Annotated in this window: 32 protein-coding genes and 3 pseudogenes; 7 read left to right on the top strand and 28 right to left on the bottom strand. The window is 53.6% G+C overall.

What is annotated here, in order from left to right; translation table 11 throughout:
- The 9 genes and pseudogenes from QW71_RS27250 to QW71_RS27290 all read right to left on the bottom strand — a co-directional run.
- A pseudogene (locus tag QW71_RS27250) lies at positions 1-872 on the bottom strand (hypothetical protein); the annotation flags it as partial.
- Positions 869-2065 (bottom strand): hypothetical protein, encoded by a 1197-nt coding sequence (locus QW71_RS27255; RefSeq protein WP_235441566.1) that lies wholly within the window; start codon positions 2063-2065, stop codon positions 869-871. The pseudogene QW71_RS27250 and the gene QW71_RS27255, both read right to left, overlap by 4 nt.
- Positions 2066-2172: 107 nt before the next feature.
- A complete protein-coding gene (locus QW71_RS27260; RefSeq protein WP_039306758.1) occupies positions 2173-2973 on the bottom strand; it encodes a polysaccharide deacetylase family protein in 801 nt (266 codons plus the stop codon).
- Between the two features lie 573 nt (positions 2974-3546).
- Positions 3547-4242, bottom strand: coding sequence for a DUF1961 family protein (locus tag QW71_RS27265; RefSeq protein ID WP_200905981.1), 696 nt, complete (start codon positions 4240-4242; stop codon positions 3547-3549).
- Positions 4239-7055, bottom strand: coding sequence for a hypothetical protein (locus tag QW71_RS27270; RefSeq protein WP_039306761.1), 2817 nt, complete (start codon positions 7053-7055; stop codon positions 4239-4241). The genes QW71_RS27265 and QW71_RS27270 overlap by 4 nt, the downstream gene beginning before the upstream one ends.
- Before the next feature lie 98 nt (positions 7056-7153).
- The gene (locus QW71_RS27275) at positions 7154-9520 is read right to left on the bottom strand and encodes a helix-turn-helix domain-containing protein (protein WP_039306765.1); all 2367 of its coding nucleotides are present in this window, start codon (positions 9518-9520) and stop codon (positions 7154-7156) included.
- Between the two features lie 89 nt (positions 9521-9609).
- Positions 9610-11217 (bottom strand): extracellular solute-binding protein, encoded by a 1608-nt coding sequence (locus QW71_RS27280; RefSeq protein ID WP_039306768.1) that lies wholly within the window; start codon positions 11215-11217, stop codon positions 9610-9612.
- A 34-nt stretch (positions 11218-11251) separates the two neighbouring features.
- A complete protein-coding gene (locus QW71_RS27285; protein WP_039306771.1) occupies positions 11252-12136 on the bottom strand; it encodes a carbohydrate ABC transporter permease in 885 nt (294 codons plus the stop codon).
- A 16-nt stretch (positions 12137-12152) separates the two neighbouring features.
- Entirely contained in the window at positions 12153-13121 is a 969-nt protein-coding gene (locus tag QW71_RS27290) for a sugar ABC transporter permease (protein ID WP_039306775.1), read from the bottom strand.
- 244 nt (positions 13122-13365) lie between these two features.
- Between QW71_RS27290 and QW71_RS27295 the strand changes: the two genes are divergently transcribed.
- Positions 13366-15354, top strand: a complete 1989-nt coding sequence (locus tag QW71_RS27295) for a beta-galactosidase (protein WP_039306778.1) — start codon at positions 13366-13368, stop codon at positions 15352-15354.
- A 492-nt stretch (positions 15355-15846) separates the two neighbouring features.
- On the opposite strand, the gene QW71_RS41050 is transcribed toward QW71_RS27295, so the two are convergent.
- Both QW71_RS41050 and QW71_RS27305 read right to left on the bottom strand, forming a co-directional pair.
- The gene (locus QW71_RS41050) at positions 15847-16962 is read right to left on the bottom strand and encodes a methyl-accepting chemotaxis protein (RefSeq protein WP_083442749.1); all 1116 of its coding nucleotides are present in this window, start codon (positions 16960-16962) and stop codon (positions 15847-15849) included.
- 17 nt (positions 16963-16979) lie between these two features.
- Complete coding sequence (locus tag QW71_RS27305; RefSeq protein WP_039306780.1) at positions 16980-18011, bottom strand: FIST signal transduction protein; 1032 nt, start codon at positions 18009-18011, stop codon at positions 16980-16982.
- 297 nt (positions 18012-18308) lie between these two features.
- On the opposite strand from QW71_RS27305, the gene QW71_RS27310 reads away from it, so the two are divergent.
- Positions 18309-18494, top strand: coding sequence for a hypothetical protein (locus QW71_RS27310; protein WP_039306782.1), 186 nt, complete (start codon positions 18309-18311; stop codon positions 18492-18494).
- Positions 18495-20488: 1994 nt separating this feature from the next.
- Here the strand turns inward: QW71_RS27310 and tyrS are convergent.
- The 4 genes and pseudogenes from tyrS to licT all read right to left on the bottom strand — a co-directional run bounded on the left by tyrS (position 20489) and on the right by licT (position 27074).
- The gene (tyrS, locus tag QW71_RS27315; RefSeq protein ID WP_039306839.1) at positions 20489-21748 is read right to left on the bottom strand and encodes a tyrosine--tRNA ligase; all 1260 of its coding nucleotides are present in this window, start codon (positions 21746-21748) and stop codon (positions 20489-20491) included.
- A gap of 426 nt (positions 21749-22174) precedes the next feature.
- Positions 22175-23629: a 6-phospho-beta-glucosidase gene (gene ascB, locus QW71_RS27320; RefSeq protein WP_039306785.1), complete on the bottom strand. Its 1455-nt coding sequence runs from the start codon at positions 23627-23629 to the stop codon at positions 22175-22177.
- A 607-nt stretch (positions 23630-24236) separates the two neighbouring features.
- On the bottom strand, positions 24237-26144 hold the full coding sequence (locus QW71_RS27325; RefSeq protein WP_039306787.1) for a beta-glucoside-specific PTS transporter subunit IIABC: 1908 nt from the start codon (positions 26142-26144) through the stop codon (positions 24237-24239).
- 118 nt (positions 26145-26262) lie between these two features.
- Positions 26263-27074: pseudogene (gene licT, locus QW71_RS37375) on the bottom strand (BglG family transcription antiterminator LicT).
- Between the two features lie 356 nt (positions 27075-27430).
- Here licT and QW71_RS27335 point away from each other — a divergent pair.
- Entirely contained in the window at positions 27431-28285 is an 855-nt protein-coding gene (locus tag QW71_RS27335; RefSeq protein ID WP_039306790.1) for a CPBP family intramembrane glutamic endopeptidase, read from the top strand.
- 62 nt (positions 28286-28347) lie between these two features.
- Here the strand turns inward: QW71_RS27335 and QW71_RS27340 are convergent, their stop codons facing one another.
- The 5 genes from QW71_RS27340 to QW71_RS27360 form a co-directional block, all read right to left on the bottom strand.
- Positions 28348-29772 carry a M14 family zinc carboxypeptidase gene (locus QW71_RS27340; RefSeq protein WP_235441563.1) on the bottom strand — a complete coding sequence of 475 codons (1425 nt, stop codon included), beginning with the start codon at positions 29770-29772 and terminating at the stop codon, positions 28348-28350.
- Between the two features lie 75 nt (positions 29773-29847).
- On the bottom strand, positions 29848-30516 hold the full coding sequence (locus QW71_RS27345; protein ID WP_039306792.1) for a YukJ family protein: 669 nt from the start codon (positions 30514-30516) through the stop codon (positions 29848-29850).
- Between the two features lie 15 nt (positions 30517-30531).
- A complete protein-coding gene (locus QW71_RS27350; RefSeq protein WP_039306794.1) occupies positions 30532-31263 on the bottom strand; it encodes a hypothetical protein in 732 nt (243 codons plus the stop codon).
- A 27-nt stretch (positions 31264-31290) separates the two neighbouring features.
- Positions 31291-32289, bottom strand: coding sequence for a S8 family peptidase (locus tag QW71_RS27355; RefSeq protein ID WP_047014009.1), 999 nt, complete (start codon positions 32287-32289; stop codon positions 31291-31293).
- A gap of 20 nt (positions 32290-32309) precedes the next feature.
- Positions 32310-33218: an endonuclease I family protein gene (locus QW71_RS27360; protein ID WP_235441564.1), complete on the bottom strand. Its 909-nt coding sequence runs from the start codon at positions 33216-33218 to the stop codon at positions 32310-32312.
- 400 nt (positions 33219-33618) lie between these two features.
- Between QW71_RS27360 and QW71_RS27365 the strand changes: the two genes are divergently transcribed.
- Together QW71_RS27365 and QW71_RS27370 are read left to right on the top strand one after the other, a co-directional pair.
- Complete coding sequence (locus QW71_RS27365; RefSeq protein ID WP_039306804.1) at positions 33619-35487, top strand: S8 family peptidase; 1869 nt, start codon at positions 33619-33621, stop codon at positions 35485-35487.
- Positions 35488-35689: 202 nt separating this feature from the next.
- Entirely contained in the window at positions 35690-36271 is a 582-nt protein-coding gene (locus QW71_RS27370; protein WP_039306808.1) for a TIGR00730 family Rossman fold protein, read from the top strand.
- Positions 36272-36335: 64 nt separating this feature from the next.
- Here QW71_RS27370 and QW71_RS27375 read toward each other — a convergent pair whose 3' ends face one another.
- From QW71_RS27375 to QW71_RS27410, 8 genes and pseudogenes are all read right to left on the bottom strand, one after another.
- On the bottom strand, positions 36336-37973 hold the full coding sequence (locus QW71_RS27375; RefSeq protein WP_039306815.1) for an extracellular solute-binding protein: 1638 nt from the start codon (positions 37971-37973) through the stop codon (positions 36336-36338).
- Between the two features lie 29 nt (positions 37974-38002).
- Positions 38003-40366, bottom strand: coding sequence for a helix-turn-helix domain-containing protein (locus QW71_RS27380; RefSeq protein ID WP_039306818.1), 2364 nt, complete (start codon positions 40364-40366; stop codon positions 38003-38005).
- A gap of 191 nt (positions 40367-40557) precedes the next feature.
- Positions 40558-41682 (bottom strand): glycoside hydrolase family 88 protein, encoded by a 1125-nt coding sequence (locus QW71_RS27385; protein WP_083442747.1) that lies wholly within the window; start codon positions 41680-41682, stop codon positions 40558-40560.
- Positions 41683-41720: 38 nt separating this feature from the next.
- The gene (locus tag QW71_RS27390; protein ID WP_039306819.1) at positions 41721-42602 is read right to left on the bottom strand and encodes a carbohydrate ABC transporter permease; all 882 of its coding nucleotides are present in this window, start codon (positions 42600-42602) and stop codon (positions 41721-41723) included.
- Positions 42603-42611: 9 nt separating this feature from the next.
- Complete coding sequence (locus tag QW71_RS27395; protein WP_047014013.1) at positions 42612-43559, bottom strand: sugar ABC transporter permease; 948 nt, start codon at positions 43557-43559, stop codon at positions 42612-42614.
- A 77-nt stretch (positions 43560-43636) separates the two neighbouring features.
- On the bottom strand, positions 43637-45289 hold the full coding sequence (locus tag QW71_RS27400) for an extracellular solute-binding protein (protein ID WP_039306822.1): 1653 nt from the start codon (positions 45287-45289) through the stop codon (positions 43637-43639).
- 710 nt (positions 45290-45999) lie between these two features.
- Positions 46000-47085, bottom strand: a pseudogene (locus QW71_RS37380) (aldo/keto reductase).
- Positions 47086-47090: 5 nt separating this feature from the next.
- Positions 47091-48119 (bottom strand): oxidoreductase, encoded by a 1029-nt coding sequence (locus QW71_RS27410; protein WP_039306828.1) that lies wholly within the window; start codon positions 48117-48119, stop codon positions 47091-47093.
- 343 nt (positions 48120-48462) lie between these two features.
- Here QW71_RS27410 and QW71_RS37385 point away from each other — a divergent pair, with 343 nt between their 5' ends.
- Together QW71_RS37385 and QW71_RS27420 are read left to right on the top strand one after the other, a co-directional pair.
- On the top strand, positions 48463-49302 hold the full coding sequence (locus QW71_RS37385) for an AraC family transcriptional regulator (protein ID WP_235441565.1): 840 nt from the start codon (positions 48463-48465) through the stop codon (positions 49300-49302).
- Positions 49303-49424: 122 nt separating this feature from the next.
- On the top strand, positions 49425-49932 hold a 508-nt coding region (locus QW71_RS27420; protein WP_039306831.1), incomplete at its 3' end, for an amidase family protein.

Raw genomic sequence — 49932 nt, forward strand, 5'->3', positions numbered from 1 at the left:
GGAACCTCGCCGAAGATACGCGCGAGATTCCCGGCGCAGGCCACGGTATCCGGCCATCCGGCCTGCGGATACCAGGCACAGCGGGACGCGAGCGCCGCTTCGGCCGCGCCGCTGCGAAATGCGCTTTGCAGCGGCTCCGCCTCGAGTGCTGCTGTTCCTCCTTGAGGAACGCCGGCGCGCTCGCTCTCCGGCTGCAGCATCCATCTGCTCTGCTGCGGCGCGCTGTAAATCCAGCCCTCACAGCCGCTGCGCCCGGCTGTCGGGGCCAGGAAATGCAGCGGCGCGCCTTTCACGCTGCCCGTGCCGAAGATGCCGCCGCAGCCCGTGCCGACTGCGGTGAATTCCAGCAGCACATGGTTCCAGCCCTGGCTTAGCCCGGTACGGAAGTAGGCCCTGCGGTCCGGAAATACATCATCGTTCAGATTGGACTGGAACACGGCGGAGCCATTGACATAGACCGTTACCGGACCGAAGCAGCTGATTGCCAGCGGGATATCGCTCTCTGCTTCGCTCCACAGCTTGCCCCAGACATAGACAAACTCCCCGTCCTGCAGCTCCGGCAGCCGTTCCTTCAGATTCATCTCATACCGGCAGTCGGATAGCCGCGGAAAGCTGTCCTCCAGATGCACCCGGTACACCGGAGGCTGCGGCGGATTGGCACCGATATAGCGATTGGCTACGATCGCAAGCACGGATTCGGTATGCTCTCCAGCCGTACGCACGATAGAATTCTGCGGATCAAAATATGACGGAACACCAGCCTCCACAGTCTTGCTGTTCTTCACAGTCCCACCAGCCTCCACAGCATTACCGCTCTTCGCTGCCTCTCCATTCACCGTCACCCTTCCATCGCCTGCCTCACCGCCTATCACAACGCCACCTCACCGCCGGGATAGAGGGTGGAGCTGTACAGCCGCTTGGGCTGCGGCAGCTGCCGCCCGGGATGCACCGCCTGCAGCGGGAGCGGTTCGCCGGCATAGACGGCCGCAAGCTCATTCGTATAAATAATGACCTGTTCGGTCCCGCTGCCCAGCAGGTCCCCATGCACGGCGTAACCCTGCTCGGCAAACTGGGCAACGATATTCATATAGCCGTCATAGAGCGCGGGAAGCACAGCTTCGCCCCGGCGGTAAGCCAGAATATAATCCGGCGCATCCTTCCAGAAATGACTTACGGCTTCAACGATCGTCAGCCAGCCGTCCGTGGTGCGCTCTTCCTTCCACAGCTCCTGACCGGACTGGTCCAGCAGAAACATCGCGTCTTTACCGCGCAGGCCCTTGCCGTCATCTTCACGGACCATACGGTCGAGACCGGCAATCTGCAGACCGGGCAGGTCGGGACGGAACCGTCCGAGCGCCAGATGCTGCGATTCAATGGAGCCTTCATACCGCCACAGCTCATGCCCATCACGGTCATACATCACCGTCACACTGCCGCCGATCACCAGCTCCGGCACTCCGTCTCCATTCACATCGCCGACCCACAGGCAATCCGCATGATCCTCCAGATCATGGCAGCTCCACAGCTGCTTTCCGTCCGCATCCAGCAGATCATATCCGGCCATGACCTCATCACGCCCGTCTCCGTCAAGATCGAACACCCACGGATAATGCCCCACATTGCCCTGATGGGTCCAGAGCAATTCGAAGCTGGAGTTCAGTGCCCACAGCTGATGATAGCGGTCTTTGAGGATAATGTCGGAAGGATGTCCGCTGCCCTTCAGGTTGGCAATAATGATGCAGTCATGGGCTTCCTTGGCCGGCAGCGGATGGACCGACTTGACCTTGCCCGTCGCCCCCTCCAGAATCTGCAGCCGGTCATCCATCACACACAGCACCTCAAGCGCACCGTCTCCGTCAATATCGAAGATTTGGGCCGGATAATCCGACCCTGAGCTGCCTGCACCCTCATCCGGCTTCCCGGTCTGCCACAACAGACGGCCCTCCAGATCATAGGCAGTCAGGCACTGCACCTGATGCGGAATATAACGGACATCCTGGCGGTTATCCGGCTGAACCAGCAGCAGCTCTGCCCTGCCGTCCCCGTCCAGATCACCGAGCAGCATTTTACATCTTGGACCGGCGGCTGAAATATCGATTCCGGCCAGCCGGTGCAGCGATTGATTCGTTTTTTTCACAGTAATTCCTCCTTATCTCTATCCCAGTCCTGTAATCAGCCTAACTCCACAGTCTGTCCTCCAGGCACCCCGACCACAGTTCCGGCAACCTCCAGCCAGACGGCAGCAGCTCCCGGATTGTATACAAAATCCCGTGCGGCAGAAAAAACCAGACCCCGGCAGGCCTTCATATAATGAACCAGCTCCAGGTTGGTCACATACCAGATGTCGTCCCGGCCGCCGGCCATGGCACAGAAGCGCTCCATCAGCTCCCAGTTGTTATCATTGTCGAATTCGTAGCTATGGCCCCATACATACATCAGATAGAGATACTGGCGCTTATGCAGTCCTATAAAAGTCTCCCCGTGGGCAAGCAAATCCCGGTTATGGTGACAGGTGGCCTGCCACTCCAGCCAGTCCTCCGGGAGGGCGAAACCGCCGCTGCTCTGGACAGTACGGGCATATTCGATGCCCAGATGCGGCAGCAGCCCCTTGATCTCCGCCGTATAGGACCCGTTCGGATAAGACATTCCGCGGACCGGCTGGCGGATTAGCCCTTCCAGTACTTTGCGGTCCTCCATAATCTCCTCAACGATATACTCCTGCGGGCAGCGTGCCAGGGTCGGATGGCTCCGCGTATGCGTGCTGACTTCATGACCGCGGTACAAGGCGGCGACTTCCTCTGCCCGAATACGGTCCCCTTCTCCAAGCAGTCCCGAATTCAGGTGAAAGCTACCCTTGATTCCGTGCATGTTGAACAGGCCGACCAACCGTTCATCTGCCCGTCTGCCGTCGTCATAGCTCATCGTCAGCGCCTTATGCCGGCCTTGCGGATAGCAGTAATACACTCCGGACATTACGGTTAAGCCTCCTTTGCATATGAGAATGAATGATCTATATAAGACACACTTAGGATCTGAACTATATGGCTTGAACTTGTAAAAGACTTCCTCTGCAGAACCTTGCGCTAGCAGGTCTGTTGAGTGTAATAATGAGGAGCAGATAGCAGTTATAGAATGATGGCCAGTTGATGGACGCCCCTACCTTGCGGAGCAAGGATTTCGTCCATGCAGCAAGTCAGATTCTTAAGCTCACTTTATATAGTTGTATTTCCTGCACTTAAAATACGGCAAAACACGGGTTTTGCCGGGTTAACTGTATTCTGTACAATTAAAAATCCCGAAACGTCTTCTTTTCCAAATATGTGTACTTTTAACTGCATGAAATACAATTAAAGCTCTCGCAGTGCAATAATCGATCGCTTTAGTTGCACAAAATACAGTTAACGGTTCGGCCCTAAGGGAGCGTCACAGAAAGCCAGCATTTCAAGCAAGGAACCCGGTGCTAATACGAAAGTTTACCGGTTCAATCCTCCTGCAGTGCGAAATTTCCCCTATCGCCTCTTTTTTTCTTTTCGTTCCGCCGGGCAATCAAGGAGCATAGACAACCAGATCACTATACTCTGCAATCAGCGGTGCCATTTGCCGGAAGCCGATTCTGCCGCCTGCCAGCAGCGGGCCGAAGGACGAACCGTCATCCACCCAGTGCAGCAGCGGCAATCCGTCCACGGCAAAGGTCACCGCAGGACCCTGCTTCACGACCAGCATGCGGTAAGCTCCGGTCATATCGGCAACATCCGGCAACGGATCAGCGCCTTGCGCGACAAGGTGGAAGCCGTAGCTTTTGCGCAGATTGCAGGTGTGAAAGGACCGCTCCTCTTCCCACATCCGGCGGAAATATGAGATATGGAAAGCATTCATCTCCCCATGATGGTACTGGTCATACTCCCCCGTGCGGACCGGCAGGGACGGATCAAACAGATCCTTGCCCCCGGCGCCTGCAGCAGCGAAGAACAGAATAGCCAGTCCGGGTTCCCGCAGCGGGCGGAACTTCCACGATACCGCAAGCTCCGCCGGACAAACCTCCGGGCACCAGAAGACCACATTCGCCTGCTGCCCTTCTTTTGCATCCCGTTTACTCTCCAGCCTTAAACGTCCCTGCGGAAAGGTGGCTATGCCGTCGCCTTCCATCCGGAAACCTTCCACATGTCCGGGTCCTTCCAGAGTATTGCTGTAGATCTCCCGCCAGCCTTCCGGAATCAGCGTCAAGTCCTGCTGCGCAGTCACTCAGCCGCCACCGCCTTTCCGGCATCTGCCTCTGCTCCTGCTCCCCGCTCCGGAAGAGCTTCAGCAATCAGCTCCAGGGCAATGATCGTGTTCAGCGACCACTGCGAAGCTTCATTCGTATTCATCCAGCCGATCTCATGGAGCGGTTCCAGATAAGTAACCTGCGTCTGCTCTGCCTGAAGGTCAACGGCTCCGAACGGATTCTCCAGCAGGATGTTCCAGCAGCGTTCAGCAGTAGCCCGGTCATCCTTGTACCATGCGCCATAGGCGGCAATAGCCACACTCAGCACCGGATGCTCAAACCGCAGCCTGCCTGTAATCGCTCCTCCGGTAATGACATCCTTCTCTTCCTGAGGCAGGTTGTAGAACACGCCGAATTCCGCGAGCATATCCTCCCACTCCGGGTCCTCCAGCATCATCGCCAGCTCGAACCATACCTGCGGCCCGCCCATGCTGATCGCCAGATGCCGTCCCCAGTTGTCATCACCCATAGCGCTCAGAATTCCCGTCTTGGGGTCGTAGCCATAGGTTGGACCGGAGATCAGCCGCAGATTGGCCGCTTTGATACAGTTGATTCCCGTTATGATTTTGTCGCGGTACGCTGTATCTTCATACCGTTCCCAGCGGGTCATCCAGTTGGAGCTGAACGCCGCCCAATCCGGGCCTACCCGCACATGGGTCGGAAATTCATCCTTCGGAAAATAAGCCCGCATCGGGTCCAGCGTCACCGTGGAATAATCCGCATCCTTCACACTGTCCATGATGTCGCCGATCCGCTCATCGCCGGTCAGATAATAGAAGTAGCGGTGCAGTCCGGCCATAGCTATCCGCGCTTCCTTGCAGCCGCAGCCCCAGTGCACGACATTATGCCGTGAGCCAAGGCCCGCGTATTCCCCGAAATGATAAACATCCACCTCGCTGGTGTGCCGGGTCATTGCTTCCGCCATGCGGAATAGATCTGCGCGCCCGGTCCGCAGGAAGCTGAGCCACAGCCACATATTCGGCACCAGCTCGGCATTCTGCCAGGCGCAGCCGCCCAGATCGTAATTCCAGACATGGCGGACCGGATCATAGCTGTGCATGAAGTCGCCATAATCCCAGAAGCCGTACCATTTCCGCTGCCCGATCTCCGACTGGTAAAAGGAGAGGATGCCGTCCAGCCGGTCCTCCAGGCAGGCCTTGGCCGGTGTGCTCCGGTCCGGCAGGCTCCACAGGCCGAACGCCCGGCTGCGGTGATAATACTCCGGAGCGCAGACCAGCAGCGCCGATTCATCAGCCTCCTGCTGCATCTGCAGCAGCTGTGCAGTTCCCGGCGTTTCCGCGGTGCACCACAAGGTCAGCTCGTTGGTGCCCGCAATACCGTACGGCGTAGCACGCAATTCATCCGCGCCTTCGTAGGAGGACTCCACATGCGTCTTCGTATCGTAGTGGCGCAGGTCCATGGCCGGAACCTCCGGCGACCAGAACCAGACCGTTAACGCTGCTTCACTGCCGGAGGTGCCGGTAATCTCCAGCCCGGACGGGTGCTTCCGCCAGAAGTTCTTCACTCCGGCAGCCAGACCGCCGCATTCCGAGCCGACATAGCTTAACCCTCCTGCCCGCCGGCCTTCTGCCCCCTTAATCCACGTGCAGCCGGCCCCTGTCCGCTTATGGATCACATAATGCTCGGACGAATCCTGAACGAGCTTGAAGCTGTCCCATACTGCAGAATCCTGAAGCAGTCCCGTGAAATACGCATCCTCCCCCGGGTCAAACTGCTGGAGCTTTCCTTCCAGCTGCCCGGCGAACATACCGGCGTATTTGCCTTTGGTCCTGCGGGTATGAAGCGTCTTGGGCGACTCGCTGAAGATTCCTTCACTGCCCCCCAGCCGGACATGGCGGTTGTACAGCGGACCGCTTAGCGGCACCTTGAACACGATGCCCAGCCCTTTAATGAAATCCTGCTGCGGATTGCCGTCATAATGAAAGGTATGCACCAGCCGGATGGAATCCAGCCCGGCATAGAAGTATAGCCGCAAAGTATAAGGAAGCCATTCTCTGGCTCCCCTTATACTTCTATGCCTGCCTTCCAGACGAACCACAGCACGCAGCGGTCCGGCTTCTTCCAGACTTGCCCTGCGGGTCACGCCCGTAAAGCGTTCCTGCCGCAGTGTCAGCTCACCGCTAAGCGTATCGCGCTGCTCGCGGAGGCAGACCAGCTCACTTCCGCTGCACAGGAGCTGCTCTGAGCGGCAACCCTGCTGCTCCACGCCAGCACCCGCGCCCATGCCTGCACCTGAACCCGCACCTGTATCCGCGCCCACATCTGCACCTGCACCCGCAGACAACGCCGCACTATCAGCAGCCTCCGCAGCTCCGGAATATCCATGATCGCTGCGGGAACCTCCGGATTCCTCCGGAGCCCGGCGGATAATCCGGGAGATTGGTCCCGCCCCCCGCTTGCCCACGGTACACAGGATGGTGCCGGTATCGACAATATAGGCTTCTTCTGTTTCTTGAACGGACACCTGCAGGGCTGCCGGCATATCCCCCGGCACTACAGACCGTTCCAGCGTATAACCCTCCGTACTCCCGTCAGGGCATACGGCCGAATGAAACGACCACTTGATGCTGCCGTCCGGCCAATAAGCGGCAGGGCGGCTCTGCAGCGGCAGACTGCAACCTTCACCCGTCCCGTTAAGACATAGGGCGGACAGGTCCCCGCGCTTCAGTTCTCCCTTGGACCAGGGTACGCCCCAGGTAACCCCCGCAGCAGCAGCTGGCTGATTCAACCAACGTAATTGTATTGGAATGGCTGAGGACAAAACGGTCATCTCCTTATGTGACATCACCGATCACAGAGACTAATGATCCGAGCCGGAGAAAGCTGCTTATTCGTGCACGGCAAATGAGAAGCCCTTTGGTACCTCTCTCACCTGATTCCGTTCTCCTTCTCCCCTTCATGCCGGCTCAGTTCACGGTAGCGTGTCGGAGTGATGTCCTCCTGTTTTTTGAATATCCGGTTAAAATAGCTCTGCTGATAGCCGACCTGCTGGGCGACATCGTTCATTTTCAGATCCGTATCGCGCAGCAGCTCCTTGGCTTTGTCCAGCCGCAGCTCTGTTAAATAATCAATAAAATTAATTCCGGTTACCCGTTTAAAGGACTTGCTGAGCAGAAAAGGGCTGGTTCCCGTATAATCCGCACAGCTGTCCAGCGAAATATTGTCCATATAATGCTGCTGAATGTACAGCATGGCCTGTTCAACCGTCCGCCGGATACCGGCGTCCGAACGTTCGCACAGCTCCTTCAGGAATGGGGCCACCACATGCCCGCGGAACCACGAGAGGATCAGGCCCGGCTCATGAATCTGTGACAGGCTTGCATACAGGTTCTTGCCCTTGAACAGCTGATTCGGGGCAATCCCTGCCTCAAGCACCGCATGCAGGATCGCGCCGAGCAGATGCAGCATTCCCTGCTGCACGTCAATGACCTTCGCGCCGCCCTCGGACAGTGTCTTCAGGAACTCCTCCAGCAGCCGGTCCGCCTCATCCGCTTCACCGGTACGCAGCGCCTGAATCAGGCCGCGCTCCAGCGCGAACGAATACTGCGGCAGCTGCGTGCCTTGCCCTTCCCGTTCCAGCTGCTCCAGGCTGATTACCTGGTTCCCGCCTCCATATCTGCGGTGGCTGGCTGCCTGCTTCGCCGCTTCGAACGAGCGCGGAATGCCGGAGATGCTGTTCACCTCTGCACTGTACGCTACAGTTGCCTGCAGCTTAAGCATCCGGTTGATCGTGGCTGCCAGTTCTTCACCGAAAGCCTGAACCCGCTCCGGCTCCGGGCCGCTTCCCTGCTCAATCAGCAGAATGCCCGACGTAAGATCATGCAGATTAACGGTCTCGGCCCGCCCGAAATGCTCAGCAGCCAGTTCGCCGATGATGTTCACCGCCGCGAAGGACACCAGGCTCTCGTCACCGCTGCGGAACTTGGCCTCCAGGCTGGAGATTCCTGTAAGCTGAATATACAGCACCACAAAAACGCAATTGTCCACTTCCCACTTGTACTGCTTCATCCGGCTCTGCAGATCCTGTTCGGAATAGGCATACAGATAACCCTGGAACAATTGATGCAGAAAGCTCTGCTGCACATGCGGAAGCTGCTCCGAAAGCGTGTATTGGAGGGCATGCCGCTGCCCGTGAAGATTCTGCCAGTGCCGCTCAATCAGCGTCATCTCGTCCACCCGGCCTCCGGAGGCCGCATGCTCGGGAAGCAGCGTCTGAAGCAGGCGGCGGACAGGCGAGTAGATTTTGCGGGAAGCAATCCAGGAGAGGACTGCCGCGAGCAGCAGCGCGCATAAGCTGACCAGGATGATCATCCGGGATAATCCCACAACCGGTGAAGTCACACTGGATATCGGAGAAGCCGACACATACATCCATTCATTCGCAATCCGGGAGAAATCGCCGTAGGTCACCGCGAAAGTAACTCCGTCCCAGTCATACAGGAACGATGTGCTGTCTTTACTGCCCCTGTCTGCAATCGCCTTCTGCAGCGCAGTCACAAATGGTGTAGCGGCATCGATACCGTTGCCGGAGATGAACAGTCCCCCGGACTTTTGCTGCATGAATACTTCCCCCGTGTTGTACGGGGTCATGGTCCGCAGCATGGCGGATACCTTCTCTGTGTCCATCCGCAGCAGCAGTGCCCCGAAGGGCTCCAGGCTTCCGCCGGGAATATGATGCACCAGCGTCAGCTCCTTCTGCTCCGGCTTGGCCGGATCAAACGCCCATTCCGTCCAGTAGGTACTGCGCTCCTGCTCCAGCAGCTTCCCGTACACTGCATCTTCTTCGGGCGCCAGTGTCCCGTATTCCGTGCCGAACAGCACCGGCTTATCGCCCGCCAGGTACAGCTCCACCTGCCGCGCCATCGAATTCGAGCCCTGCATGACCACCAGGGTTTTGGTAATATCCCAGGCCCGTTCATGATTCAGGGTGAAATCCATGTTGCTCAGGCTGTAGTCGAACTTCGGCTCGAACGCCCAGTGGGCCAGCATCAGCTCCAGATTGGACAGCTGGTCATTAATGTTGTCCGCACGCTGCTCGATCTGCCGGTTATGCATACCCAGCAGCTCCTTCTCCAGATTGCCCCCTGCCATAAAGTACACAAGGGACCCGATGATCAGGCCGGGGATAGACGAAACGATCAGCACAATAATGAGATTATTGCGGTAATACCGGCCCTTCCGGCCGGTACGCCCCCCTGTATATCCCTTTCGTTCCCCTGCCGTTCCATTCTCCATATCATTCACCAGCCGAATCCATAGTTTAGAGTTGCAGCCTTACGGCTATAACGGGTATAAACCGGCTGGTGCCTGGAGCAGTGCCGGACTTACTTGCCCGTCTTCGAGTACAGTTCGTTCATTTCATTCACAAGCTCGTCCCCGCCTGTCTTCCGCCATACCTCAAAAGCCGACTTCAAGCCCGCTTCGTCAATCTGGCCGACAATGAACTTGATGCGTGCATCATTGATTACATTATCCAGCTGCGAGCCTTTTTGCGTATATACTGCAGAGATCAGCGCTTCGGCAGGATTAGTCACAATCGTCGCTTCATTAGCCTTCTGTACCTCTGTCTGCTTCAACCGCAGGGCAGTCTGCTTCACCAGCTTCGCCTTGTCCTCCGGAATGAACGGCAGCATCTGGTTGAGACCTTCCACTTCCGATTCCAGCAGAACCGTATCGCCTGAGCGTTCAATATATCCGTCCACCAGATTATAATGGACACCTTCAATTCCGTAGTTCAGCATCGTCTGCAGATCCTCTTCGTTGAGCCGGTCCAGGAAGGTCAGCACCTGCTTCAGCTCTTCTTCGGTCTTGACCGAAGACTTCGGTATAGCCAGCATGCCGGAGAAACCGGAAGTTGGAAGGGTATGCAATGCTCCGTCCGTTCCTGTCACCCCGCCGATGACATCCATATAATGACGGTCAGGCTCATCCTTGCCTTCCTTCTGGAGTGCAGCATGAATCTTGTCATCAAGCCGTGCCCCGTTGTCCACCACATCGACAATGACACCGGCCTTGTTGTTGACCACCGGATCATTCCACTTGGAGCTGTCCATCACCGCAAAGTCGGAGTTGATCAGCTGCTCATCATACAGCTTTTTCATGAACTTAAGCGCTTCCAAGTACTGCGGATATTCATGCTCAGGAACCAGCTTGCCATCCTGTACGCCCCATTTGTTCGGGGAACCGAACCACAGCTTGATTGTATCGAAGCCGCTGGCCCATCCGCCGGTCCACTTCACCAGCACCATGCCGTAGGTATCCGCCTGACCGTTGCCGTCAGGGTCCTGTTCTTTGAACGCTTTTAGCATATTATAGAAATCATCTACAGTCTGCGGAGCTTCAAGCCCCAGCTTCTCCAGCCAGTCCTTGCGGAAAACCACGCCGTTGCGGCCCAGCGCCCGTCCTCTGTAGATTCCATAGTTCTTGCCGTCAATGGCCGAGTTGTTCAGAATGACTTCCTTCGCTCCGCCCAGATTCGGATAATCCTTCAGGTACGGACCTACCTCCCAGAAAGCGCCCGATCTTGCCGCATTCACGAAACTTGAGGCTTTGACATCGCCTACATAGATAATGTCAGGCAGCTTGCCCGAAGCCAGCGTGATATTGAATTTGTCGGTATAGGAAGCGTTCGGCACCCATTCAAAATGGATTTTGGTGTTCGTCAGCTCCTCCAGCTTAGCGGCAACCGGACTGCCGTCCTTCGGATAATTCGTTTTGAAAATCGGCAGCATCAGCGTCAGATCCAGCGGTTCTGCAGCTTCAGTTCCGCCAGACGCATTCCCTTCACTTGAGGCAGACTCCTTCTGCCCTGCAGCATTATTCTCCTTATTGCCGGCACAGCCGGTGAACACACTTAAAATCATAATAGCAGCTAGTAACATAAACAACCATCGTTTCAAATGTATGGAACCTTCATTACGCACAATCTTCATTACTTAGCCTCCCTTTGTATGTTGGCATACCCTTTTACCCTTTAACCGAACCGAGCATCACCCCTTTGGCAAAGTGTTTTTGCAGAAACGGATAGACGCACATAATCGGCAGTGTGCCGACCACGATAACTGCCATTTTGATCGACTGCTCAGGCGGCTGTACGAAATTCGGGTCCATCGAGCTGAGATCACCGGCTGCCGACTGGGACAGCATAACGATCTGGCGCAGCATCACCTGCAGCGGCCACTTGGACGGATCATTAATGTAGAGCAGCGCCGAGAAGAAGTTATTCCAGTGCCCGACCGCATAAAAGAGGGTGAACGTCGCCAGCACGGGCTTGGAGAGCGGCAGTACGATTTTCCACAGCAGCCCCAGCTCGGTACAGCCGTCGATGCGGGCCGCCTCCTCAATCTCGACCGGAAGCTCCTGGAAAAAGTTTTTGACGATAATCAGATTGAAGGCGCTGATCGCCCCCGGAAGAATCAACGCATTCAGCGTATCCAGCAGCTGCAGCTCGCGGATCACCAGATAGGTGGGAATCATCCCGCCCCCGAACAGCATGGTGAAAATAACCAGATTGAGGATTACATTGCGGCCCATCAGATAACGTTTGGCCATCGGATACGCCATGGTTACTGTGAAAAACAGATTGACCGCCGTACCGATCACCGTCACATACAGCGATACCCCGATACTTCTTACAATGGTATCCGTGGAGAAAATGAACCGGTAGGCATCAAACGAGATCGTAGTCGGAATCAGAAAGACAGCGCGCTTCGTAATTTCCGCCTCGGTTGCGAATGAACCGGAGACCACGAACAGAAACGGCAGGATTGCGGCAATTCCGATAACTCCCAATACAAAATAATTAAATACGTCAAACGTAATCTCTCCGGGGCTCTTATAATGTTTAGCCACGCACACAGCCTCCCTCTCAATAAAGTCCCGATTCGCCCGATTTCTTGGCGAGCCAGTTGGTGCCGAGCACCAGTACAACCCCGATCACCGATTTGAACAGTCCGACTGCGGTGCTGTAGCTGAACGCCCCCTGTGTGATCCCGAGTGCATATACGTAGGTATCAAACACCTCGGCCACCTCACGGTTCAGCGCATTCATCATCAGATAAATCTGCTCAAACCCATTATCCAGAATGGTTCCCATCCGCAGAATCAGCAGAATGACAATGGTGCTGCGGATCGCCGGCAGCGTAATATGCCAGGTCTGGCGCCAGCGGCTGGCCCCGTCCACTACGGCTGCTTCATATTGCTCAACATCAACACCGGCCAGCGCCGCCAGGAAGATAATCGTCCCCCAGCCGCATTCCTTCCAGATGGTCTGGAGGATGATCAGCGGGCGGAACCAGTCGGGGCTGGCCAGGAAATCGATCTTGCTCCCGGTCACGGAGTACAGGAATTCGTTGACAGCGCCGCCCTGTGTAGTCAGGAACACATACGATATACTGGCGACGATGACCATGGATATGAAATGCGGTACATAAATCATCGTCTGAATCGTCCTTTTATAGAAGGACAGCCGGACTTCATTCAGCAGCAGTGCAAGTATGATCGGGGCCGGAAAAAAGAACACCAGATTATACAGCGACAACACGAGTGTATTGCGCAGCAGCATGAAGAAGTCAGGATTCTGGAAGAACGTGCGGAAATGCTCAAGACCGACCCAATCGCTTTTCCAGAAGCCCAGAAAGGGCTGATAATCTTTAAACGCGAGCAGCACTCCCCACATGGGTACATATTTAAATACGAGAAAATACAGGAGTCCCGGGGTCAGCAGGATGTAGAGCCATTTGTCCCGCTTCAGACGTCTGAAGCGCAGCTCCCGCCTGCTGCGGTAGGTTGCAGCAGCATGTATATCTGCTGTCCCTATTGCCGCTCCTTGCTTCATTACATTCACCTCCATATAGATAAGCAGCCTTGCACTGCCGTGCCTTGGCTGCGCTTCCTATTATGGTTTCAGCAGATTTTTCCGGCAATCGGACTTTTTGGACAGGGGCCTGTCCTGCCCTGATCCGCCCCGCTACAATAAAGTGCAAAGCCGGCAAAACTTTACTATTGCCTGCTGCACGGGGGGCAACTATGATGCCGGGAGACCAAAACGCTCATACTGGGCTCCCTGGGAGGTAAAGCAAGTGAATCATAAGCTATATTACGGCGCTGCATGGTACCCCGAGCTCTGGGGGGAAGCTGAACGGAAGCATGACCTTCAGCTTATGAAGGAAACCGGCATCAATCTCGTCCGGGTGGGTGAGTTCATCTGGTCGGAGCTGGAGCCGGAGGAAGGCTCCATTGATATCCGGCCCTTCGCTGAGCATATCCGGCAGCTGCATGCCCACGGCATCGACACCATAATGTGCACACCGACGGCCACTCCGCCGGTCTGGCTGACACACGGGCACCCGGAACGCCTGATCATCAGGGCGGATGGGGCGGTTATGGGCCACGGGTCCAGGCAGCATGTCTGCACGAATCACCCTTATTTCCGGCAGCGGGCTGCGATAATCACTGAACAGCTGGCAAAAGAGCTGGGGCAGCTGCCGGGTCTGGTCGCCTGGCAGCTCGATAATGAACTCAAGGCACATGTGTCAGAATGCATGTGCGGGACCTGCAAGTCACTATGGCATGAGTGGCTGGAGAGCCGCTACGGCAATATCGGGAAGCTGAATGAAGCCTGGGGAACGGGAGTCTGGAGCCAGACCTATCAGCAATTTGATCAGGTGCCGCAGCCGGTGGCTACTCCCTTCCTGCATAACTCATCTCTTGTAACCCTGTACCGCCTGTTCCAGATGGAGACAACCGCCGGATTCGCAGCTGAGCAGGCAGCGATTCTCCGCCGCTATTCGCCAGCTCCAATAACCCATAACAGCAGCGTCGCTTTCCATGTGGACAATGAACAGCTGTTCCGGGAGCTCGATTTCGCCTCGTACGACACTTACGCCTCCCAGACCAATAAGCACGCCTATCTGCTGAACTGTGATCTGTGGCGGAATATTAAGCCAGGGCGGGACTTCTGGCTGCTGGAGACCAGTCCGGCCTATGCCGGTTCGCTCATGAGCTACGGCGAACCCCATCCGGACGGCTATCTCACCGCTGAAGCTGTGTCTGCCTATGCGTTGGGGGCACGGGCTTTCTGCTATTGGCTGTGGCGGCAGCAGCGCACCGGTAGCGAGCAGACGCACAGCTCCATCATCAGCGCCTGGGGGCAGCCTGCGCTCGGTTATGACAATGTGCGGGAAGCCTCCGCAGCGCGCCTGCTGATCGAGCCGCACCTGCTGGCTACCCGGCCGGCGCAGGCTGAGGTCGCAATTACCTACTCGGACCGGACCAAGGCGTACCTGGCGACAGAGCCGCACCGGAAGCTGAACTACCGCTCCCTGCTGGGGGACTTCTACAAGCGGATACTCGATATGGGCATACACCGTGACCTGCTGCCCGAAGGTGGAGACCTTAGCGGCTACAAGCTGCTGTTCACCCCTTTTGTGCATTATCTGTCGCCGGAATATATGCAGAAGGCTCTCAGCTTTGCAGAGGCTGGCGGTATCTGGATCGCCGGTCCGCTGAGCGGAGGCCGCACGGCCGACCATACCTTGCATACCGATGCTGCACTGGGCGGGTTGGAGCGCATCGCCGGGGTAAACACCAGATATGTCTACCCGATGGAGGGAACGGGCAGCATTGGCGAGGCCTTCGGCCTCTCCGCACCGCTGTCCCTGTGGAGCGCGGTGTTCGAGCCGCTGCCGGGCGGTGCAACCGTGACCGGCAGGATCACGGCAGGCCGGACGCCGGGCCTGGCCTTCCTGACCGAGCAGCCCTATGGCCGCGGAGCCATCGTAATGCTCGGCTCCCTGCCCTCCGGAGAAGCGGGGGACAAGCTGCTGTGCGCGCTGATCGATCATTATGCAGCCCGGGCCGGTGTAACTCTGCGCAGCGATGTCACCCCGGGCACGGTCGTCTGTCCAAGACACGGAGCGTCCGGTGAACTATGGACGATCGTGAATATGGATGGACTCGGAGGCAGTGTAACCCTGCCGCGGGGCGGACAGGATGTGCTGAGCGGTGAGCACGTGCCAGCCGGTCCGCTGACGGTCGGTGCTTACGGCTACAGACTTATTGCGTTGTAGGCAAGGGCGCCAAGCGGGCGGGGGAGAATTCATCCGGGCTGGAGCTGCTCCTATCTGAATCCGGCAGTAAGCAGCAGAGTTTACCGCCACTCCTCAGCCTCCTCAGGCCCAGGCTCTAATCGCACATCAGCTGCTCTGGCGGACTGACAATCCGCTAACCGGGCCAATCAGGCTGATTTGCGGGATAAGCGGACTCAGATTCCGCTTATGGGCCAGCCGGCCCCCATTTCGGGCACGAATGAACTGGATAGGGGATACTCAGTCCGCTTCGGCCTCAATATTGGGGTTTTCCGGGAAATAAGCGCTTTTCAGTCCATTTCACTCTGCTGACGCCCCTTGCTCCAGCACACTCTACCGTATCTTCGCAAACCTCTGCCCGGTAACCAAAAAGGCCAGCCAGAAGGTTCTGGCTGACCTAATCATACGAAAGACTACACCACCAGCATTCCCTCTGCCGGGTGTAGTCTTTTTTTATCGGATACCTGCTTCTGCTTATACGCCAGTCTTCTGTGCTTCATCAAGCTGCTGCAGCTGCTCTATCTGGTGCAGATGATTAAGCAGCTGCTGATAGTGATCGGCTTTTTTCTGGACGGTAAGCACCATCTTCTGGAACTGCCCTGCATCCTGTCCCGATTTCTCCAGAATACGCAGGAGATCGCCATTGATCTGCTCCACATCCTCCATGCTGCTCTCCTGCGACTCCTGAATCTTCTCCAGATGCTGGAAGACCTCTTCCTCCGCTTCCACGATCTCGTTCATGAATACCGTGGACTGGCTGATCTTCGCATTCGTCTCTGTCATCGCCGTTGTCCCGTCACCGGACTTGCTGTGAAGCTGCTCCATCACCTGGGTCATCCCCGAAAGGGAGCCCATGATCTCCTTCACATGACTGCGCGTGCTGTCGGCCAGCTTGCGGATTTCTGTGGCAACCACCGAGAAGCCCCGTCCGTGCTCTCCGGCCCGCGCCGCCTCGATCGCTGCATTCAGCGACAACAGATTCGTCTGCTCAGCAATATCCGTAATGATCTTCGCCAGCTGCTCGATGCTCCGGAAATGCCCCCGCAGGTCCTCATTCAAGGTGACAAATTCAGTAAATACCGCCGAAGCCTTCTGCATTTCAGCCGAGATCTGGATATTGGCCTCTTTGGCAAATTCAATTTTATTGGAGGAAAAAGAGAGGCTGCCATACATTTCATTGATGAGATCTTCGGTCTGCCCGCTGTTGGTCTTCAGATGCTCCAGCAGCTGCTGGGTCCCGCCGATCTTGCTGATCAGCTCACCGCTGCCCGCCCGTAAAGCCGCAAACTCCTCTACCAGCTGCGCCTCTTCCTTGAGAATCTCGTCAGTTTCGCGGCGGATCTGTCCGGCCAGGGTATAGGCGTGCATACCATAGGATTCAGTGGCCAAAGCGGGGGCAGCGTCAGCTGTCCCGCCAGTATTCTCTGGAGGCTCAGGAGCATTAGCCGCTGTTCCAGCTGTCTTTAGCGTCCCGGCTGATTGTCCGGAGCTGTCCGTTTTTTCAAGAACGGCTAGTGTATTATGACTTTGAACACCTCCGGCAGAGGTGCTTTTGCCCCATGAAGTGCGTAATCTGGTTATCCACTGCATAATCAATTTACTCCCCCTTATTCAACCAGCAGCAGAATCATGGTCTGGTTGGCATGCTTTTTATAATATTGCTCTCCGTAGCTGATGAAACCTGTAGTGTTGCCGCAGAATCCGAGCATAGTCCTGTCAAAATCCGCCCACAGACCGTCCCGGATGAAGAGCTGGTCCCGCAGCGTACAGTTAATGTTGAGCACAAAGGATGGCTTGTACGGGCTCCCGCCCAGCGTCTCTTCCAGCACAGCAAGCGGATCTGCCGCGCTCAGCACCTCCACATAAGTACTAGACATAACCTGGCTGTAAAATGTGACAGAGCCATCCGGGTTAATTGTCATCGGTGAGGCGATGATCAGATCGTCTTCGTATCTTTTGCCCAGCGGGCTGCTCAGGAAATGCTCTGCCAGGTCCGCCTCCGGGACACCAAGCACGCGCGCGTATTCTTCCGCAGCAGGACGTCCGTTGAAGGAATACACCGTTCTGCCGAACACATCGGCTTCTGTCACCAGCAGCGTTGTCCCGGTGGGAACATAAATATTTTCTTTAACCAGTGCGGTACGGCCCGGCATATTGAAGAAAATCCCCAGGTTCCGCACCCGTCGGCTTCCTATGTAAATATAAGTCTCTCCATGCTCATCATCCGCTGCACTTCCCCCGATAATCTTGAATTCCGGGGCAATGAAAAACAGCGAGGAGAGGATCGTCTCCTCCATCGCGCCTGTACCGTCACATAGCAGCAGCAGAAAGGCATTAGCGTTGCCTTGGACTTTGTGATATGAGGCACTTAGTACATTGCCGCTAAGCACGGGCGGATGCAGGATCTCCACAATATCGGCTATCCCTGATTCGTATTCGAACCCTGTGACTACGCCGCTGCGGTAGCCCTGCGGGGTATATTCGCCTTTGGTCGAGCACAATACCGCCCGGGAGGGTGCATGCCGGGACAATTCGCTGACTGCCGCAGCGGAAGCGAACAGCACCAAGCCTCTGCTGCTATCCAGTTGTTCCAGATGCCGCCTGGCTTCGCCCGGTGTGTTAAAAGATAAAGCTTTCATTATGTATATCAACCTTCCTTCGAGGGATCTCTCCCTGCAAACGTTACTGAAAAATTAAGCTTTAATTTTCAATACTTCTTATGGTAAAACCAGAACCGGGCCTACTGTCTGTGAATAATGTCGCAATTCCATCGGCAAAGCCTTATTTCCGGTGCAAAAATACGGCTGTCACGGGTGACTAAGGTTGAGCCGCTCACAGAAAGGCTGTATCATGAACATACTGTAGATACGATAGAGCGATGGATACGATGCCCAGAGCCGGGCATTACATTAGTAATAGAAAGGAGGTGTGAGACCATGACTTATTCACAGCGTTCCAGCCACCCTGCCGCCGCATCGGACTACACCTATCTGGAATACCAGATCGAATTAGCTGCAGAAGAATTGGCGGTGGCAGTAAAGGCGCAAGACGAAGTCCGGGCAGAGGCTATCCGCGAGAAAATTGCCAAACTCGAAGACGAGCTGGCGCTGCTTGAGGATTAAGCCTGATTACATCTGATTACATCTGATTACACCTGACTACACCTGATTAAGCCGATTATTGTAGTACCGTCACTTCTCGATTCGATTCTATCTCTAACAATAGATCATGTGATAATGATTATCAATGACAAAAAGATGTAGATTCCAGCAGCGCGCAGGAGGCACCTGTTTTCTCAAGCAAACCGATAGTCATTCGGTGCAGGCCGGGCTTCCGGCTGCTGCGGGGAATATGGGGTTGTTCTGGGTGTGTGCTGGGTGTTGGGCTGGGGGTGTGTTGGGTGTGTGCCGGATGTGTGCTGGGTATGTGCCGGGTGTGTGCTGAGCGTGTGCTGGGTTTGTGCTGGGTGGGTGCTGAGCGTGTGCTGGGTGTTGGGCTGGGGGTGTGTTGGGTGTGTGCTGGGTTTGTGCTGAGCGTGTGCTGGGTTTGTGCTGGGTGGGTGCTGGGTGGGTGCTGGGTGTGCTGGGTGGGTGCTGGGTGGGTGCTGGGTGGGTGCTGGGTTTGTGCTGAGCGTTGTTCCGAGCGTTCTGCCCGGCAGCGATTGAGTTTTTTTGAGCAAAGATTAAGCTTTACTGCCCGTCCAGGCAGAAATGTTGTACGTATTACAACTCGGCCCCCTAGTTTCCTGGGAGTTCGAGGGGATTGTTGTATGAAATACAACAATTGTCAGGATAAACCGCTTGGAAGAGGGGAAATGTTGCATTTCATACAACAATTCGCAATTTGAAGCGGATATAGGAGAATAATGTTGTATTTCGTGCAGGATTCTCGTCCAGAAAACCGGGCCCGCCCGGGGAGTCCAACCAAATCCCCCCACAAGAGCGGGGCTTGTGCTCGCTGACTACCACGCTGACCACAGATCACCTCACTCACTACCACACTGCTGGTTACCTCCTCACTACCACGCTGACTACTGATCACCTCACTCCTTACCACGCTAACTACTGATCACCTCACTCCTTACCACGCTAACTACTGATCACCTCACTCCCTACCACGCTGACTACTGATCACCTCACTCCCTACCACGCTGACTACTGATCACCTCACTCCTTACCACGCTAACTACTGATCACCTCACTCCTTACCACGCTAACTACTGATCACCTCACTCCTTACCACGCTAACTACTGATCACCTCACTCCTTACCACGCTAACTACTGATCACCTCACTCCTTACCACGCTAACTACTGATCACCTCACTCCTTACCACGCTAACTACTGATCACCTCACTCCTTACCACGCTAACTACTGATCACCTCACTCCTTACCACGCTAACTACTGATCACCTCACTCCTTACCACGCTAACTACTGATCACCTCACTCCTTACCACGCTAACTACTGATCACCTCACTCCTTACCACGCTAACTACTGATCACCTCACTCCTTACCACGCTAACTACTGATCACCTCACTCCCTACCACGCTGACTACTGATCACCTCACTCCCTACCACGCTGACTACTGGTTACCTCCTCCTTACCAGGCTGACTACTGATTACCTCGCTTACTACCACACTGAACACTGGTTACCTCATCCCTACCACGCTAACCACTGATTACTTGTCCACTACCACACTGACTACTAGTTACCTCCTTCCTACCACGCTGACTACTGGTTACCTCCTCCTTACCACGCTGACAACTGATTACCTCGCTTACTACCACACTGACTACTGGTTACCATGCTCACCACCTCGCTGACTACGATTACCTCACTCACTACCACACTGTCTACTGATCACCTCGCTCACTACCACACTCACTTCCTTGCGACTATTGGTTACCTCACTAACTACCACGCTGACAACTCAGGTACTTTGCAGGCACCCTAAAACAAATAAATCACCTTTCAAAAAAGAGGCTATCCCCCGTCATTGCTGACACAGCGGGATAGCCTCTTATGGTTTACCTGTTTGCCTACTTACCTACTTACCTATTTGCCTGTTTACTTATTCGCCTCTGGACTTCCCAGCCAGCAGCTAGAGGTTAGCCCAATTTCACCAGGCTGTAGTTCTTCTTGCCTTTGCGGACGATGATGAATTTGCCGCCGATGGCAAGCTCAGCGGTAATCTCCGTCTCCAGCTCGTTGACACGTTCGCCGTTAATGGAGATTGCACCTTTGGTAATATCCTCACGCGCCTGGCGTTTGGATGGCTCGATGCCCAGATCGACAAGCCAGTCGACAATGTTCTTCGACTCCTTTGTGGCGGTGAAGGTCGGCATTTCCTTGAAGCCTTCTTCGATTTCATCGGCAGTCAGGGAGCTGATATCCCCGCTGAACAGAGCTGCGCTGATACGTTTAGCCTGCTCCAGCAGCTCTTCGCTGTGCACGAAGCGGGTCATTTCCTCGGCCAGTGTTTTTTGCGCCTCGCGTTTATGCGGCTCCGTCGCCACCTTCTCGGCAAGCGCCTCAATTTCCTCCTTGCTCAGGAAGGTGAAGTATTTCAGGTATTTCACCACATCGCGGTCATCGGTGTTCGCCCAGAACTGGTAGAACTCGTAAGGTGTGGTCTGCTTCGGATCCAGCCAGATGGCGCCGCCGGCGGATTTGCCGAACTTGGTGCCGTCCGCCTTGAGCATCAGCGGGATGGTCAGGCCGAAGGCTTTGGCTTCGTTGCCTTCTTTTTTACGGATCAGATCCAGGCCGCTGGTGATATTGCCCCACTGGTCCGAACCGCCGATCTGCAGCTGCACATCCTCATGCTGGTACAGATGCAGGTAATCCATGGACTGCAGGATCTGGTAGGAGAACTCGGTGAACGAGATTCCGCTGTCCAGGCGGCTGGAGACTACATCCTTGGCCAGCATCGTGTTGATGCTGAAGTTCTTGCCGATGTCGCGCAGGAATTCGATGACGTTCATGTCCTTGGTCCAGTCGTAGTTGTTAACCATCCGCACCTGATTGTCGCCTTCAGTAATGAACAGCTTCTTCATCTGGGCCGTCAGCGCATCTACATTCTCCTGTACCTGCTCCAGCGTCTGCAGGGAGCGCTCGCTCTGGCGTCCGCTCGGATCACCGATCGTTCCTGTAGCCCCGCCGATCAGAATGACCGGACGGTGTCCGGCAAGCTGGAAGCGTCTAAGCATCATAAAAGGAATCAGGTGGCCGATATGCATAGTGTTGCCTGTAGGGTCCACGCCGCAGTACAGCGATACAGCCTTACTATTCGTTAATTCACGCAGCCCGTCCGCATCTGTCTGCTGGTTAATGGCGTCGCGCCACAGCAACTCGTCGATAATGTTCAACATGTACAGCCCCTTTGGTTTGTTTTGTGTGTAATTGGTATGCATTGAAAAACAGCCAGCTTACCGGGTAACTCTGCAATTCCCGAATTTGGGCAACAAAAAATCGCCCCTTGTCTATATAGACACAGGGACGATTATCATTAACCGTGTTACCACCCAAATTGCACAGACATCACATTCAAACATGTCCGTACCACTCTTCCGCGAGTTATCGTTCGCTTAGCTCCGCTTGGCATTACCCAAGATACTCCCGAGGTGTAATTCGCAGTCCATTGTATATACCGGGTTCCATCAACCCCCGGCTTTCTGGGAACAGGGACAAGTCTGCTACTGGCTCGTTCAACGTATACCAACTATAAGATTACAGAAAGTATAGCCGCTTCTAAAATCGTTGTCAATGCAGAGGCAGCGCCAGCCAGGAACGGCCTACTCCAAATCCGCTCCATTGCTGGCCATTGCCTTCTGGTACCAGTAGAAGCTCTTCTTCTTCTTCCGGTCAAGCGTTCCGTTTCCGTCATCGTCCTGGTCCACATAGATCACGCCGTAACGCTTGGACATCTCCGAAGTCGACGCGCTGATAATATCAATCGCCCCCCAGGCGGTGTAGCCCATGACTTCGACTCCGTCCAGAACCGCTTCCTTGACCTGAGTGATATGCTTGCGCAAATAATCGATCCGGTAATCATCCTGGATGGAACCATCCTCTTCGACCTTATCCTTCGCACCCAGCCCATTCTCCACCACAAACAGCGGAAGCTGGTAACGGTCGTACAGCTCTTTGAGCACAATCCGCAGGCCAATCGGATCCAGCTGCCAGCCCCACTCGGTAATCTTCAGGTTCGGATTCTTCACGGTGCTGAACAGATTGCCGCCGGTCACACCATATTTCTCAGGAGTAACTGTGGAAATAAGCGACGTATAGTAGCTGAAGGAGATGAAGTCCACCGTGTTCTCACGCAGCAGCTGCTCATCGCCAGGCTCAGTCACAAGCTGAATATGATTGTCGGCAAAATAACGCTTCATGAACGGAGGATAGCTTCCCCGCGCCTGTACATCGGTATGCATCAGGTTGAGCTGATTATCGATCTGGGCCTGCAGCACATCCTCCGGATCACTGGTCGCCGGATAATGAATCATACGCGCGAGCATGCAGCCAATGCGGAATTCCGGATTAATCTCCCGCCCTTTGCGGGTCGCGAGGCTGCTGGCGACGAATTGATGATGCAGCGCCTGATAGGACGCCTCGCGGATGTTATCCACCGTATCCTCTACTACCCCGCCGCCGGTAAACGGCTCGATGATGGTAGTATTGATCTCATTGAACGTCAGCCAATATTTCACTTTGTCGCGGTATCTGGTCATGACAGTCTCAGCATATTTCTCATAAAACGCAATCACCGCGCGGTTCCTCCAGCCCCCGTAATTCAGCACCAGCGACATCGGCATCTCATAGTGGGAGAGGGTAACCAGCGGCTCAATGCCATATTTACGCATCTCGTCGAACATATCATCGTAGAACTGCAGGCCCTTCTCGTTAGGCTCGGCATCATCCCCATTCGGGAAGATCCGTGACCAGTTGATCGACATGCGGAACACTTTGAAGCCCAGCTCGCCGAACAAGGCGATGTCCTCTTTGAACCGGTGATAGAAATCAATCCCGTAACGTTTCGGGTATCCTTCCGCTGAGGTATGCTGCATCCCGCGCTCGATCGTTTCACTGGTGACATGCATCAGCTCTTTGAGGTTGGTGTAATCTTTTTTCTTATAGTATGGCACCATATCTGCCGTGGACAATCCCTTACCGTCTGCGTCAAAGGCACCCTCTGCCTGGTTTGCGGCGATTGCTCCGCCCCATAGGAAGCCTTGTGGAAAAGTGGTCATTTTTTCATCTCCTCATTATTAATAATTCGCGGGCCAAAAGGCAGGCCGTAACTGCGGGATGTTTGGACTTCCGGCCACTGTTATGTTTGGATTTCCTGAATTTATTCCGCTGTCAGCGGTAGAAATCCAAACATAGCTTATGCTTCCGATGCGAGCTTTCCTGCGGAAAGCTTTCAGGCGGACGCTATCGCTCCTACAGTTCCAAACTTCCCTCCGTTACTAATAGCCTTTTGTTAGGATGAAGCGGATTCGGAGGTGACAAAATTCTAAGCCAACCCGATCGCTTCGTTCCGAAATCACTAAGCTCAAACTCAGGCTAAGAGCAGAGCTGGCGCCTGGAAATAACTCAGGCTAAGCTCAACATTGAAGATCAAAAACTAAGATCCAAATTAAAGACCAAAAACTAAGACCAAAAACTAAGACCAAAAACTAAGACCAAAAACTAAGACAAAAAACTAAGACTAAAAACTAAGACTAAAAACTAAGACTAAAAACTAAAACCGAAAACTAAAACCGAAAACTAAAACCAAAATCGAAAGTCCAAATCGAAGATCCAAGCTAATTCCCATAAAAGACCGAAGATGCGACCAAAGCTAAACCGGCAACCTTACAGCTCAGCCTTCAACACCGGCTCACCAAAAGTTACTTCGCCCAGCTTAAGCGGCAGAACCTGCTTATAATCGGCTGTATTGGTAACGACCATAGCGGTCGTAATATCATAATTCTGGGCAATTTGCGCCAGATCGAAGGTGAGCAGCTTGTCGCCGGCCTGAATCGGATCACCGGCCTGCACATGCGCTTCGAAGAATTGGCCGCGCAGCTTCACGGTGTTGATCCCGACGTGGATCAGGAGTTCCATGCCGTCAGTGTTGCGGATAACCATAGCATGCTTGGTTTTGAAGACATTCATTACGGTACCGCTGACTGGAGATACGAGCTCGCCGACCGTAGGCACAAACGCAATGCCTTTACCCATCAGCTCATCGCCGAAGGTAGGATCATTGACTTCTTTTAACGGAATCGCCTTGCCAGTCATTGGGGCATAAGCTGTGCTGTCTGCGATAGCGGATGCCGGTTCTACCTCAACCTCTACCGGTGCGGGAGCTGCCGGGGTCACATCTGCCGGTTTAGCGGCGATACTGCCGGAAATCTGCTCCGCATCATCAGCTTCTTCCTGGAAGCCAAGTAACACTGTAACAACCGCTGCAACTACAAAGGCAATGACCATCCCGCCGAAAGCGTACCAGAAGGTCTGTCCAACCAATCCCGGCAGACCCGGGATACCGCCGTTACCAGCCAGGGCGTATGCCTTGGCGCCGAACGCCAGCGCGAAGCCGCCGCCTGCCGCACTACCAATCATCGCCGCGATGAACGGCTTTTTGTATTTCATATTGACACCGTACATGGCCGGCTCAGTAACACCCATGAGTGCAGTGAAGCTGGTGGACAGGGCGACGGATTTCAGTTTCTTGTCTTTGGCCCGGAAGAATACGCCCAGAGTAGCGCCCGCCTGACCCATATTGGAGATGAAGGTCAGCGGCAGGAACTTATCAAAGCCGAGTGTAGCCAGGTTGCTGATAATAACCGGGACCAGTGCGTAGTGCATACCCGTCATAACAATCAGGGACATCGCCCCGCCAAGCACGATCCCGGAGATCAGGCCGCCTTCATTCAGCAGCCAGTTAATGCCGCCGGACAATCCGTCTCCGACGAAGGTTCCCAGAGGTCCAATCGCGATCAGCGTTACCGGAACCATCACCAGGAGGGAGATCAGCGGAACGAGCAGCAGCTTGAGAGACGGTATGATGAAGCGGTCAACTGTTTTTTCCACGTAAGAAAGAATCCAGATTGCGAGCAGAATCGGAATTACGGAAGATCCGTAGGAGACCGCTGTTACCGGAATACTGAGGAAGGATACAGGGTTACCGCTGGACAATAGTGCACCCATATCCGGATACATCAGCGCCGCGCCGACACCAACTGCTATATACGGGTTACTGCCGAATTTACGCGCTGCGCTGAAGGAGATCAGCATCGGCAGGAAGTAGAATACGCCATCGCCAATCGCAGACAGGATACGGTACGTGTCTGTTCCCGCTGACAGCCATTCCAGGGTCACGAATAGAGCGAGCAGTCCCTTTAGGATACCTGCAGCCGTGATTGCGGGCAGCATCGGTGCGAATACACCGGCGATTGTCTCAAAAATCTTCAGAATCACATTCTGTTTCTTCCCGTCACCCTGCTTGTTTCCTTCCGCTGTCTGCTTGAGCGCCGGGTACTCTTTAACCATTTCGTCGTATACCTTAGGCACATCATTGCCGATAATGACCTGGAATTGCTCGCCCGAGATGTTGGTGCCCATCACCATATCCAGCTTTTTGAGCGCGGCCTGATCCGCTTTATGGTTGTCCTTCAGCTCGAAACGCAGACGTGTTACACAGTGGTACACCGACCTCACATTGGATACTCCGCCCACCGACTTGACGATTTGCTGCGCTGTTTCCTGGTGTTTCATTCGTCTTCCCCCCTAATTATTGGAATAAAAAAACCCGAATGAACACGTGCATACGCGAAAGATACGCATGCCGGTTTTCATTCGGGTTTTGCCTGATTGAACAGTAACAAGCCCCTTGTTATTTGGTTTTCATCAGCCTCTCCAGATGCAGGGTCAGATAGAGCTGCTCGGAATGGGTCATGACGTACTCGTAGTTCTTCAGGATAATTTGAAGGTCTCCGGATAATTCTTCTTAACCACCTTGTACAAATACTCCTCGGTGTCGTCATGGCTGGTACGGGTGATGACCCGCTGGCAGAAATATTTGAGATGCGTAATGAATCTGAAATAATTGACGCTGTCCTCGTCCAAATCCACGCCAAAATGATATTTGATAATGTTCATAATCTCCTGCAGCAGCTGCATCAGATGCGTCACATCGTTCATCGAGTCATTGACTTCGGCATTGATGAAATGAAGCGCGATATTGCAGATCTCATCCTTGGGAAAATCAATCCCCAGCCGCTCCCGCAGAATCGTCAGCGCTTCCTTCGCCACATCGTACTCGGCTTTGTAGAAATGCTGTACCTCCCAGGATAACGGGTTGCGGACAATCTGCTCCCGCTCCATCCGCTGCACGGCGAAATGGATATGATCCGACAGTGACACATAAATGCCGTCACTGATCTGCTTGCCCAGCTGCATACGCGCCAGAGTTACAATATCATCCGTCACCTGCAGGATTTCAACCGGCATTTCCGTAACAATCGCCTTGAAGCGCTCATAGATGGAGGAATCCTGAAGGCGGAAGACTTTCTCAATCCGCGCCTCATCAATGGGGTCCCCTGCCCGGAACTGGAAACCGATACCCCGGCCGAGGATAAGCAGCTCCTGATCCTTGTCATCTACGGTGCTGACGATATTATTGTTGAAAATCTGTTTGATTATCACTTTCAGCCCACCTGCTTTTGAGGAATAAAAAAGGGCAAAACAACAACGGAAACAAATCAATCATTCCCATTGTGGTTTTGCCCGCATTACCGGTAACAAGCCTCGGAAACAATTTAACATATGCTGAAAACGGTGTCAACCGTAAGTATCAGAAATCTGCTTTGCTAATTATGCCCATAGCAGCGCTCTTTTTATGACTGGCAGGATTATGGCAGTGCAGCGGTGTGACCTCAATGACTTCTGTGACTGTTGTGACTGTTGTGACTTCTGTGACAGTGAATCCATTGCATAGCCAATATAGTAATAGAGAGGGATTTACTGGTAAATATTTCTTCATCCAAAGGAGTGTTACTTCAATGCAGCTTAAGACAGGGGAACATGCAGGGATTTTTACAGGAAAACGTATTTCAGCCTGGTTTATCGTTGGCCTTATTATCCTGGAGATTATTTTCGCGATGACAGTGAACCTCCTTTTCTTTGAAAAGGGGACCTTCGATGGCATTAACCGGCTGACCCACGGGTGGATAAATGCCACGTTATGCGCGGGACTGCTCGGTCTCATGGTAATTGTCGTTATTTATTTATGGGCAATGCTCCGGATTCCGCTGCGGGATCTGGGACTGAGACGGGAGAAGCTACTGGCCGGATGCCTATGGACATTTGTGTTCTGGCTAGCGGTCAATGCAATGAGTGCCTGCATCAATCTCATTGCCGGTACAGCACTTACATGGAATCAGGACCTTGCCAACTTTCCGAATCTGTTTCTGGGCGCTTTACTCGGACAATTGTTCGGCAATGCCTTGCTGGAGGAGATCATCTTCCGCGGCTTCTTTTTTGTGCAGATCCATCATAGGTTGTCTGGATCGGGGAAGCCTTCCTCCCGCATAGTTAAGGCGATGCTCATCTCGCAAACAGTCTTTGCCCTCATGCATATTCCGAACCGGATTTACGGCGGTCTTCACGGAATGGAGTTTGTGTATGATTTTATCCAGCTGGTCATTCTCGGGATGCTGTTTGCACTCCTCTATGTCCTGACCCGGAATCTGTTCATCGTAGTGGGCATCCACTCGCTGCTGAATGTGAATCTGGTGATCTGGTCTAACAGCTACGCTACCACTGCATCGCTTACCTGTATGGGATTTGCCATTGGAATTCTTCTGCTGTTGCGGAGAAAGAAAGTACATAACCGGAAATCCGTGATACATTATTGACTGTACTATAAAAAAGCAAGACCCTCTTGCGGACGAAGCCGCAGGGCCTTGCTTAAAGGGTGCTAATTACCCGGACGAACAGGCTCTAGTGCATTTATCTGGGATACCGCGTAAGTCAGCTCCGTTAGTGCAGAACTCAGATCTGCAATAATAAGCTTCATTTCCTCATAAGGAGGGACAAAGGTGATACCAAATTCAAAAGTATAGCTGTAAATCTTAGGCTTGGATGGGTCGCTTAAATGACGGCTGTAGGCATAATCCTGCGTCGTCCCGCTGGTATAATACAATTGGGCCGACTCTTCAACCTTATAGGACTTGCCCCGAACAGCTTGTAACGCTGAGTTCATCCGGTTCCCAAGTTCCCGTTCCAGTTTCTCATCCTGCGGCGTAATGTATTCTTTGTAGCTGTCCTTTATAGTCTGAGAACTTTTCCCAGAAGCTCCGCGAATTCCTCTGTACTGCTGGTTCAAGAAGTTCTGGCCTGGGTCAGTGGTTTGGTTATTGTCATCCCCCCAGTTGAACATAATTTTCTCTCCAAAGCTGTGAATATCCACATAAAAACGGATTTGCGGGTACGTATCCAGAAGATACTTGATATTCTGCGATTCCGGCTCGGAGAATGGGGCTGGTCCAAGGTAAACCAGACTGTTTTTATCTGCTGAGGTACCGATTGTACTGCCCCACAAGAAATCAAAATTCCGGTTCAAATCAACGCCCATCGGTCTCCCGTTCTCATCAGGCCGGCGGTTCTTCCGCCACCAGAAGCCATTACCCGCCAGCTGATCATTCAATGAATCTTGACCATGGTTTTCCTGACAATACACCTTGCCATCCGGATTAACCTCCGGAAAGATAATTAGGTCCACAGATTCCAGCGCCTGCTTAATTTGTTCATAAGCAAAGCTTTTATTCCCATACTGAATAGGCTGTCTGCTTGTATAGGCTTGGACGAGCTTGGTTAACAAGTTAATGCAAATGTCAGAACCCCCCCACTCGCGCGCATGCACATTACCAGTAATCAGAATGGCCGGTTTCACTCTGGCTTGTTGTGGAGCGGCACTGAGCTTAACCGCACGGCATGTCCGCCCCTCCCACGTTCGGTTGGGAAGAGTGATCAGCGAGACCAGCCCGGGGTTTTGCCGGCTGAGCTGCAGTAATATATTATCGATTTCGTCCACAGTCATATAACCGCCACGCACCGACTCAGCTGTGAAATTGGCGGCTTGGGATTCGGACTCTAACCGGTTTCCATGGTATACCTCCTGCAACCGCTGAGCAGGAATATCTGTAGCATCCAGCTCGATCTCCAGAGTGTAGCCCTCTTTCTTCAACAGCTCCGCCTGTTCTGCAGACAGAATCCCGGAGACGGAATAATCGTCATCTTTTGTTTGCTTGGCACTGCTTCTAGCCAGATCCAGATTGTAATTCTCCAGCTCATGCAGCTTTTCCAGCGATGAAGCATGAATAACCGCTTGTACTACTTTCACTTTTATCATCCTTTCTTCTGCTTCGGGTTCAATAATGAGGTGAAGGACCAGCATGATTGCTGGTCCTTCATACAGTTATCTCGACACTTCGGCAATCTTAACGGTTTTATGACTGCACTTGGTAACCGGCCGTTCCATATGGCCCTGGTCGTCTGTGCACCACGACTGCGACTGGAAGGCGAGGAACAGGCCGAGCCATTTGTCCTCCTGCTCGAAATGAATCACAATTCCGCCATCCTGCCAGATGCCGTCGTCTTTTCTGTATTGCTCAACGTTCCCTTGATTCATATGAATGTTGTGAATACCGCCCGGGAAAGGCTCACCGTATACATAAATTTTAGCTGTTTCATCCTTGATGGCACGTTGCAGATAAGCATCCACTTTCTCATTCAAGTCATTATCCGGACCGTCTTCATTGAATCGAAGTGCGATCATCTTGGAGGGGTCAAACAGTCCGCCACGGATGTAGTCCAAGGCTATTTCATCACGGTTGGATTTACTGATTTTAGTAAAACCGTCTTTTAAGCTCTGCAGATGGGTAATCTGCTCAGAATTAAATTTATCACCGACCAGATATAACAGCTCCGAAGGAGTCTCTCTTGATTGAACATTGATGGCTAATTTGTATTCTCTGCCGTCAGCCTTGACTACCGCATGATAATGAGGTGTGCTGTCACCTGTGGGTGGTGCAGGTATTCCTCTGATGATCTTTCCTTTTAACACTCCGTATGGATTCAGCGGCATAATAATCGCTCCTTTTTAGTGTGTAGTTTGTGTTGTATGTGCTTGCTTCAATCGCTCAAGTGCCCATTTGGTTTTGGACATATCCTGCTCGAGCAGCAGCTTAGCCTCTTTGAACAGAGTAATGAATTGTTGATGCTTGTCCGCTGCTTCGGCTTCGGTGGCGTTCTTTATTTTCATTGTTGCTTCAGCCATGCGCTCTGCCCCGAGGGTCCAGACTTCCAGGTGAACTTTCTCCTGTTCCCATTTACTTTTATATTTCTCGGACCGGATAGGACCCATCACCCGGGTATCTGCTATAGACTTGAAGACACTGCTATCTTTAAAAGGCTGCGGGGCCTTGTCCAGGATCAGCTGCCTCCATTGTCCCTCCGGCTTGTCTTCCAGAGCAATGTCAAAGTCTTTTGCCAGAGATAACGCTTGCTTCTTGTACCCCCACTCGACTTCAAGTTCGTATTCTGCAAGTGTAAATCCTTCCTGCACCGCTTGTTCCATAGCGCTACGCATATCCGGATAATCCCTGATCCGTCTCTTGTAGGTAAGCTCCCATTTCTCTTCCTTGAAACGGCTACGGACAATCCACCCTGTCTCATAAAGCTTCAACTCAGGCGTATCGAGCAGGTGAATTTGCATTTTGTCCTTGAGTTGAAAGGATAGCCCCGCTATCTTGGGAAGCAGCTGTCCATCTCCCGCCAGCACCTGCTTAGGGTCAAGGAAAAGCTTGAATTCAAAAGACATTCCTTCGGGCATGATCGGACCTCCTTGTCAGGGTGCGGATTATGAATATGAGTTCAAATCCGGTTTATTGTTTCTCCAATACTCGGCCAGCAGCTCCGGTGCGGTCAGAAAGAGCAAGCCGTTACCTTCAGCTGCTTTGGAACTGCCCAGCGGCAAAGTACATCTGACAATCTGCGCATATAACTCATCTTCAGTTAACTTGCGGTTGAATTGGGATTCACTTTGATAATAGTTGAGCACAAGGGCTAATGCCCCAGCGACATGTGGAGAAGACATCGAGGTACCTGAAATTACTTTATAGGGTTCATTACGGTCAGGGACCAGATCAAGGGGATAACAGGACAGCACATTAACACCGGGGGCAGTCAGGTCAACCTCATTATTCTTCGTCAGGAGCTCGGCGTGCTCTCCGCTAAAATCAACCGCGCCTACAGAAGTGCATTCATTGTATGCTGCCGGGTAGCGTTTCTCATTCCGGTCACTGTTTCCAGCTGCGCAGACTACGATGATGCCTTCACCTACTGCCCGTTTAATAGCTTCATGCATGCCATCATGACCAGCTCCGGCAGAGAAGGACATATTGATGATTTGGACCTGCTGCTTAATGGCGTAATCAATCGCTTCTGCGATCCATTCCGGACGGCCGCTCCCTTTGCGGTTCAGAACCTTCAGAATCAGCAGATCCGCTTCCGGTGCGACTCCGACGACGCCCTTGTCGTTCTTGGTAGCAGCTATGGTTCCGGCCACATGGGTGCCGTGCCCATTGTAGTCCTTGTAGCTTTCTTTGGCGCCCCCGTCATCATCGGTGAAGTTCCAGCCCCCGGTAATCCTGTCCTTCAGATCCGGGTGGTCTTTGTCGCAGCCGGTATCCAGAACTGCAATTTTTACACCTTTGCCATATTTACCTTTCTCCCAAAAAGCCGGAGCCTGGATCATCTGCACCCCCTTGGGGATTTCTTTGATATGGCGCGTTACGTCATCGGCTTGAAAAGGCTGAAGCTCTACGGCATTGCTTGTGAGCGTACTTATTGCAGACATTGTGTAACCCCCACTCTGTTTTAATTATTATGAGACGGCTTATACACACTGAAATCGATCCGGTCAGCCAATTCAGGGAGATCAATAAAGGGATTCCGGTTGCCCTGAATTGCAAAGATCTCCTGATTTCTGTGCTTTTCGTATTTCAGGTTGGGCGGGAAGTCCTTATGCCATTTCAGGAGTACATTTATGTCTTGCTTTTTGACGTGCTTTGATTCAATACCTTTCGGATAGCGGAGAATGAAATAGAGCATTGCTCTCGCTACCACACCTTTGGCGTACTCAGGTTCGAATTCGCCGTCAAGCGCCCCGTCACCACCGACACCTTTGCCGCATTCTCCCCGCACTGTATCTGTTCTGAACTCATCGGGATTGTAGTCGGCAAAATCGACATATCGTTTATTTCCTCTGAATGAGTTGCATTTTTCTTCACAATAGAACAAATGATGTAAGTCACCACGCATCGGCTCAACTTCATTAAACCAGGATTGCGGAACAACATGCTCAACGTTTAATATATGTCCGGTAGAACTTACGCCACCCGCAGCAACAACCATAGCTGCATCTTCCTCAATAACCTTATGTGGTTCGGCTTCTTTGCCGGAATAAATGCTTCGCAGAAGTCCGTCGTCGTGCAGGTCTACTGAGGTTTTCAGATAAGTTCCACTTTCTTTATTTTCATCATTATGATGATATGGAACCTTCTTGGTATGTGTCTCCTCCAGCAACTGGGTTAATGCTTTGAACAATACCTTTCCATCCGGTTCATTCCGGTTCAAACGGGCATAATACTGTTCCACTTTGGCCTTATCCCTGACAGCGTCATAATACGCATTGGCATCGGCACTGAATCTCTCCAGATTGGCATCCAGCGTTTGCAGCTTGCTTACTGTACTTGACTGATCATTTGAACGAATTGAAGTCCCCATAGTTAACATCTCCTTGTAGTTTAGAAATCAAATGCATCGACGACCTCATAGCCCAGCCCTGCCCCTTGACCCCTCCACGCTCAAGCCTGTATCACCTGAAGCGTTGCTCACCCCTTACTGTTTATATTTTCTCTGGTACCTCCAAAAGGAACGGAGCTATTATGTGAAAACGTTCACTCGATGATACTTACTTTTATTTACATATTTGTTTTTTATCATTATCTACTTATGTATTTAATCAGAATGACCGTGTATAAAAGACCATAATTTTCATGCTGTACTCTTCACACCCCTTATGACGTCTCTGCTTGAATATAATGGATTTTATAAAAATTCAAATTAGTGAAAGTATATGGACGTTGTATTTTCCAGCACACTAGCCAGCTAAAGGAGACATGACATGAAACTCAAAGAAACCACGAATGAGATCCCCGCTAACCTTGATCCAAGACTGCAGCGGGTCATTGCTTTCAATCAAAGTGAACACAAAGAGGCTCATCCGCATTTGTTCAACGCAGAATCAGCGGAGACAGCGGATGCCCGTGAAATCGCAGTTATCGCCAAGGTAAGGGATATTGAGGCGTGGAAAAACCTGTCCGGAGTCCGGCAAATTGCCGACCTGGGCAGCGTGCCTGAGGAGCAGGAGAATGTACGGCTCGTCACCGCCCGGATTGCCGCAGACCAAATTGAGCAGATCCGCAAATCACCGGCGGTAATGAGCTTGAAGGCATCACAATTGTTAAAGCCCCAGCTCTTTAAGACCATTGAAGAAACTAAAGCCCGGGCGGATTTGCTGAATCAAAATACTAAAAGCAACGGCGGGAAAGGCGTTGTCATCGGGATTGTAGATGATGGATGTGACTTTACCCATAAGAACTTCATCCATTCAGACGGGACAAGCCGGATTCTCAGCTACTGGGATCAGACGGCCATTGCCTCTAGTGACACTGAGTTTGGATATGGCAAGGTGTACTCGCAAGAGCAGTTAAGCCGTGCTCTGCAAACAGATGCTCCGTTCACGGCGTTACACCTTCCTGATCCTAAAGATGATATTGAAGATTGGCACGGAACCCACGTTATGGATACCGCTGCGGGCAACGGTAACGGAACCAACACACCCGGTCCTGCTCCTCAGGCAGATATCGTATTTGTGCAATTGAATGCCGAGGATGTTCCATGGTCGGGACCTGACGCGGTAAAAGGGGATTTCGGGAGTTCAGTGCATCTGCTGGAGGCTCTGCAATACATCTATAAGCTCGCCGGAGACCGGCCGTGTGTCACCAATATAAGCCTGGGCACCAATGGCGGCCCGCATGACGGCACTTCTCTGGTTGAGGTCGGATTCGATACACTCCTAAGTGCTGCTAACAATCGGGCCATCGTATTGGCTGCCAGCAACTCTTATACTGACGGCATACACGCCAGTGGCACAATCCGCCAGAATGAGGTGAAGGATCTCAGCTGGATCGTGGAAAAATCAGACCGTACTTCTAATGAAATCGAGCTTTGGTACGATGCAGAAGATGAATTCTCCTGCCAGTTAATCACCCCGGATGGGCAGAACCTCGGTGAGGTTAAGCTCGGTACGACTCACCAGGCGGTCGGGAACCGGAATGAAATCCTGATCTTCATCTCCCACCGGAAACAAGATCCGAACAACGGTGACAATGTCATCAATATCTTCATGGAGAGAGGTTTACCGGCCGGTGCATGGACACTTAGACTGCGCGGAGAGAAGATCCGGTCAGGGAAATATCATGCCTGGATTGAACGGGATGATTTTGGCCAATCCCATTTCGAGGAACCGCTGGATAATACCCATACCCTCGGTTCAATCTGCTGCGGCAAAAAAACAATCGTGGTCGGTTCATACAGCGCCAAAGAAGCAGGCACACCACTTTCCTTCTTCTCCAGCGCCGGCCCGACACGGGACGGAAGACAAAAGCCCGAGATCAGCGCACCTGGAGGAAATGCCACCCAAGATGAACCTGATAAATTCAAGGTTCTAGCCGCTAAATCTGGATCAATAGATAAGGTTACTCCGATGATGGGTACCAGCATGGCGGCCCCGGCTGTAACCGGTATTATTGCCCTGATGCTCGCAGAAGCGTTGGCCCACGGCATTTCTTTATCCAGTGAAGAAATCCACGAGATTCTCCGCAAATCCGCAAGACCTATGTCGGGCAGCTGGCATGACCGTTATGGCTTTGGACGCATTGATGCTGCTAAAGCCGTACAATTAGTCGGCGAATTAACGCCTGTCCATTAAGCTCATCCGCAAAGGAGCCAACAACATTTGTTGGCTCCTGTTGTACATAGGACTCTTATGTAAAATGAATGTAATACAGAGTTAAACATTGAGCATATCCTTCTACCGCACGACATCGTGTGGTATCTTTGAAGTAGATACAGTTGCAACATCATACATGAAGTTATTTTCAGATACTTAGGCAAAGGAGAGTCAGCATTATATGAAGAGTATCGCTGTTTTTTGCGGTTCGAATGATGGAGCTTCGCCCGTATACAAGGAGTATGCTGTTGCTCTGGGCAAAGAGCTGGCTGCACGGGGCATCACACTGGTCTATGGCGGAGCCACTGTCGGCCTGATGGGCGCGATTGCTGATGCCGTAATGCAGGCGGGGGGACGCGTGATCGGGGTTCTGCCCCATTTTCTCAAAAAAAGAGAAATCGAGCACACCCGCCTGACCGAACTGATTATGGTGGACTCCATGCACGAACGGAAGCTGAAGATGTCTGAGCTTGCCGACGGATTCATCGCCATGCCTGGCGGGCCGGGCACGATGGAGGAGTATTTCGAGATCTTCACGTGGGCGCAGCTCGGTCTGCACCAGAAGCCCTGCGGGCTGCTGAACGTCAACGGTTATTACGATCCGCTGATTGCCCTGTTCGGCAACATGGTCCAGGAGAAGTTCATGCAGGAGAAACAGCATTCCATCATGCTGAACGATACGACTGCGGAGGGAATTCTGCAGCAACTCGCTGATTATACCCCGCCTCCGGTGAAGAAATATCTTACAGATGAGCGGACTTGATTGACACATATTGTGATTGAGCATAACAAACCCCCTGCGAGAGCCTCTCTGCAGGGGGTTTGTTCTACCGTTCCATATACCGGGTAAGCGCCGCTGTCTGAATCTCAAGCGCCCTGTCAATACCCAGCGCCTTAATCTGGGCTACATAATCATCAAAGCTGTCCAGCGGCTCAATGCCAAAAATAATCTTCAGGGACATCTCATCCACAAGCGTCGTCACATCCAGCATGATGGCGGAAAACTCGGTGCTCTCCTTCTCCGTCTTGGAGATTTGCGGAAGCATGGTGTTCCTGGCATCAGTGTCCGACCAGATCTGCACCGCCTCCTTCTGTTCCGGCAGGAAATAGTATTGCTCCAGATACCGGACATCCTGGACGAATGGCCCGAAGTAGCTGGCACGGGTATACATGGCAAGGGCTTGGGACGGAGCCAGCTTATCCGGGTTATGCATAATCAGATCCGTATATTTCGGGTAACCGTCCTTCATGGCATAGCTTGTGCCTTCCATTCCGAAGTTGAAGAGCAGATGTCCCTCAGGGCTGTAGCCGTAATCCAGCATCCGGACGGCTTCCTCCACATTCCTGCTGCCGCTTGAGATCGCTACGCCTCCGCTGCCCATATAAGCGTTGGCCCTTTGACCAAACTTCGGCTTCTCTCCCTTACGCAGAACCGGATAAGGTGCCGGAACAAACTTCGCCTCCGGCCAGAGGTCCTTGATTGCAGGCTGCCACATGCCTATTCCGGCTCCGGCATTCCATATACTGGCCCCGCTTCTGCCGGTGATCATATTGGCATCGAGCGTCTTCGTATCCACGGTCGCGATATTTTTATCAATCAGGCCCTCTGCATACCAGTTCCGGAATAAGGCCAAAAAAGATTTATAGCCGGGCTCGACGGGTCCATACTTCACTTCTCCCTGATCAAGATAGAATCCCTTCTTAATCCCATAGGCGCCAACGAAAGCACCGCTCTCAATTCCGAATAACGGATTCGGCACTCCCAGGAATGTAAGCGGGGCGGCAACCCCCTTCTTGTCCTTGAACGCCTTCAGCACCGTATGCCAGTCATCAATGGTAGCCGGGACCGGGAGATTCAGTTCATCCAGCCAGTCCTGGCGGATAATCGGCCCCTGGTAGGTAAGCAGCGGATCATCCCCCTGGATGAACGGGAAGACATAATAGCTGCCATTGTCCGTCTTCACCTGCTTGTCGATCTCCGGGTGCTGGCTCAAATACCGCCGCAGGTTAGGCGCATACTTCTGGATCGCATCATTCAGCCGCAGAATATATCCGTCGCTGATCGCCTTCTCGGGGCCGCCCGGGAAGCTGGCCCATTCATATTCCAGCATATCCGGCAGTTCACCCGAAGCCAGCAGGACATTGATCGCCTCCTTGGCCTGATTCGCCGGAGGCTGGATGAAGTCCAGCTTCACCCCGGTGCGGCGCTGCCATTCCTGGAAGAAGGGCACTTCCTGGAAGGTAGGCTTAATGTTCCCGGCGTTGCCGTTCAGCTCCGCCCAATAGGTCAGCGTCTTGTCCGTCTGTAACGGATAACCGTCTGCTCCGGGAAGGACCTCCGCTGCTGACGGCGGTGGTCCCTGCTGCGTCTGATCTGCCTGTGGACTCCATTCCCTGCAGGATGTTAACAGCATCAGATTCAGAAGCAACAGCAGGACAGACTTGCAACTTCTCTTGATCCGCATTGGTTAATCCCCCGTCCCGCTTCGTTAATTTATCCATTGATCTCTTTGTATTTGCCCGGAGTAATCCCCTCATATTTCTTGAATACTCGGATAAAGGTCGCTGCCTCATTATAGCCTGCCAGCTTGGCAATGTCGGCAATTGATCCCTGCTTGGCCCGGATCATGGCCTTGGCCTGTCCGATCCGGTACTTGTTGATGTAATCCAGAACACCTTCCCCCGTCTGATTCTTGAACAGCTTGGACAGATAGCTGCCCTTCAGATTGAAGTGCTCGCCGATCAGATTAACACTCAGATTCGAGTCGCTGTAATGCTCTTCAATATGCTCCGTTACCTTCACCACCAGATCACGCAGCGATTCGGCCCGTTCATGGGATACGTTCTGCTCCAGCCGGGCCGCAGCGTAGGCGCATACCTCGGCGAGCAGCGTCTGAAGCTCTGCCTTCATCTCCAGAATGGTGTCACAGGCAATAATCTTGTCCAGCCACAGCGGATTGTCCCCGAGCAAGCTGTTGTCCCCGCTGCCTAGCTCATTGACCGCCTTGACCATGGTTCCGGCCAGATTGAAGATCAGGCATCTGGCCAGGGTAAGCGAGGTGATGGGCTGATTGAAATTGCGGTCTGTCACCTCGCTGATCAGCCGGGTCGCCTGCTCAAAGTCGCCAACCTTGATCATATTAATAATCTGCTGCTCGACCTGAAGCGGGTAGTAGTATCCGGTCTGCGGATGATCCGCCTGTTCACTGCGGATCTCGTCATAGGTTATGATCTCCTGCTTGCCGAGCACCATCTTATACGCCATGGCATCGACGGCTTCACGATAGGCTTCGGCAATCCCGGGCAGAGAGGAATGGATGCCTCCGATGGATACGGTAAGATCCATCTGATAGCTGCTCAGGAACCGCTGTGCTTCAGCGGCGATGGTGGCCAGATCCTCTCTGAAGAGGGCGGATTCCGGCTCTCCGCAATTTACCAGGCATACCATCATCTCATCCACTTCGACCATGTAACCGGCGTGATGATAATGGCCTGCGAGCTCCTCCACCACATTGCTGATGATGAACTGGACCAGCTTGTTCTTCTCATTCAGGTCAATGCCCGGCAGCTGGGCCGACAGGCTCTCACTATTCTCCACCACGAACAGGATCACGGCGAAATCATCCGAGCGCAGCTGAATATCGAAGGACTGCAAGGCTTCTTCATAAGGAAGAAGTGTATCCATCTTCCCTTTCAGCAGCCGGTTGAGCATATTGGAGCGCAGCACATGCTGATGGATCTGCATTTGCAGCGCAATAGTCTCCTTCTCTCTCCTTGTGTTCGAGATCGCCCTCTGAATGAAGCTCAGCTCATTCCAGTCGGTCCGTTCTTCATGGGAATTCTTGTCTGTCAGCAGCTGGACCAGCTTCTGAATCGGCGAATAGTTGCGGCGCATGAAGAACCATGTTAAAACTCCGGCACTAAGCAGACTGATGAACAGGCTGATATAAGTGAATCTCCGGACATACTCCGCCTTCTCCCAATAGATGCTGCTTGGAATCACCAGCACATATTTCAGTTTGGAGACGGAGGACTGAATATAGAACAGCTCCGAATCGCCGTCTCTTGCCGGCATATTGACCATCTGGCTGCCATCCGGCGGCAAATGCTTCAGCAGGCTGTCCTGATTGATCGATACCGGCAGATTGGAGAGCAGCACTTCATTCTCTTCATTCAGGATAAGCACCTGTCCTCCGCTGAAGCCGGAGATACTCTCAATTGCTTGTTGAAACCTGCCGGTATCCGCCATGACCACAACCGTCCCCGTCTCCCGCCCGTTCAGATCCTTGGGCAGATGGATCAGATAGGCGATTCCGGTCCGGGGTTCAGCGGAATCGAGATGCGGCAGCAGCAGAAAACGGTTATTGGCCGATTGATGAATATTCTCCAGCCACTGTCCAACATTCATAGTTCCTGTATTATGAATAGTGTTGAAAGCGGTTGCGAAATCGCGCACATTGCCCGGCCGGATGACAGCCGCCTCCTGCTCCCAGGTTACGTAGAACTCATCAATTGACGCGTAAGAGGTCTGATACATCCGGAATTCCTTGGCCAGCTGATAAGCGGTGAACTGGGCATCGCCGGAGGATTTGCTTGAATACATCAGGTCCTGAAGCTTGGTGTTCCAGGTAATCTCCATATTCAGCCGTTTCATTAAATCAATCTGGGTATCAATCGTATACCGGACCTGCCTCAGCATGGAGTCGTTGGCACGGTGAATTTCGCTCTTCAGTGCCTGGCTGGACTGCATATACACCAGCAGGCTGACTGCCATTGGTACAACCAGCACAGCGCTGTAGGAAACAAGCCAGGTCACTATAATACTCTTCCGTTTCTCCCACAAATATTTAAAATTCAAGAAGACCCCTCATATCTGTATGTTTTGGATTCAGCGTAACCTTATTATAACGGCCATCTCTGAAGAGGGAATGGTTAAAAAGTAGAAACCGATAGACAAAATCAGAAACAACCCGAATGGCCGGTGCCATTTCGGGTGTTCTGATAGGTTGCCTGACAAGCTGGTACACACATGCGCAGAGCGGGCCCGCACTAGAAAATACGGTGCTCCCAGCCCGCGAGCCTGGCTATACTCTCGACAAAAAAATAGTCTCCGTAGATCAGCGACACATCCACATTGTCTCCTGCAGGCTTGTGCCCCGTACCATGCAGAAGGATCGCTTCATGCTCTGCATCTTCCCACGTTCCATAGTGCTCATACAGGGACTTCAGTATCCGTTCTGCGGATTCCCGGTAGATTCTTCCGTCTACAGCGGACAAGCTCTCCGCCAGCTCCAGCAGACCCGATGCCGCACAAGCTGCTGCGGAAGTATCCCGCGGTTCACCGTCCAGGCTGCTGCCTGCCCGGAAGTCCCAATGGGCCACATGATCCTCCGGCAGGTGGGCGAGGAAGAAATGGGCTACGCGCTGGGCCGCATGCAGGAACGTCTTGTCCCCCGTATGGCGGTAAGTATTCGCCATGCCGTAGAGTGCCCAGGCAGTTCCCCGGCTCCAGCCGGAGTCCGGTGCATGGCCCTGGCCGCCCAGCACCTCCAGGACTTCGCCGGAATGCGGATCGAAGCTGACGATGTGTTTAACCGAGCCGTCTTCGCGGATGAAATGCTTAAGCACGGTCTCGGCGTGCGCCTGCGCGATATGGGCGTACCGGGGATCGCCGGTCTGCCGCGAAGCCCAGAACAGCAGGGACAGGTTCATCGAGGTGTCGATGATGGACCAGCCCGTTTTGTCGCCGTTCCAAGCCCGGATGAACCTGCCGTTCAAATTGTAGCGTCCCGCCAGAAAGTCCGCTGCGGACAAGCCCCGCCGCAGGGCATCCGGATCACCAGTCAGCGTGTGCTTGATTACAGCCGTCGGCAAAAACTGAAAACCGACATCATGATCGAAGGAATTCGGGGCCAGCGTCAGCCGTTCGAGCCGTTCATCCCAGTTCCAGGCTGCTTCGCGGTAAGCGGCTCTGCCGGTCATGTCATGCATAATCCACAGGATGCCGGGCCAGAAGCCCGACGTCCACCAGTCCAGCCGCTGATCGTCATATTTGCCGCTGTCCTTGGCAACATGCGGCGATTTACCGCCGATTAACGTCAGCATCTGCTCTGTTTTATGTTCAAGCTTCTCCCAGAGGAGAGGAATATCAAGTAACTGCTGGATTGCTGCCATAACCAGTCTCCTTTTCAATAGTGGATTGGGGATTGCCGTCAGCCCTTAACAGAGCCGACCATGACCCCTTTGACAAAGAAACGCTGTACAAAAGGATACACGCACAGGATCGGTACCGTGGCGACCATAATCGTTGCGTATTTGATCGTCTCGCCAATCTGCTGGCGGTCGCCCGCACTGGCTCCTGCTGACATGCTGTCCGTAGAATTCGCGATCAGAATCTCCCGGAGCACCAGCTGAAGCGGGTACAGCTCCCTGCTCCTGATGAATACCGAGGCATAGAACCAGCCATTCCACTTGTCGACGGCATAATAGAGAATCATTACGGCAATCACCGGCATGGAGAGCGGAATAATGATACGGAAAAGAATCGTGAAATGATTGGCCCCGTCGATTTTGGCCGATTCCTCCAGGCTGTCGGGAATGCCCATGAAGGCCGTGCGCATGATAATCAGATTGAACGTGCTGATGGAGAAGGGCAGAATCGTAGACCACAGTGAATCCAGCAGCCCCACTCCCTTGACCACAAGATACATGGGAATCAGGCCACCGTTAAAGAACATCGTAAAGAGGATCAGCAGCATAAACGTATTGTTCCAGAGCACATTTTTGCGGGACAGCACGTAGGCGCCCAGGGCCGTCATCACCAGATTCACGGCAAGTCCGGCCACGACGATAAACAGTGTGTTGCGGTATCCCGTCAGAATGCCGGAATTGGCCAGCACACTGCGGTACGCATCGAAGCTGATGCCGAGCGGACGCCACAGGATGCCTTTATGCACCATCAGCTGGCCGGCATCACTGAAGGATGCGAACAGCACATACAGCAGCGGATAGAGCGTAACGATGATCAGAAAGACCAGCAGCACATAGATGCCGGCATAGAAGATTTTATCGAAAAGAGAGCTTTGTTCCTTCACGGGTTCACCTCACCACAAGCTATTTTTGTTGACTTTACGGCTCACGTAATTCGCGGTAATCAGCAGGAACAGGTTGATTACCGAATTAAACAAGCCTACGGCAGAGCTGTAGCTCCAGCCGAATTCAAGCAGCCCTTTGCGGTAGACGAAGGACGAAATCACATCGGCTGTCTCATAAGTGATCGGGTTGTACAGCAGGATAATCTTCTCGAAGCCGACATTCAGCAGATTCCCCATCCGGAGAATCAGCATAATGGAGATGGTCGGCAGAATGCCGGGCAGCGTAATATAGAACATCTGCTTGATCCGGCTGGCTCCGTCCATCCGCGCCGCCTCATACTGCTCCACATCAATGCTCATCAGGGCGGCAATATAGATGATTGACTCCCAGCCGATCCGCTGCCAGATCTCCGAGAGGATGTAGATGGGACGGAATAACTCCGGCTTCTGCAGCATGGCCTGCCCGTCATAGCCGAAGAACGTAAACAGCCCGTTGATCACACCGTCAGCATTCGTGAAGTCGGTAATGATTCCGCAAATGACTACGAGTGAAATGAAATAGGGCATATAGGTGATCGTCTGGGCCACCCGTTTGAATGACTTGCTGCGGATCTCGTTGATCAGCAGGGCCAGAATGATCGGCGCGGGAAATTCAAAGATCAGGGAGTAGAAGCTGATGACCAGCGTATTTTTCAGAATCCGCCAGAAGTAATAGCTGTTGAAGAAATCGTGAAAATGCTTCAGTCCGACCCAGTCGCTCCCGAGAATGCCCTTCATCGGCGAATATTCCTTGAAGGCAATCAGTGCGCCGTACATGGGGGCATAATGAAAAATAAAATAATAAGCGATGACCGGAATCATCATCAGATACAGGTACTTGTTGATCCGGAAATCACGGAGGAAACGGTTTGTCGTCCGCGCAGGTGCCAGGGCTCTTTGTGCTGCGCCGGTTTGCATTTTTGCCATGCGGCTGTTTCACCTCAAATCCAGGGTTGAGCGAGGGCTTCCGCCCTCAGCCCATTGTTATCCGGCCATTATCTGGCGTTATAGCGGTCCAGTGCTGCCTTCTGGATTTCGATCGCACGGTCCAGTTTCAGCGACTTCATCTTGTCCACGTAGCTCTCATACTTCTCCAGCGGCTCCTGGCCGAGGATAATCTTCAGTGTCATTTCATCCACCAGCGTATTGATATCATTCATAATCGTCGCATACTCGGAGCTCTCCTCCGGAGTCGGTGTAATCGGCGGCAGATTGTATTTGTCCGCATCCGTGTTCTTCCAGATGCCCACCGCGTCACGCTGGGTCTGCAGGGCGAAGAATTGCTCGGCATAACGCTGATCCTGGACAAACGGACCGTTGTAGCTGCCGCGGGCATACTTCGAAATCGCCTGCGCCGGAGCCAGCTTGTCCGGATTCTTCAGCAGCAGGTCGGTGTATTTCGGATAGCCATCCTCCATATTGTAGCTGACGCCCTCCGTACCGAAGTTGAAGAACAGATGGCCTTCCTCGCTGTAGCCGTAATCCAGCATTTCCACGGCGAGCACCGGGTCCTTGGCTGAGGTTGTGATGGCTACCGTTCCTTCGGAGGCATAGGCCTGGCTCTTCTGTCCGAACTTAGGCGTTTCGCCTTTGTTCAGCACCGGATAAGGTGCGGCGACCAGCACAGCCTTCGGATCATTGCCTTCGACCAGCGGCTGCCATTTGCCGATCCCTCCGCCCGCGTTGCCTACGGATGCGCCGGTCTCTCCTGAAGCCATGTTGCCGTCCAGTGCTTTGGAATCTGAGGTGGCGATATTCTTGTCCAGCAGGCCGTCCGCATACCACTGGCGGAACAGCTTCAGGTATTCCTTGAAGCCGCTCTCGGCAGGGCCGAACTTGATCGCGCCGTCTTCCTGATAGAAGCCGCGGGTCACGCCGAAAGCCCCCAGGAAGGCGCCGTTGCCGGATTCATTGAAGAAACGCGGCTTGCTGACGACGGAGAACGGTGCGGCCGCCCCTTTTTTCTCCTTAAAGGCGGTCAGGGTCTTGGTCCAGTCATCAATGGTCTCCGGCACCGGCAGGCCCAGCTCATCCAGCCAGTCCTTGCGGATAATCGGCCCCTGGAACACGCGCAGGAACTCATCCCCCCGGATAAAAGGGAACGCATAATAGCTGCCGCTGTCCGTCTTGACCATCTTGTCAATGTCCGGATGATCCTGCAGATATTTCTTCAGATTCGGCGCATGCTTGTCAATCAGATCATTCAGCTTCAGAATGTATCCGTCATTGATCGCTTTCTCAGGCCCCCCCGGAAAGTCGCCCAAAAAGTTGTACTCAATCATATCCGGCAGATCGCCTGACGCCAGCATGACGTTAAGCGCTTCTTTGACCTGGCCGGTCGGCGGTGCCGTGAATTTCAGCGGAACGCCGGTTTGCTTTTGCCAATCCTGGAAAAAGGGAATTTCATCATGCGTCGCCGCAACACTGATCAGATTGCCGTTGATTTCTCCCCAATAGCTGAGCTTCTCGTCCGTCTGGATCGGATAAGTGGCCGGCCCGCTTGCTTCGGTATCATTGGCCGTGTTGCCCGTATTGCCTGCGTTGCCTGTATTGCCGTTGTTGCCCGCCGCCGTATTATTAGAAGAACAGGCGGAGAGCGATGCTGCGAGCATCATAAGAATCAGTACAGATGTTAACCGTCTTTTCATTACATGACCTCCGAATAAGGTGTGGTGAGATGCATCTCTTCCACAGATTAACGAATGGGCAGGGCTTACGATATGGGCGAAAACAGGGATTGTATGCTGATTTCCGGCTGCTGCAGTGACAATTTCTCCAATGCAATGGGCAAAATCGCTCTGACAGCGCCATTTTGGGCATTTCTGGAGGGATTTATCCCTCTAATTTCCTCCCATAGCCTGCTGCCGGCCAATTCAGAGGGATTTATCCCTCTAATTTCCTCCCATAGCCCGCTTCCGGGCCAATTCAGAGGGATTTATCCCTCTAATTTCCTCCCATAGCCCGCTTCCGGGCCAATTCAGAGGGATTTATCCCTCTAATTTTCTCCCATAGCCTGCGGCTGGCCAATTTAGAGGGATTTATCCCTCTAATTTCCCCCCATAGCCCGCTTCCGGGCCAATTTAGAGGGATTTATCCCTCTAATTTCCTCCCATAGCCTGCGGCTGGCCAATTTAGAGGGATTTATCCCTCTAATTTCTCCATGCGGGGTCTATTTTCAGGGACAAAAGATGAGTTGGTACTATGTATAAAATAAAAGCTTGGATTATCACCAAATGCTCAGCAATTTTTGCTCAACTGTCAGTTTTCTTAAATTTCACGAAAAACCGCCCTGCATAATGAAGGCATCAGCTGCCATCATGCAGGGCGGTTCTAACGGGGATATCGCTTATGATACGTCTTAGCGGTCAATCGTTGCCATAATCCAGTCGGGGTAACGCTGCCCGGAGATTGTCCCCGGCGCCAATGCATCGTCCAGCCGCTTCATCTCGGCCGGATTAAGCGCGAGGCTGCCCGCGGCCACATTCTCTTCAAGGTATTTCCGGCGTTTCGTGCCGGGAATCGGCACGAAATCTGCACTCTTATGCAGGATCCAGGCCAGCGCGATCTGTGCGGGCTTCGCCTACTTCAGTGCAGCGAGTTCATGTACAATCTGCGCAGCCTTCAGGTTAGCGTCATAATTGGCCCCCTGGTAGCGGGGATCGGCGCGGCGGGGATCGGCGCGGCGGGGATCGGCGCGGCGGGGGCGGGGATCGGCGCGGCGGGGATCGGCGCGGCGGGGATCGGCGCGGCGGGGATCGGCGCGGCGGGTATCGCCTTCGGCATACTCTTCCGAACGTTTCACCCCTCCTGCCAGGAATCCCCGCCCCAGCGGGCAGAACGGTACGAGCCCGATGCCCAGCTCGCGCAGCACAGGAATGATATCCGCCTCCAGATTACGCTCCCATAGCGAATTTTCACTCTGCAGCGCAGATACCGGATGAACCGCATGGGCGCGGCGGATGTTGCGGGTACCCGCTTCGGACAAGCCGAAGTAACGTACCTTGCCCTCTCTGACCAGATCACCTACTGTTCCGGCTACCTCTTCGATAGGCACAGCCGGATCAATGCGGTGCTGATAGAGCAGATCAATATAGTCGGTGCCCATCCGCAGAAGCGAGCCTTCTACCGCCTCGCGGATCTCCTCCGGCCGGCTGGCTCTCTCGGCACCGACCTGCTTGCCGTCCTTGAACCGGAAGCCGAACTTGGTTGCTAAGATGACTTCGCTGCGGCGGCCCTTGAATGCCCGGCCCAGCAATTCTTCATTCGTAAGGGGACCATATCCCTGGGCCGTGTCGAAGAAATTACAGCCGAGTTCAATGGCCCGGTGCAGTGTGGCATTGGACTCACCCTCATCCGCCGGTCCATAGGATTGACTCATTCCCATGCAGCCCAGGCCGATGGCGGGTACCTCCAGCCCCTGACTGCCAAGCTTGCGTGTGTGCAGTGTCATTATTCCTCCCCTCCAATTGTGAATTCCACATTCGTCAGCTGCTCGCTCAGACTCCAGAGGCGGTCCGCCGCTTCAGGGTCGACTGCGTGCGGCATCACGCCAAGTGCCAATGAGCCGATACGGCGGGCAGCCTCGTTACGGGTGACAGCTTCGGCATTCTCCACCAGCGGGGCAATATCGCAGTTCTCACAGTAGACGCCGCCCATCCCTTCCAGCTGCGGGCTTAACGCGCACCATACACTGGTCGCTGCCCCCTGCTGTGCTGTTTTGAGATTCCGCGAAGGATCTAGAATAGGGTTGCCAGCTCCGTCAATCACACCGGCGGCTTGAAGTTCTTGGAAGGACAGATGCTCCTCGAGGCCCGTACCGGCGATGCTGCCCGGATGAACGGAGAAGGCGCGCACACCTTCGTCCCTGCCGCGCGTGTCCAGCGCCAGCGCGAACAGAATATTGGCCGTCTTCGACTGGCCGTAGGCGGACATGCGGTCATAGCTGCGGTGTACGAAGTTCGGATCTTCAAATATGACCGGGGATTGCCGGTGTCCCCATGAAGATACCGAGACGACTCTAGCCCCCTCGGCCTGACGCAGAGCGTGCCATAGACGGGCCGTCAGCTGAAAGTGTCCCAGATGATTGGTAGAGAAGTGAGACTCGTATCCCCTCTTATCGCGCACCAGGGGAGCAGCCATAATACCTGCGCTGTTAATCAGCAGATGCAGCGGCTGGCCTGTGGCAAGAAACCTTGCTGCGAAATCATCAATGGAGTACGGGTCCATCAGATCCATCCGCTCAATTCTGACATTGTCTATTCCGGCAAGTGCAGCTCCCGCTCTGGCGGTATCCCGCGCCGGGATAAGGACCTCTGCACCGGCCGAAGCCAGTGCACGCACCGTTTCGAGCCCAATCCCGGAGTATCCGCCGGTAATAATGGCAGTGACGCCGCTGAGGTTTGTGCCGTGCAGAATCTCCTCGGCAGTTGTGGAGGCTCCAAAACCGGAGCCGATAGGTTGTTGCTGGTTAACTGTCATGATCCAGGACCTCCTTGAATAACATCTCAAGGCTATTATCGTTTGCCCTCCATGGACATCATAGACCGTTTCTGCCTAAAACTTGCCTAAAGCTGCAATCACTCTTTTACCATCCCATTCTGCCTATTGCTTCCGTACAAGTTACGGCTATACTGTACACTAACAGTACAGGCTAGAGAGAACTGAACCTATATAAACAGGAAGGCGGGATGTACAATGACAGAGCAACAGCTCGAGACCCGCTCCGCTCCTGGACAGAGTACCGGTAATCATCAGGAGCAGATCGCCGGGATCATCGCGCAGACTTGAGAAAATCACCCTTGCGGACGGACGCCATCCCACTGTGATCCCGTATCTTTCGATTTCCCGCAATAGCCGGATAACCCCGCTGATTCCAAGTGTCTTAACGCCTTCCTTTTGTCTGATCCTACAAGGCATGAAGAAGCTGCACTACGGCTCAACCAGTCTTGAATATCTGCCGGGAGACTACATGGTGTCCATGATCCATCTCCCTGCCTTCGCGCAAATTGCCGGGGTCTCCAGGGAAATGCCATATATCGGTCTTCGCATTGACATCACTACACAGGAAATCGCCTCTGTAATGACGCAGGCTGGAATCAGCATAAAGCCCAGAGACAAGAAGGTGAATAATGCCGCCTTTATTGGCAAAGCCGACGCCAGCCTTCTGGAGCTGTTCAGCCGGCTGTTGAAGCTCGCTGGCAACGCCAGTCCCCGGGAAGCCGTCTATCTGTCCGGACTCATCAAGCATGAGCTGATCTTCAATTTGCTGACCGGCGATTACGGGCATTTGTTCCTGCAGGAGGTGCTCTTTGACCAGAAAGCCGATGGTATCGGCCAGGCCATCGCATGGATTCACCAGAATTACAGCCGCTCCTTCACCGTCCAGGAGCTTGCTGATGCCCATAATATAAGCGTGTCCGGCCTGCATCATAAGTTCAAAGCCATTACGGCAATGGGACCGTTGCAGTATCAGAAGCAGCTGCGCCTCCAGGAAGCCAGACGGCTTATGCTGAGCGGTTCCATGGGTGCCACGGCTGCTGCCATGGAAGTAGGCTATGAGAGTGCCTCGCAGTTCAGCCGCGAATACCGCAGACTGTTCGGCCTCCCGCCGCTCAAGGATATCCGGGCTGTGCGAAGAAGCATCGACCCAGGTGAATTGTAACAGCCGAATGGGAAGTCTGGCGCTCCCGAAGTATACTAGAGAAGCTGGTCCCAACTATTACTATCCGCAGACGCATCTATAGCGATTATAGCCTGCACACCTGCCAGAAAGAGGTTGTTCACATGTCGTTGTCTTCTTATTCCGCTCATGATGCTCTGGGGCTTGCCGCCCTTGTTAAGGCACGTGAAGTCTCACCACGCGAGCTCGTGGAAACCGCCTTCGCCCGGCTCGATGAAATGAATCCGCTGCTGAATGCAGTAGTCCGCACCCGGCGGGAGGCAGCGCTGAAGGAAGCGGATGAGATGCCGGTTCTTGATGATGACACTTCCCGGCCGTTTGCCGGCGTGCCCTACCTGCTGAAGGATATCTCCCAGGCGATCGGCGGAGAACCGCTGACTTCGGGTGCCCTGCTCATGAAGGACAATATTGCCAAGCGGGACTCTAATTACGTAGCCCGTATCCGCCGCGGCGGCTTCATACCGCTGGGACACACGAATACCCCGGAATTCGGCCTCAAAAATATTACCGAGCCCCTGCTCCACGGCCCGGCGCGTAATCCGTGGAACCCCGCCTATTCCCCCGGCGGTTCCAGCGGTGGTGCTGCGGCGGCCGTAGCCGCAGGGATCGTTC

This window comes from Paenibacillus sp. IHB B 3415, assembly GCF_000802655.2.
Lineage (GTDB): Bacteria > Bacillota > Bacilli > Paenibacillales > Paenibacillaceae > Paenibacillus_AQ > Paenibacillus_AQ phytohabitans.

Bases quoted from the DNA above. Each gene is read 5' to 3' on its own strand.
- ascB (WP_039306785.1), bottom strand. From the start codon at position 23,629: ATGACCACTTTTCCACAAGGCTTCCTATGGGGCGGAGCAATCGCCGCA.
- QW71_RS27280 (WP_039306768.1), bottom strand. From the start codon at position 11,217: ATGAAGATTGTGCGTAATGAAGGTTCCATACATTTGAAACGATGGTTG.
- QW71_RS27395 (WP_047014013.1), bottom strand. From the start codon at position 43,559: ATGCAAACCGGCGCAGCACAAAGAGCCCTGGCACCTGCGCGGACGACA.
- QW71_RS27260 (WP_039306758.1), bottom strand. From the start codon at position 2,973: ATGTCCGGAGTGTATTACTGCTATCCGCAAGGCCGGCATAAGGCGCTG.
- QW71_RS27325 (WP_039306787.1), bottom strand. From the start codon at position 26,144: ATGAAACACCAGGAAACAGCGCAGCAAATCGTCAAGTCGGTGGGCGGA.
- QW71_RS27400 (WP_039306822.1), bottom strand. From the start codon at position 45,289: ATGAAAAGACGGTTAACATCTGTACTGATTCTTATGATGCTCGCAGCA.
- QW71_RS27355 (WP_047014009.1), bottom strand. From the start codon at position 32,289: ATGTCTGCAATAAGTACGCTCACAAGCAATGCCGTAGAGCTTCAGCCT.
- QW71_RS27360 (WP_235441564.1), bottom strand. From the start codon at position 33,218: ATGGGGACTTCAATTCGTTCAAATGATCAGTCAAGTACAGTAAGCAAG.
- QW71_RS27385 (WP_083442747.1), bottom strand. From the start codon at position 41,682: ATGGCAGCAATCCAGCAGTTACTTGATATTCCTCTCCTCTGGGAGAAG.
- QW71_RS27345 (WP_039306792.1), bottom strand. From the start codon at position 30,516: ATGCCGCTGAATCCATACGGAGTGTTAAAAGGAAAGATCATCAGAGGA.
- QW71_RS27350 (WP_039306794.1), bottom strand. From the start codon at position 31,263: ATGCCCGAAGGAATGTCTTTTGAATTCAAGCTTTTCCTTGACCCTAAG.
- QW71_RS27370 (WP_039306808.1), top strand. From the start codon at position 35,690: ATGAAGAGTATCGCTGTTTTTTGCGGTTCGAATGATGGAGCTTCGCCC.
- QW71_RS27275 (WP_039306765.1), bottom strand. From the start codon at position 9,520: ATGGAGAATGGAACGGCAGGGGAACGAAAGGGATATACAGGGGGGCGT.
- QW71_RS27255 (WP_235441566.1), bottom strand. From the start codon at position 2,065: ATGCTGCTCGGTGATCTGGACGGGGACGGCAGGGCAGAGCTGCTGCTG.
- QW71_RS41050 (WP_083442749.1), bottom strand. From the start codon at position 16,962: ATGCAGTGGATAACCAGATTACGCACTTCATGGGGCAAAAGCACCTCT.
- QW71_RS27375 (WP_039306815.1), bottom strand. From the start codon at position 37,973: ATGCGGATCAAGAGAAGTTGCAAGTCTGTCCTGCTGTTGCTTCTGAAT.
- QW71_RS27365 (WP_039306804.1), top strand. From the start codon at position 33,619: ATGAAACTCAAAGAAACCACGAATGAGATCCCCGCTAACCTTGATCCA.
- QW71_RS27305 (WP_039306780.1), bottom strand. From the start codon at position 18,011: ATGAAAGCTTTATCTTTTAACACACCGGGCGAAGCCAGGCGGCATCTG.
- QW71_RS27335 (WP_039306790.1), top strand. From the start codon at position 27,431: ATGCAGCTTAAGACAGGGGAACATGCAGGGATTTTTACAGGAAAACGT.
- QW71_RS27410 (WP_039306828.1), bottom strand. From the start codon at position 48,119: ATGACAGTTAACCAGCAACAACCTATCGGCTCCGGTTTTGGAGCCTCC.
- QW71_RS27310 (WP_039306782.1), top strand. From the start codon at position 18,309: ATGACTTATTCACAGCGTTCCAGCCACCCTGCCGCCGCATCGGACTAC.
- QW71_RS27270 (WP_039306761.1), bottom strand. From the start codon at position 7,055: ATGACCGTTTTGTCCTCAGCCATTCCAATACAATTACGTTGGTTGAAT.
- QW71_RS27290 (WP_039306775.1), bottom strand. From the start codon at position 13,121: ATGAAGCAAGGAGCGGCAATAGGGACAGCAGATATACATGCTGCTGCA.